This window comes from Bdellovibrio sp. ArHS (assembly GCF_000786105.1).
Classification (GTDB): Bacteria; Bdellovibrionota; Bdellovibrionia; order Bdellovibrionales; family Bdellovibrionaceae; genus Bdellovibrio.
Window position 1 is genome coordinate 1 of sequence record NZ_JTEV01000025.1, and the last position, 56566, is coordinate 56566.

The 56566-nt window shown below is 47.6% G+C and carries 55 protein-coding genes and 1 tRNA gene; 27 read left to right on the forward strand and 29 right to left on the reverse strand.

What is annotated here, in order from left to right; all coding sequences use genetic code 11:
* From rpsK to OM95_RS13305, 6 genes are all read left to right on the forward strand, one after another.
* Positions 1–92: 30S ribosomal protein S11 (rpsK, locus tag OM95_RS17355; RefSeq protein ID WP_363228130.1), on the forward strand; the 92-nt coding region annotated here is incomplete at its 5' end.
* Positions 93–104: 12 nt separating this feature from the next.
* Entirely contained in the window at positions 105–731 is a 627-nt protein-coding gene (rpsD, locus tag OM95_RS13285; RefSeq protein WP_041874790.1) for a 30S ribosomal protein S4, read from the forward strand.
* A 20-nt stretch (positions 732–751) separates the two neighbouring features.
* A complete protein-coding gene (locus OM95_RS13290) occupies positions 752–1783 on the forward strand; it encodes a DNA-directed RNA polymerase subunit alpha (RefSeq protein WP_041874792.1) in 1032 nt (343 codons plus the stop codon).
* A 180-nt stretch (positions 1784–1963) separates the two neighbouring features.
* Positions 1964–2491: a 50S ribosomal protein L17 gene (gene rplQ / locus OM95_RS13295; protein ID WP_041874793.1), complete on the forward strand. Its 528-nt coding sequence runs from the start codon at positions 1964–1966 to the stop codon at positions 2489–2491.
* A gap of 87 nt (positions 2492–2578) precedes the next feature.
* Entirely contained in the window at positions 2579–2935 is a 357-nt protein-coding gene (locus tag OM95_RS13300) for a hypothetical protein (protein ID WP_041874794.1), read from the forward strand.
* Between the two features lie 186 nt (positions 2936–3121).
* Positions 3122–3685, forward strand: a complete 564-nt coding sequence (locus OM95_RS13305; RefSeq protein ID WP_041874796.1) for a TlpA disulfide reductase family protein — start codon at positions 3122–3124, stop codon at positions 3683–3685.
* A gap of 211 nt (positions 3686–3896) precedes the next feature.
* On the opposite strand, the gene OM95_RS13310 is transcribed toward OM95_RS13305, so the two are convergent.
* The 3 genes from OM95_RS13310 to OM95_RS13320 form a co-directional block, all read right to left on the reverse strand.
* The gene (locus OM95_RS13310; protein ID WP_041874798.1) at positions 3897–4979 is read right to left on the reverse strand and encodes a vWA domain-containing protein; all 1083 of its coding nucleotides are present in this window, start codon (positions 4977–4979) and stop codon (positions 3897–3899) included.
* A gap of 180 nt (positions 4980–5159) precedes the next feature.
* Entirely contained in the window at positions 5160–7115 is a 1956-nt protein-coding gene (locus OM95_RS13315; protein WP_041874800.1) for a TIGR03545 family protein, read from the reverse strand.
* A 12-nt stretch (positions 7116–7127) separates the two neighbouring features.
* A complete protein-coding gene (locus OM95_RS13320; protein ID WP_041874802.1) occupies positions 7128–7652 on the reverse strand; it encodes a TIGR03546 family protein in 525 nt (174 codons plus the stop codon).
* Positions 7653–7781: 129 nt separating this feature from the next.
* Between OM95_RS13320 and OM95_RS13325 the strand changes: the two genes are divergently transcribed.
* Positions 7782–8756, forward strand: a complete 975-nt coding sequence (locus OM95_RS13325) for an HAD-IIIA family hydrolase (protein ID WP_291516379.1) — start codon at positions 7782–7784, stop codon at positions 8754–8756.
* Here OM95_RS13325 and OM95_RS13330 read toward each other — a convergent pair whose 3' ends face one another.
* The 3 genes from OM95_RS13330 to OM95_RS13340 are packed head-to-tail and all read right to left on the reverse strand — an operon-like array spanning position 8757 to position 11749.
* Complete coding sequence (locus OM95_RS13330; RefSeq protein ID WP_041874803.1) at positions 8757–9752, reverse strand: lysylphosphatidylglycerol synthase transmembrane domain-containing protein; 996 nt, start codon at positions 9750–9752, stop codon at positions 8757–8759.
* 36 nt (positions 9753–9788) lie between these two features.
* On the reverse strand, positions 9789–10640 hold the full coding sequence (gene kdsA, locus OM95_RS13335) for a 3-deoxy-8-phosphooctulonate synthase (RefSeq protein WP_041874804.1): 852 nt from the start codon (positions 10638–10640) through the stop codon (positions 9789–9791).
* Positions 10640–11749 carry a DegT/DnrJ/EryC1/StrS family aminotransferase gene (locus OM95_RS13340; RefSeq protein WP_041874806.1) on the reverse strand — a complete coding sequence of 370 codons (1110 nt, stop codon included), beginning with the start codon at positions 11747–11749 and terminating at the stop codon, positions 10640–10642. Before OM95_RS13340 ends, kdsA begins: the two co-directional genes overlap by 1 nt.
* Positions 11750–12094: 345 nt before the next feature.
* Between OM95_RS13340 and OM95_RS13345 the strand changes: the two genes are divergently transcribed.
* Positions 12095–13471 (forward strand): mannose-1-phosphate guanylyltransferase/mannose-6-phosphate isomerase, encoded by a 1377-nt coding sequence (locus tag OM95_RS13345; protein WP_041874808.1) that lies wholly within the window; start codon positions 12095–12097, stop codon positions 13469–13471.
* 51 nt (positions 13472–13522) lie between these two features.
* Here the strand turns inward: OM95_RS13345 and OM95_RS17360 are convergent, their stop codons facing one another.
* Positions 13523–14434 carry a murein L,D-transpeptidase catalytic domain family protein gene (locus OM95_RS17360; protein WP_291516382.1) on the reverse strand — a complete coding sequence of 304 codons (912 nt, stop codon included), beginning with the start codon at positions 14432–14434 and terminating at the stop codon, positions 13523–13525.
* 313 nt (positions 14435–14747) lie between these two features.
* On the opposite strand from OM95_RS17360, the gene OM95_RS13355 reads away from it, so the two are divergent.
* Positions 14748–15323 carry a hypothetical protein gene (locus tag OM95_RS13355; protein WP_041874810.1) on the forward strand — a complete coding sequence of 192 codons (576 nt, stop codon included), beginning with the start codon at positions 14748–14750 and terminating at the stop codon, positions 15321–15323.
* A complete protein-coding gene (locus OM95_RS13360; RefSeq protein WP_291516384.1) occupies positions 15301–16269 on the forward strand; it encodes an HTTM domain-containing protein in 969 nt (322 codons plus the stop codon). The genes OM95_RS13355 and OM95_RS13360 overlap by 23 nt, the downstream gene beginning before the upstream one ends.
* Here OM95_RS13360 and OM95_RS13365 read toward each other — a convergent pair.
* On the reverse strand, positions 16247–17797 hold the full coding sequence (locus tag OM95_RS13365; protein WP_041874812.1) for an acyl-CoA dehydrogenase family protein: 1551 nt from the start codon (positions 17795–17797) through the stop codon (positions 16247–16249). The two genes, OM95_RS13360 and OM95_RS13365, sit on opposite strands and share 23 nt — an antisense overlap.
* Before the next feature lie 127 nt (positions 17798–17924).
* On the opposite strand from OM95_RS13365, the gene OM95_RS13370 reads away from it, so the two are divergent.
* Entirely contained in the window at positions 17925–18821 is an 897-nt protein-coding gene (locus OM95_RS13370) for a trypsin-like serine protease (RefSeq protein WP_291516386.1), read from the forward strand.
* 92 nt (positions 18822–18913) lie between these two features.
* Positions 18914–19309 carry a response regulator gene (locus tag OM95_RS13375; RefSeq protein WP_041874814.1) on the forward strand — a complete coding sequence of 132 codons (396 nt, stop codon included), beginning with the start codon at positions 18914–18916 and terminating at the stop codon, positions 19307–19309.
* On the opposite strand, the gene OM95_RS13380 is transcribed toward OM95_RS13375, so the two are convergent.
* Positions 19306–19845, reverse strand: a complete 540-nt coding sequence (locus tag OM95_RS13380; RefSeq protein ID WP_041874816.1) for a DUF4383 domain-containing protein — start codon at positions 19843–19845, stop codon at positions 19306–19308. The genes OM95_RS13375 and OM95_RS13380 overlap by 4 nt on opposite strands.
* A gap of 250 nt (positions 19846–20095) precedes the next feature.
* Here OM95_RS13380 and OM95_RS13385 point away from each other — a divergent pair, with 250 nt between their 5' ends.
* Positions 20096–20617 (forward strand): hypothetical protein, encoded by a 522-nt coding sequence (locus tag OM95_RS13385; protein ID WP_041874818.1) that lies wholly within the window; start codon positions 20096–20098, stop codon positions 20615–20617.
* 58 nt (positions 20618–20675) lie between these two features.
* Here OM95_RS13385 and OM95_RS13390 read toward each other — a convergent pair whose 3' ends face one another.
* Positions 20676–21116, reverse strand: a complete 441-nt coding sequence (locus tag OM95_RS13390; protein ID WP_041874820.1) for a hypothetical protein — start codon at positions 21114–21116, stop codon at positions 20676–20678.
* A 130-nt stretch (positions 21117–21246) separates the two neighbouring features.
* Entirely contained in the window at positions 21247–22011 is a 765-nt protein-coding gene (locus OM95_RS13395) for a methyltransferase (protein WP_291516388.1), read from the reverse strand.
* Here OM95_RS13395 and OM95_RS13400 point away from each other — a divergent pair.
* A complete protein-coding gene (locus OM95_RS13400; protein ID WP_041874822.1) occupies positions 21994–23001 on the forward strand; it encodes an LLM class flavin-dependent oxidoreductase in 1008 nt (335 codons plus the stop codon). The genes OM95_RS13395 and OM95_RS13400 overlap by 18 nt on opposite strands.
* On the opposite strand, the gene OM95_RS13405 is transcribed toward OM95_RS13400, so the two are convergent.
* The 3 genes from OM95_RS13405 to OM95_RS13415 all read right to left on the reverse strand — a co-directional run bounded on the left by OM95_RS13405 (position 22988) and on the right by OM95_RS13415 (position 27821).
* A complete protein-coding gene (locus tag OM95_RS13405; RefSeq protein WP_041874823.1) occupies positions 22988–25276 on the reverse strand; it encodes a translocation/assembly module TamB domain-containing protein in 2289 nt (762 codons plus the stop codon). The two genes, OM95_RS13400 and OM95_RS13405, sit on opposite strands and share 14 nt — an antisense overlap.
* Positions 25276–26973, reverse strand: coding sequence for a BamA/TamA family outer membrane protein (locus tag OM95_RS13410; RefSeq protein WP_291516390.1), 1698 nt, complete (start codon positions 26971–26973; stop codon positions 25276–25278). Before OM95_RS13410 ends, OM95_RS13405 begins: the two co-directional genes overlap by 1 nt.
* 218 nt (positions 26974–27191) lie before the next feature.
* Complete coding sequence (locus OM95_RS13415) at positions 27192–27821, reverse strand: manganese efflux pump MntP family protein (RefSeq protein WP_291516420.1); 630 nt, start codon at positions 27819–27821, stop codon at positions 27192–27194.
* Positions 27822–28064: 243 nt separating this feature from the next.
* Between OM95_RS13415 and OM95_RS13420 the strand changes: the two genes are divergently transcribed.
* The 3 genes from OM95_RS13420 (at position 28065) to OM95_RS13430 (ending at position 30229) form a co-directional block, all read left to right on the forward strand.
* Positions 28065–28793 (forward strand): hypothetical protein, encoded by a 729-nt coding sequence (locus OM95_RS13420; RefSeq protein ID WP_291516392.1) that lies wholly within the window; start codon positions 28065–28067, stop codon positions 28791–28793.
* Positions 28794–28802: 9 nt separating this feature from the next.
* On the forward strand, positions 28803–29714 hold the full coding sequence (locus OM95_RS17365; RefSeq protein WP_291516394.1) for a LysR family transcriptional regulator: 912 nt from the start codon (positions 28803–28805) through the stop codon (positions 29712–29714).
* 98 nt (positions 29715–29812) lie between these two features.
* Positions 29813–30229 (forward strand): hypothetical protein, encoded by a 417-nt coding sequence (locus OM95_RS13430; RefSeq protein WP_041874830.1) that lies wholly within the window; start codon positions 29813–29815, stop codon positions 30227–30229.
* Between the two features lie 3 nt (positions 30230–30232).
* Here the strand turns inward: OM95_RS13430 and OM95_RS13435 are convergent, their stop codons facing one another.
* Both OM95_RS13435 and OM95_RS13440 read right to left on the reverse strand, forming a co-directional pair.
* Positions 30233–30931: a pirin family protein gene (locus OM95_RS13435; RefSeq protein ID WP_041874832.1), complete on the reverse strand. Its 699-nt coding sequence runs from the start codon at positions 30929–30931 to the stop codon at positions 30233–30235.
* A 34-nt stretch (positions 30932–30965) separates the two neighbouring features.
* On the reverse strand, positions 30966–31493 hold the full coding sequence (locus OM95_RS13440; RefSeq protein ID WP_041874833.1) for a YceI family protein: 528 nt from the start codon (positions 31491–31493) through the stop codon (positions 30966–30968).
* Between the two features lie 296 nt (positions 31494–31789).
* On the opposite strand from OM95_RS13440, the gene OM95_RS13445 reads away from it, so the two are divergent.
* Positions 31790–31866, forward strand: a tRNA-Arg gene (locus OM95_RS13445).
* A 125-nt stretch (positions 31867–31991) separates the two neighbouring features.
* On the forward strand, positions 31992–32834 hold the full coding sequence (locus OM95_RS13450; RefSeq protein WP_041874834.1) for a phospholipase D-like domain-containing protein: 843 nt from the start codon (positions 31992–31994) through the stop codon (positions 32832–32834).
* Here the strand turns inward: OM95_RS13450 and OM95_RS13455 are convergent.
* Genes OM95_RS13455 through OM95_RS13475 form a run of 5 tightly spaced genes read right to left on the reverse strand, consistent with a single transcriptional unit; the run spans position 32743 to position 37559 of the window.
* On the reverse strand, positions 32743–33558 hold the full coding sequence (locus OM95_RS13455; RefSeq protein ID WP_291516396.1) for a YihY/virulence factor BrkB family protein: 816 nt from the start codon (positions 33556–33558) through the stop codon (positions 32743–32745). The genes OM95_RS13450 and OM95_RS13455 overlap by 92 nt on opposite strands.
* Positions 33559–33603: 45 nt before the next feature.
* A complete protein-coding gene (locus OM95_RS13460) occupies positions 33604–34512 on the reverse strand; it encodes an MBL fold metallo-hydrolase (RefSeq protein ID WP_291516398.1) in 909 nt (302 codons plus the stop codon).
* Positions 34493–35260, reverse strand: coding sequence for a lysophospholipid acyltransferase family protein (locus OM95_RS13465; RefSeq protein WP_041874836.1), 768 nt, complete (start codon positions 35258–35260; stop codon positions 34493–34495). The genes OM95_RS13460 and OM95_RS13465 overlap by 20 nt, the downstream gene beginning before the upstream one ends.
* Positions 35257–36201 (reverse strand): phosphatidate cytidylyltransferase, encoded by a 945-nt coding sequence (locus OM95_RS13470; RefSeq protein WP_041874838.1) that lies wholly within the window; start codon positions 36199–36201, stop codon positions 35257–35259. Before OM95_RS13470 ends, OM95_RS13465 begins: the two co-directional genes overlap by 4 nt.
* Positions 36201–37559 carry a sigma-54 dependent transcriptional regulator gene (locus OM95_RS13475; RefSeq protein ID WP_041874839.1) on the reverse strand — a complete coding sequence of 453 codons (1359 nt, stop codon included), beginning with the start codon at positions 37557–37559 and terminating at the stop codon, positions 36201–36203. The genes OM95_RS13470 and OM95_RS13475 overlap by 1 nt, the downstream gene beginning before the upstream one ends.
* Positions 37560–37697: 138 nt before the next feature.
* Between OM95_RS13475 and serA the strand changes: the two genes are divergently transcribed.
* Entirely contained in the window at positions 37698–38903 is a 1206-nt protein-coding gene (serA, locus tag OM95_RS13480) for a phosphoglycerate dehydrogenase (RefSeq protein ID WP_041874840.1), read from the forward strand.
* Here the strand turns inward: serA and OM95_RS13485 are convergent.
* From OM95_RS13485 to OM95_RS13500, 4 genes are read right to left on the reverse strand one after another with little or no spacing between them, the layout of a single operon-like run.
* A complete protein-coding gene (locus OM95_RS13485; protein ID WP_041874842.1) occupies positions 38877–40280 on the reverse strand; it encodes an FAD-binding oxidoreductase in 1404 nt (467 codons plus the stop codon). The two genes, serA and OM95_RS13485, sit on opposite strands and share 27 nt — an antisense overlap.
* Before the next feature lie 8 nt (positions 40281–40288).
* Positions 40289–40498, reverse strand: a complete 210-nt coding sequence (locus OM95_RS13490; RefSeq protein WP_041874844.1) for a DUF2892 domain-containing protein — start codon at positions 40496–40498, stop codon at positions 40289–40291.
* A 1-nt stretch (position 40499) separates the two neighbouring features.
* Entirely contained in the window at positions 40500–40802 is a 303-nt protein-coding gene (gene grxD / locus OM95_RS13495; RefSeq protein ID WP_041874845.1) for a Grx4 family monothiol glutaredoxin, read from the reverse strand.
* 20 nt (positions 40803–40822) lie between these two features.
* Positions 40823–41035 (reverse strand): BolA family protein, encoded by a 213-nt coding sequence (locus OM95_RS13500; RefSeq protein WP_253696357.1) that lies wholly within the window; start codon positions 41033–41035, stop codon positions 40823–40825.
* A gap of 80 nt (positions 41036–41115) precedes the next feature.
* Here OM95_RS13500 and OM95_RS13505 point away from each other — a divergent pair, with 80 nt between their 5' ends.
* On the forward strand, positions 41116–43065 hold the full coding sequence (locus OM95_RS13505) for an alkaline phosphatase family protein (RefSeq protein WP_291516399.1): 1950 nt from the start codon (positions 41116–41118) through the stop codon (positions 43063–43065).
* A 3-nt stretch (positions 43066–43068) separates the two neighbouring features.
* Here OM95_RS13505 and OM95_RS13510 read toward each other — a convergent pair whose 3' ends face one another.
* Positions 43069–43758 carry a PilZ domain-containing protein gene (locus OM95_RS13510; RefSeq protein ID WP_041874848.1) on the reverse strand — a complete coding sequence of 230 codons (690 nt, stop codon included), beginning with the start codon at positions 43756–43758 and terminating at the stop codon, positions 43069–43071.
* 1 nt (position 43759) lies between these two features.
* Entirely contained in the window at positions 43760–44902 is a 1143-nt protein-coding gene (locus tag OM95_RS13515) for a cyclic nucleotide-binding domain-containing protein (RefSeq protein ID WP_041874850.1), read from the reverse strand.
* Positions 44903–45019: 117 nt separating this feature from the next.
* On the opposite strand from OM95_RS13515, the gene OM95_RS13520 reads away from it, so the two are divergent.
* The 4 genes from OM95_RS13520 (at position 45020) to OM95_RS13535 (ending at position 48042) form a co-directional block, all read left to right on the forward strand.
* The gene (locus OM95_RS13520; RefSeq protein ID WP_041874852.1) at positions 45020–45337 is read left to right on the forward strand and encodes an HNH endonuclease; all 318 of its coding nucleotides are present in this window, start codon (positions 45020–45022) and stop codon (positions 45335–45337) included.
* A gap of 96 nt (positions 45338–45433) precedes the next feature.
* Positions 45434–46462 (forward strand): hypothetical protein, encoded by a 1029-nt coding sequence (locus tag OM95_RS13525; protein ID WP_291516402.1) that lies wholly within the window; start codon positions 45434–45436, stop codon positions 46460–46462.
* A gap of 154 nt (positions 46463–46616) precedes the next feature.
* Entirely contained in the window at positions 46617–47255 is a 639-nt protein-coding gene (locus tag OM95_RS13530) for a hypothetical protein (RefSeq protein WP_041874856.1), read from the forward strand.
* A 112-nt stretch (positions 47256–47367) separates the two neighbouring features.
* On the forward strand, positions 47368–48042 hold the full coding sequence (locus tag OM95_RS13535) for a hypothetical protein (protein ID WP_041874857.1): 675 nt from the start codon (positions 47368–47370) through the stop codon (positions 48040–48042).
* 62 nt (positions 48043–48104) lie between these two features.
* On the opposite strand, the gene OM95_RS13540 is transcribed toward OM95_RS13535, so the two are convergent.
* Positions 48105–50612 (reverse strand): sialidase family protein, encoded by a 2508-nt coding sequence (locus tag OM95_RS13540; protein ID WP_041874858.1) that lies wholly within the window; start codon positions 50610–50612, stop codon positions 48105–48107.
* Between the two features lie 123 nt (positions 50613–50735).
* A complete protein-coding gene (locus OM95_RS13545) occupies positions 50736–53288 on the reverse strand; it encodes a hypothetical protein (RefSeq protein WP_363228128.1) in 2553 nt (850 codons plus the stop codon).
* Positions 53289–53502: 214 nt separating this feature from the next.
* Between OM95_RS13545 and OM95_RS13550 the strand changes: the two genes are divergently transcribed.
* Both OM95_RS13550 and OM95_RS13555 read left to right on the forward strand, forming a co-directional pair.
* On the forward strand, positions 53503–55260 hold the full coding sequence (locus tag OM95_RS13550) for a DNA topoisomerase VI subunit B (protein ID WP_041874860.1): 1758 nt from the start codon (positions 53503–53505) through the stop codon (positions 55258–55260).
* A gap of 8 nt (positions 55261–55268) precedes the next feature.
* Positions 55269–56432, forward strand: coding sequence for a DNA topoisomerase VI subunit A (locus OM95_RS13555; protein WP_041874862.1), 1164 nt, complete (start codon positions 55269–55271; stop codon positions 56430–56432).
* Positions 56433–56566 lie beyond the last annotated feature (134 nt).

The following is a 56566-nucleotide window of genomic DNA, read 5'->3' on the forward strand; positions in this document are numbered from 1 at the left end:
TAGCTGCTACAGGTATGAGAATCTTGACTCTAAAAGATATCACTCCTGTTCCACATAACGGTTGCCGTCCGCCTAAGCGTAGAAGAATTTAATAGGAGTATATCGTGAGCTGCATTAACGAAAGCGTTTGTAAGCTTTGCCGTCGCGAAAACGTGAAACTTTTCTTGAAGGGTGACCGTTGTTACACTGATAAGTGTTCTTTCGAAAGAAGACCTTATCCTCCAGGACAACATGGTCAATCTCGTTTGAAGTTCTCTGAATTTGCACTTCAATTGCGTGAAAAACAAAAAACTAAGAGATACTACGGTGTTTCTGAAAAACAATTTGTGAAATATGTTACAGAAGCCAGCCGTTCAAAAGAATTGACGGGCACTGCGCTTCTTAAGTTCCTCGAGACAAGACTTGATAACGTAGTCTATGCTTTGGGATATGCAAACTCTCGTCGTGAAGCAAGGCAGCTTGTTAAACACAACCATTTCTTGTTGAATGGTAAGAGAGCGAACATTCCAAGCATCATCGTAAATAAGGGTGACGTTATTACGGTTGCGGAATCAAGCCGCGAAATGGGCAAAATCTTGGGCGCTATTCAATCGGTTGCTCGTAGATCTGTTCCAGCATGGCTTGAAGCTGATCATGCTAAATTCACTGGTACTGTTAAAGATCTTCCAACTCGCGAAGACGTAACAGTTGCTACTGAAGAAAACATGATCGTTGAATACTACTCAAGATAATTTTACCTCTCGGGGGAAGCATGCAAGAGCACTATTATAAGTTCTGGAGAGAGATGATCAAACCAAAGGGATTTGAGGTTGATCGTGATACTCTTCGTGATGACTACGCTAAATTCATTATCCGTCCCCTCGAAAGAGGTTTTGGGGTTACTCTTGGTAACTCCCTAAGAAGAATTCTTTTGAGTTCTATGATGGGTTCTGCAATTACGGCTGTTAAATTTGAAGGCGTATTGCACGAGTTCACGACGATTCCTGATGTTCTTGAAGATGTTACTGACATTATCTTGAACCTTAAAGAAGTGCGTTTCAAACAATACACTTCTGACTCTGTGACTTTGAAGATCTCTAAAAAAGGTCCGGGTAAAGTTACAGCTGGCGATATCCAAGTTTCTGATAAGATCGAAGTTTTGAACCCAGATCTTCACATCGCTACTTTGGGTGCGAACGCAAACTTCAACGCGGAAATCGTTGTTAGTTTCGGTCGTGGTTATGTTCCTGTTGAAAACAGAGAAACAGACCTTCCAGTAGGATTCATCGGCGTAGACGCTCTTTACAGCCCGATTAGAAAAGTAAATTACAACGTATCAAACGCACGCGTTGGTCAAAGAACTGACTACGATGCTTTGACACTTGAAGTTTGGACAGATGGTTCTTTGAAACCAGAAGAAGCAGTCGCTCTTTCATCTAAAATCATGAAAGAACAACTTCAGATCTTCCTTACTTTCGACGAAACTATGGAGCCAGCTGAAGAAGCTCGCGAAATGGGTTCTCCTTCTTTGAATGAGAACTTGTTCCGCTCTGTAGACGATCTAGAGTTGTCTGTTCGTTCAGCTAACTGCTTGAAAAACGCCAACATCCGTTACATCGGTGAATTGGTTGTTCGTTCTGAAGCAGAGATGCTTAAAACTAAAAACTTCGGACGCAAGTCTCTTAACGAGATCAAAGAGATCTTGGGCGAGATGGGTCTTGGCCTCGGTATGAAAATCGAGGGCTGGCCGCCTCCGGGTTGGGATCCAAGTCAACCTCCTCAAAAGAGAGAGACTCCTCAGTAAGATTTAAAGGGAGTTCTGCTTCGGTAGAGCTCCCATCGTTTTTTTAAGAATTGCCAATGATGGTGTTCTGGACAAGTGGCCCTTGCGGGGGTTGCGGGGCACGGAGCCCTTAAAAGTGACCCTTCGGGGTTCTATCGTGCTGATACCTAATACGGTCAGCCCGTTCAAACGGAGAACAAAATGAGTTCACACAGAAGAAGAGTAAAACATTTCGATCGTAAATCTGGCCCAAGAAAAGCTTTGTTGAGAGGTCTAGTTACTTCTCTTATCGAGCATGGCCGTATCACTACAACTGTTGACCGTGCTAAAGAAGTACGTCGTCACGTTGAAAAAGCAATCACTCTTGGTAAAAAAGGTGACTTGGCTACAACTCGTTTGTTGTTGTCTCGTTTCCCAAATCAAGAAGCGGTTAACACTATCGTTAAAGATCTTTCTCCACGTTTCAAGACACGCCCAGGTGGTTACACTCGTATCATCAAAATTGGTCGTCGTCCTGGTGACACAGCAGAAATGGCTTTCCTTGAGTTCGTAGACTACGATTTCGAAGCTAAAGGCGCTGCTAAAGAAGAAGCGAAAGCGACTAAAGCAGAACCAAAAACTGCGAAAAAAGCAACTGCAGCTAAGAAAGCTACTACTAAGCAAGTAGCTGCGAAAAAGAAATCTGTTAAAAAGGCTCAAAAGAAAGACAGAGCGGCAGCTCGCGCTTAATTTTGAATCTCGAAAATAAGTTTTCAAAAAAGGCTCTGAGAAATCAGGGCCTTTTTCTTTTTTAAGAATCAGAAACCCGGAGTATGCATGAAGAATTTTTTGGCGATCTTCACCTGTGCAGAAAATAGTCAGGCGCATGAAGCGTGGAAGCGGCTAAGCCCCGAGGCGCAGAAAGAGCGCATGGCGCTGGGGCGAGCGGCTCTAGAAGAATGGGCTGCGAGATATAAGAATGCTGTTATCTATGAAGGTGGGGCCCTAGCAGACGTAAAGCTTGTGGACGCTCTAGGTATTCGAGATATTCCGGCTCAGCAGGGGGCCTTTATCGTTGTGAGGGCGGAATCTCACGAGGATGCCGCCAGGATGTTTTTAGATCACCCACATTTTGCGATTTTTCCCGGCGATGGTGTTCAGGTCGTGGAGATTCAAGCGACTTCTCAAGGCTAATAGTGACTCAGAATCCGGTTCAAATCAAAACTAGGTGAGGATCGTTAAACTGAAGAGTTGCGCCAGCCCCAGGGGCGGCCGTTAAAGCAAGCCTTGCCGCGAATGCGGTTTTGCGGAGCTCATTGATTGCTCTACTTATGGGATTGTCCTAAAGTCTACCTGTCTTCCCTAAGATAAGGAGTGCCCGTGAAACAACATCTAAAAGCTATTATCGTCGTTGTGATCTTTGCCGCTTTAGGAGTGTGGGGATTCAATCAGTGGATGGCCTCGCGGACTGCAGACACCAATGCAAACAACTATACGGCGTTGGAGCGCATGGAGAAAGAGGGCGTTCCTAGCTTTGAGGCAAAAGATTTAAGCGGACAGACTTTTGAGCTGAGCTCGATGGAAGGCAAAGTCGTTATTCTTAACTTCTGGGCTTCTTGGTGTGGTCCCTGTATTGAGGAAGTGCCCTCGCTAATCAAACTTGTTAAAGAATTCAAAGGAGAGGTTCAGCTGATCGCGATTTCAGGGGACAGTCTTCGCGAAGATATTGATGTCTTTATGAAATCCTTCCCCGAGATGAAGGGCGAGAATATCAAAATCGTGTGGGACCAAGATCGTTCTTTAATGAAACAGTTCCAGGTTGCGCGCCTGCCAGAGTCGATGGTTTTGGGTAAAGACCAAAAGCTTGTTAAGAAAATTGTGGGCACGATCGACTGGTATAATAAAGACTCGATTGCTTACATCAAATCTCTTCTAGAAAAATAAGATCGAACGAACTTAGAAAAGCGTTTGCGGTTTGAATCGTTACTGGGGGCTGATTCGACGCGATTTGCAAGAAGAGAGATCTAAAAAGCCTTCGCCGAGTCCTTAGCAAAGGCGGGAATGAGTTTGTGCGACAGAAAGGCCAACGACGGCGTCAGCTCCTTTAAGCGCTTTACGGCCGCCGTTTACTGGGGCTTCAATTCTCAGCTTCGCTTTAGTCTGCGCAGTCGTACATCAAGTCGATTTGCGTTCCTTCGACCAGTGGGTAACTGAACTTCAGAATTTTTCCATCTAGTTTAATTCCGGGCACCTGAAGTCCGCCGATTTGCACCTGCAAAGTTCCCTCAGTGGGTTCGCATTGTAAATTCAATGAGGATAGAGAGTTGACGATCTTATCGCGGAAGTTGTTTAAGTTTGCGCTATAGTCGGCATCACAAATACTGCCGACGCCTCCATCCGTAAGGCGCGACATTTCGGCATAAACGTAACCGGGGTGGCTGGGAGAGACGTTCTGATCTTGTTCCGCCTCACAAGCGGCGTCTCCGGGTTTCACAATGATAGAGCTAAAAGTGAAACGAAGATCCTGACCGAATGTGGTGTGGGCTACATTAAGCAGGGTTGTCGGCTGATCAGACGCTTCCAGTGGTTGGAAAACTCCGTCCGCATCATTCGGTTTGACCTGACTGGCGTTACCGCCGACAGAGCGTTCATCCTCGTCGGAGATGACGATGACCGACACGGCCGCCCCTGGTCGATAGCAACTGTGAGTGGAGTCCAAGAAATTATCATGAGCCGCTTTAATCGCGCGCTCGTCCCCGGAGTTCGAGCCACCGATGGTCAGCGAATTTACAGTAGAGGTGAAGATAGTGTTGAGATTGGCCGTACCTTTTTTCAATAGATAGGCCGGCCCTGATGAAGGGGCGTAGTTTGTCCAGTTCAAAGGCTTACCATAAACAAGAACACCGTTTTGGGCCGTTCCTCGGGTCGTCGTTAAGCACATCTGCCAATCAATATTGCTGGCATCCAAAGAGTTCACGAAGCTAGACATGCGTGCTGCCAACTTCTGTAGTTCAGGAAGCATTGAATTTGAGTCGTCCAAAACCAAAAGAAAATCGACTTGTTTGTTTCCGTATGCAACCACCTCGGTAGATGTCACGGTCTTGGATGGTGTGGGAGGGACAATAGAGGCTTTACCCTGCTCAGGGACAGGTGTGAAGTTCATCTTCGCGCAGGCTGTGCTCAGTGTGATAACGGCACAACCAAGAAGTAATTTTGAAGAAGGAATTAAAGCTTTCATATGTACCTCATCGTCAGGCTAACATGAAAACTTGTGCTAAAAAAAGGGGCACCCCCAAAAAAGTGAGGCGAAATTAGAAGTAAAAACAGTAAGTTAGATATTATGTCGAAGCTCTTTACAGGTCCTGTAGAGAGCTTCGACACTCTCGAAAAAATATCTTAAACAGAAAAGCGGACTTTTCTAAAAGCCGAATTTTTCTTTGAGTTGATCCAAAGCTTTTTGGCCTTCTTTTTCCAACTGCTTGCGTCCCTGATTTTCGGCGTCTTTCTTCGCCTGATCAATGCGCGACTCTGCTTGTTTGCGTTGGCTGTCGATCTGTGCCTGGGCTTTCTTCACTTCGCCATCGAATTGACCGCGAAGTTGGTTGAGCTGCGCTTCCACTTGGGCTCGTTGTTTGCCAATTTCTTGATCCACGACGGCTTGAATGCGAGCGCGGGCTTCATCGATTTTCGCTTGAATTTGTTTCGAAAAACCCTGTTGCAGTTCCGGCCCTAAATTAGAGTTGATGTTCAGAGGAATGTCCGGAAAATCCCCCTGGCCGTCGACGGTCAGGGTGACCACGGGAATCCCTGCGAACACTGCTTTAAGAATCTGATCGGCGACCTCATTTTGTGCCGAAATCGCGTAGTCTACTTTTGTAAATTTGTTGTTCATCGCAAGAACGATGTTTTTCAGACCAACAACTTTTCCCTCAACGCCCATAGAACCGGTCGCTTTGTTGAAAGCAATCGAGACATCGGGAGTCTTCACTAAATCTTTGCCTAGAATAGAATAAGCATCGACCTTGAACGCATAGCCGATTTCACTTAAAGCTTTTGTGTTATCCAAAGAAAGACGAAGTAAGAAGCCGAAGATTTCTTTGGATGGAAAGTCCCCAGCCAGTGTCGCCACGGTGGGTTTTCCGACCAGGCGTTGATTCGACGTGATGTCGAGGATTTCTCCTTTGATGTTGCCCGCGTCGGGGGTGACGCCGGCTTGGGAGCTGACGGCAGTTCGTTTCACCCAGAAGAGAGGATATGAGTTCGGCCGTCCAAACTCATAGCTGATTCCGTTTTCACGCGGATGAGGTTGGATGGCGATGTCTTCGCTCTTCTTATCTTTTTTCATTAAGTTCGGTGGCAGATATTTATCCGCCATTTCTTTATAGCGATAGAATTTTGACTTATACGGTGCCAGATATCTGTTGAAAACGGCGCGAGTCAAAGCCTTGGCATCCAGTTGAGGTATGCGGAAGTGCTGCTCTAAAGATTTAATATCCGTTTTAACTTGTTTTTCGATATCTTTGTACTGAGTCTCGACCGCCTTCAGGTCTTTGCCCAAATCATCACCCGTGGTCTGAATCTGTTTGTACATGGCATCGCCATCTTTCAGAACTTTGTCGAGTTCTTGGACGGAACTTTGCAGTTCTTGCGGCGTTTTAAAGTCTTTGTATTTGATTTTGTTAAGACGGTCGTTCAAGGCACGAATGTCTTTTTCTTGAGGAAGCGTTTTAAGACGAGCGTCCCAGGCTTGCTGCTTGCCTTTCAGATCCGCATCGAATTTTTCAAGCATGGCTTTGGAGGGCAGACTTTCTTGAAGCTTCTGCAATTGGGCATTGGCATCAGAGCCCCCCAGCATAGCGATCACATCACCAAGAACATTTTCGCCAGCTTGTCCTTGCGCTTCTTTAAGAGCTTGGGCTTTTAATTTGTCGGTCATGCTAGGTTGGCCATCATCGGGCTCTGGCGGTTTTACCTTGCCGGGCTTTTTTCTTAAGACGCCGAATTCAATTTGTTCGACGGCGGCCTCATTGACAACGACTTTCGCTCGAAGCAAAGCGTCCCATAGCATAGAGAAGCGAATATCGCCAATTTTTATAGAGTCATGGGTGGGGCGTTCCGCATCAGTGATTTCGATACCCTGGATACGCAAGCTGGCGTTGAAAAAACTTGTTTCCAGTTTCGCGATGTTGACTTCGGCGCCGACGGCATTATAGCCAGCCCATTCCAGAGCGCGGCGCAAATGAGCGTCAAAGAAGAAATGGAAGTAGAGACCAATCAGGGCGCAGATGATGGTGAAAGGAATAATCGCTTCCCAGCGAATGAGGCCCTTTTTCTTTAGCGGTTTTGTCGGAGTTTCTTGAGTTGTATTTGCCATGATTTATTCCGCCTATCCGTAAAGCTCGTCGTATTTAAGATACCAATTATAAAATTTTGTCGCGGCAAAGGCTTTCCAGAATTTTGTATTCTTGAAGCGGGCAACCACCGTCGCGCGGTATTTGTTGATCAGGATTTTGAAGGCAACAAATGCGAAAGGAAGAAGCAAGATTGACACGATCATCGAGCCCATCACGATGCTGTTATTAAAGCGGGTCATGGGAACAAACGGCATGTTGTACATGGATGTGAAGAGCGGTCGAAGACTTTCGGTTTCTAAGACAGCTTTGCCAAGAAGATGCGCCGGATAGTCGAACAGAAAGGCGACGAATTTAAAAAAGAAGGCGGAAATAAAGGCCGCGCCGATTTGCACTCGGAAGACAAAGATCAGAAAAAAGACGATCAGAGTTTGAATGGACAGCACAGGGGAAAATCCCAGTATCAATCCCAAAGAAAGTCCCACAGCCAATTGATTGGTTCCTGTGTCTGAATTCAGGAGCTTTAAAAAGTTGAAAATCTGCTTCAGTAAGAGAGTCATTTCATTCCTCCAAGTGAAATTCTAATAAGCTTAAATGCAAGGCGGCAAGTAGAAAGCCGAGGACACGGGAGGCAACTTGTCGTAAAATGAGCACATCGAAAAATGGCTTCTGACACGAGGGTGAATAAGATGATGCAGTGGGAGACTCTGATTCGGGAAACTGTTCAACTGGGCGGCCAGTTGGTTTTTCTGAGCGATAAAGCTCCTGCCGATCAAGATAAGTACTTCGAGGCACTCCGAACTCATTTTAATTATGGGATTTCTTTTGTGAAGCGTTCGGTGGCGGACTTTCAGTCTGCGATCTTTCGCACCAGAGCCGCGGACCTGGTTTTATTTTTCGACACACAGGTCGAGTTTATCGATTCGTTGAACTCAGTCCTTCAGGGCCAACGCTTGGTTCTGGCCAAGGGGTCTTTTGTTAAAACACCCTTTGTTGATTTCGTCTGGTCTGGGGTCAGTCTTAAAGAGTGGACGCAAGTTCTTGAAAGCTTAAAGCAGAATTGGCAGCAGACAGCGGGCTTACCTCAGTACTCGGAGGCGCTGCAGTCTCCGTGTTTATTTTTGGATCGAGACGATGTCGTCGTTAAAAATGTTCCCTACAACAAAGCGGCGGATAAAGTGCAACTGCTGCCCGGAATTGGGGAGCTGATTAACTCTGCTCATAGCAAAGGGTACTGGGTGGCTCTGGTCACGAATCAGTCTGGGTTGGGGCGTGGCTGGATTTCCTGGAAAGAATATCAAGCTGTCCATCAGCAGATGCTTTCTTTATTAGCGGCACAAGGTGCTTGGATTGATGAATGTGTGTGGTCCGGGTTTATTGAAGAAGGCGCCCCTGTGGGAAATCTGTATGCCAGTCTTCGCAAGCCGCGTGCGGGAATGCTGCAAATGGTGCATGAGAAACTTCACGTTAGAATGGAAAATTCTATCCTTGTGGGGGACAGTGCTTCGGACATCATCGCGGGATTTTCAGCTGGCGTGGGGCGTCTGTATTTGCTGTCATCCGATAAGCTCAACAAGGAAAAAGAAAGTCTGGAAGCCTTCAAGAGACAAGACCCACGTCTTCAGTACGAGTGGGCACAGAACTTTTCCGATGTGATTTTGTAGTTAGCTTTCCTGCTCGATTTCTTTTGCTTCTACACGATCTTTACGGCGTAGGTAAAAGAACGCGCCACCCAGACTTAGCACAAAGGTTCCCACCTGATAGGCGGTGATGACGGTCGGGCCCAGTTCAATCTGGCGGCCGACGTAAAGGTTGAACAAGAAATAGAAGGCGGCCTGACCGACGCCGACTCCGGCTGGAGAGATGGGGATGGCCGTCGCCATGAAGCCCAGAGGTGCCACAAGAAAATAAGTTCTGGCCGCCACATCATCGAAACCAGCCATTTGCCCGGCCAAATACAAAAAGATGATGGCACATGCTTGCGAGACGAGACTCATCATAATGACCGCCATAAAGCGTTTTCCGTCCTTCCCGTAAAGATGCATGCTTTCATAAAGTTTCAAAAACTTTTCAGATAAGGGAAGTCTGTGAATGCCTTTTTTAATGGCGCCCGAATCGTAAAGTTTGACGGAAAAAATAAGACTTAGGGCGATTAAAAAAGCCGCGAACAAGGCGCAGATAAAATAAAACAATGTGAGAAGGGCCGGAGTCTGAACGATGTGGTGCAGATCGTAGATCATGACCAACAAAGCCAGCAGGATCATCGCAAATAAACCCAACACGCGATCCATAAGGACACTGGTGACGGCCACGACTTTGCTGCCGGGATTTTCTCGGGTGAAATAATAGGCCTTGATGACGTCGCCACCAACCCCGCCGGGCATGGCGAAGTTAAAAAATGCACCAATCAAAGTCAGTTTAAATACCGGCCACGAGCGCGCCGGCAAGCCTTGCGAGCGAATCAGGATGCGCCAACGTTCACTGGCGAAAAAAATATTAAGCGTCACAAGCAACAAAGCTGTCGCCGCCGCCCAAGGGGTCAGAAGATTCTTGAGTGCAGCAAAGTTTAGTTTTCCGGATTGGATCAGCCAAAAAATAATCGCCGCAGAAAAGGCGATTTTTAAAGACTGAACCAGAAGCTTTTTTGTGTGCTTAACCATGGTTCAGTCTTACTTGAATTCAGGAAGGAACTCTACTTAGAAATGAGTCGTCCAGATTTTTTTAAGATTTGTTAAAACCGTTTCAAGGTTCTTAAGTGGTAATGATGTCGGACCATCACACAAAGCCTTTTCAGGATTTGGATGAGTCTCTAAGAAGATGCCATCAACTCCCACCGCCATTGCTGCGCGAGCCAGCGGCCATACCATGTCGCCACGACCCCCGCTGCTTTCACCTGTTGCGCCCGGCAACTGCGTGGAGTGAGTGCAGTCCATAATCACCGGGAAGCCCAAGCGGCGCATTTCCACAAGGCCTGTCATGTCGTTAATAAGGCGGTTGTAACCAAAGGTCGTTCCGCGCTCGCAAAGAAGGATTTTATCATTTCCGGCATTCACAGCTTTTTGGGCAATGGCTTTCATATCCCACGGAGCCAGGAACTGCCCCTTCTTGATATGAATCACTTTGCCCGTTTTCGCTGTTTCCACAAGCAAATCGGTTTGCCGAGAAAGGAAGGCAGGAATTTGCAGGACATCTGCCACTTCCGCAGTTTCTTTCACCTGAATTGTTTCATGGACGTCTGTCAAAAGTGCGCATCCCAATTCGCCTTTGATTTTCTCAAGGCTTTTCAGCGCCGAATTCACACCGGGGCCGCGGAAGCTGGAAGCGCTTTGACGGTTGGCTTTGTCAAAAGAGCATTTTAAAATCCACGGGATGCCCAAAGCTTTTGTGATTCTTTGGATTTCTTTTCCCGTTTCCAGAACCATGCCTTCATCTTCGATGATATCCGGACCGGCAAACAAAACAAAATTTTTGCCGTCACCCCAAGTGATTGTCTCGCTGCCGTTTTTTAGTACGACAGGTTTATTCAAAGGACCAAAACCTGTATTCATTAGAACGCCCCTTTTACTGCTGCGATAATTTTATCTTGAGTGGCATTGTCCATATCGGGATACATTGGCAAGCTGATCACATGTTCTGCCGCCCAACGCGCCATTGGCAATTCCTGTTTTGGATCGGCCGTGTGCTCTTTGTACCAAGGTTGGTCCGGCATGATGCGTGGATAGTGAACCGAAGTTGGAACGCCAGCATCGGTCATTTTCTTTTGGAAAGCCGCACGATCCTTCACCGTCAAAGTGTACTGAGCCCATGCTGATTTGTTATGAGATTCTACAAAAGGAGTTGAGAAGCCATCTGCCTTGATGGAAGAGAAAGCGTCATTGTAGCGATCAGCAACACGCTGACGTTGTTCCAGTTCCCAATCATATCTTTCCATTTTTGCAAGAAGAATAGCACATTGGATTGTATCCAAGCGGCCATTGATGCCCAGGCGAGTGTGGTAGTAGCGTGATTCAGAACCGTGTTCGCGGATTTCTTTGATGATCTTGGCAAGATTATCATCATTGGTGAAGATCGCTCCACCATCGCCGTAGCAACCCAAAGGTTTTGCCGGGAAGAAGCTGGTTCCTGTCGCTGTCGTGAAGCTGCCGCTGCGCTTGTCTTTGTAGCGTGCACCGAAGCTTTGAGCCGCATCTTCGATCACAGCCAAGTTGTGCTTCTTCGCGATCTCGTTGATTTTTTCCATCTCAGGGATTTGACCGTACAATGAAACCGGCATGATCGCTTTGGTGCGCGGAGTGATTGCGGCTTCGATTTTGTTGACATCGATATTGAAAGTTTTCGGATCGATATCTACGTAGATAGGTTTTGCACCGGCAAGAACGATGGTTTCCGCCGTCGCGATGAAAGAAAAGGCTGTGGTAATGACTTCGTCACCTTGACCGATGCCCAAGGCCATCAACGGAACCCATAAAGCGTCTGTCCCATTGGCAATAGTCAGACAGTGTTTCACGCCCACATATTTTGCGAGTGTTTGTTCAAGCTCAACAACCTCAGGGCCGTTGACGTAAGCGCCATGATCCAGAACTTTTTGAATGCGAGCATCGATATTGGTTTTTAAAGCCTTGTACTGAGACTTAAGATCGATAAAAGGAATAGACATTAAAGAGCCTCCAAAATTGCTAGAACCCATTTCACGCAAACCAATTCTTGTCCCGCTTTTATCGTTATACGACATCACGGGTTTCGTCCGCGCGGTCTTGAATTTGACCTGTTGGAATGGGTCTTCTTTTGTGAAAAAGTATCCTCCTCTTCGAATGAAAAGTCCATGGAGACAAGGATTTACGGCTTTGGGTCGAGAGCATTTTAGTCCACTGTGGTGAAGAAGCTACGGGGGCTGTTTACAAAAGGACTCAGTTTTATGACCAAATGCCCCAAATCTGTGACTATAATTACGCACTTACGGGGTTTAGTGATATAGATTGTGAACTTGGTTCGGAGGTAAGTTTTGATCCCGGTTATACTCTCTGGGGGCAGCGGAACACGCTTGTGGCCCGTTTCTCGCCAGCATATGCCTAAACAATTTTCAGAGATTTTTGATCAGCCATTGCAGACTATGACCCTGCAAAGATGCTTGAAGCTGGGGACGCCATGGATTGTAACCTCCAAGGCGTTGGAAACTTTGACTGAACTGAATCTAAAACAGAATGGCGCGACGTCAGTTCAAGTCGTTTATGAGCCCGTGGGCAAGAACACGGCGCCGGCGATAGCGGCACTTTGTCATTTGTTAGCCAAGAAAGGCTTTCAAGAAGAAATCGTCGCCATTTTTCCTTCAGATCATTTGATTGCGGAAGAAGCTCTTTTCCTAGAGGTTGTATCCTTCGCACAAAAAGTGGCTGAAGAAAATCGGGTCGTGACATTAGGGATTACGCCATCTTATCCGGAAACAGGGTACGGCTATATCCAGACTCGGGCGGTGAGCCTGAAGGAACAAGGATCATTGAAGGCCTATTCCGTCGTTAAGTTTCATGAAAAGCCGGACTTACAGAAAGCCAAAGAGTTTATTGCTCAGGGCAGTTTCAGTTGGAATGCGGGGATCTTTGTATTTAAAGTTTCTCATCTGATCAGCCTGTTTGAAAAACATCAGCCTGAAATGTGGCAACACATTGCCAAGCTCCAAGAGGATGCGGGAAATTTGGCTGAGATCTATTCCAAGGTTCAAAGTATTTCGATCGACTATGCGATCATGGAAAAGTTAGGCGGCGACGAATTGGCCTGCATTCCCGCTGAGTTCGGTTGGAGTGATGTCGGTTCCTGGGACGCCGTTTCGTCTTTGCGAAGAAGTCACGAAATGATCAATATCAAAGGCCACAACAATTTTGTTTTTGGACCGGCGGAAAAAAATTATTCGTTGGTAGGGTTGGATGACGTTATCGTCGTCGATACAAAAGACGCTTTAATGCTCGTTAAAAAAGGTCTGTCCCAGGATGTGCGTCACGTTGTTGAGGCGCTGACTCAACATAAATCGTCTTTGGTGAAAGATCACGTTTTTGAGTATCGCCCCTGGGGTTATTTTGAAATTCTAAAGGATACGCCGCATTTCAAATCCAAGGTGATTCGCGTGAATCCTCACTCGCAGATATCGTATCAGTCGCATGCGAAAAGAGAAGAGCATTGGACGATTACAGTGGGTTCTGGCGAAGTGGTCTTGAATGACGAGACTATCCCCGTGAAGGCGGGCTCTCATATTCACATTCCGTTGGGCGCAAAACATCGTATTCGCAATAACACGAATGAGATGTTGGAATTTGTCGAAGTGCAATTAGGCAGTTATTTTGGCGAAGACGATATCATTCGCTATCAAGACGACTATAAAAGATCTTAAATAAAAAAGGGATGCCTGGAGCATCCCTTTTTTATTTCTTTAATCTTTGGATTACTTCTGTTCCGCCTGAGCCGGACTGGCAATCTGTTCACGGGGAGCCGCAGTTGGCACTGGTACGTTTGCCACTTCGCCCACGGATTCGGGTTTTACCGCAGATGTCGTCAGCGGAGCTCCGCCATTGCGAATAGACTCTTCTTCGCCAGGTAAATCAATATCTTCGTCGTCATCGTGATGATCTACTTCTTGCAAAGTCGGATTTTTACTGGAGGCTTTGATCAAGTCTGCGTGATAAGCGTAAATGACTCCGCCTTCTTTAAAGTTATTTAGCATTTTCGGAAGAATTCCGGGAGCCACTGCCGGGCAACCCCAACTGCGTCCCAAGCGACCTTGTGATTTTACGAAGTCTTCAGAGACGTAGTCCGCCGCATGCATAACGATGTCGCGCTCAGCGGCCTTGTTGTTACTGGATTCTAAACCGTAAAGGTTCAGTGATTCACCGTGAGAACCATAGTAAGTCGTTCCGCCAAGGTAGAAGCCCAGCGATGACATTTTGGATCCATCAATATTGGAGAATTTGGAGGCGACTTTAACTCCAGAACCTTTGCCGTGGGCGACAAAGTGCTTGGACACCGCGCCCGTTTTAAGATTCAAAACGAACAAGCGACGTTCGCTAGAGGGCAACGAAAAGTCGATGATCGCCGCCATATTACTATTTTTAATGGTGACTTCTTTATCCGCCATGTAGGCGCGGCTTCTTTCGCGGACTTTGCCACGAACCCGAACGGTTTTTCCGCCATTCACCTCCAGAAACTCGAAGGTTCTTTGCAAAGCGGCTTCTGGCACTCCTTGCTTTTTAAAGACGTCGTACAGGGGGACATCCTTGATTTTAACGTCATAGAGACTGCCTGCCCAGCTTTGGAGGCTCAGGAACGTGAACGATATGAGGCTTAGGGTTTTCAACATGAAGGCATTCCTTATTCAGTAAAATTCCGTCGTCGCGACTAGCAATACAAGGGATGTGCCAGGGAATATCGGGAGCCAGAAGAAAATGGTAGGGCTTTCGCCGCTAGCGAAGGGCTTCGCAGTGACCCTCTACGGCGCTGATGCCAATAAGTTTTACACCCGCTTAGGGATAGGCCCCGGGCGGGTTTCTTAAGAGCCAGAAATCTAAAAGGTCTGTTATTTAATCTACTTTGCCCGAATGAAAATGGACCAAATACAAATCTCTCAAGTAGATTCCCGGCTGTTGGATTACAAAAAACAGGGTGGGTGACTGATGGCTATTTTTAAGAAGACGCTGATATCGGCGTTTATTGCGGTCCATTTGACGATGCTTGTGACGGCGGGTTTGCCGGATCGAAGTGCGGTGGGAGATCGGATCTTAAAATCCTTGGCGCGCTATCAAATATTTTTTGCGCTTGATCAACCTTGGAGCATGTTTGCGCCGAATCCTTCGGCGGTGAATTCTTATCTGACGGCGGAAATCCATTTTAAAGATGGGTCTTCTGAGAAGTGGACCTTTCCGCGTGCCTCGCAGATGGACAGTTTTGACCGCTTCACCTCCGGGGAAAGATTCAGAAAGTTTCAGCAGGACAACTTGGTGCCCTTAGAGAAGACGCCGCTTTGGGCAGATCTGGCTAAGTACGTGGCGCGGGAAGTGAATAAGATAGAAAGAAACGGACGGGGGCGTGAAATCGAAAATCTTGAATTCATTCGCCATCACAACATTGTTGCCGCGCCGACCAAAGTTTTTGTTCCGCACGGCACCCTCAGCAAGGATTTTTCTTCCGAAAACGTTTTCAAATTTAAACCCAATGAGCAGGTTCGTCATGAAGCTAACAACAATCGCTAAGTCTTTGAACGAATTTTTCTTCAAACCTCAACCCGTGCACAGTGTGGCTCTTTTGCGAATCGCTTTTGGAGTCATTTTACTTATCAACTGGTTCATGATGTGGAGCCATCTCGATATTTTCTGGGGCGTGGATGGCATTTTAAGTATGGAGACCGCGCTGAAATTCAGTCACGGATACCGCTTCAATCTTTTTGAGTTGTTCCCGAATCAACAAGGTGTCGCCGTTTTCCTGGCTCTTTTAAACTTGCTCGGTGTTTTAGGAATGCTTTTCGGGTGTTTCACCAGGACATCCATGGCTTTGGCCTTTTTTACGTTGTTGTCGTTTCACAACCGCAATATTTTTGTTCTGAATAGTTCAGATGTGGTCGTGCGAAATTTTCTTTTCCTTCTTTTTTTCACGCCGGCGGGTGCCTTGTACTCTGTCGACCGCTGGTGGCAGATAAAGCGCAAGAAGATCGCCAAAGAAGATATTCCCGAGCATGCCCCGTGGGCTTTGCGACTGATGCAGATCCAGTTCAGTCTTATCTATATCGCTACGGTCATGTTTAAAATGAAAGGCTCGTTGTGGGCTGACGGGACAGCGGTTTACATTGCGACCCGTCTGGATGAATTTATGCGGGTTCCGTTGCCAATTTTAAATAACCTTGTGGTGATCAAGTTTTTAACTTGGTCGACTTTGGCCATAGAGCTTGCCTTGGGAACTTTGGTTTGGATTCGGGAATTTCGCTATTGGGTGCTGTTGGCGGGAATCGCGTTGCATCTGGGTATTGAGATTTCCATGAGCATCCCACTTTTTGAGTGGGTGATGATCGCAGGAATGATCTGTATGGTGGACTCTCGAGATATTCAAGCGGTGCTGGAATCCTTCAAGAAGGGGACTTTGCTGGCAAAGTTCCACCTTCCGCGTGGTTTCATAAAAACGGCTAAAGCGAATATTCGTGGATAAGACTTTCACAGAAAAGGTCGCCAACCATAAAGGCGAGGCGACGCGCCTGGGTTTCCCAATCTTCCGGGGAGCCCTTCGCCAAATGCGCGAACTGCTTCTGCAGTTCCGTCCATTTTTCGCTAAAACCGGCAGCAGAGGATTTCATAGCCGGGCAGTTTTTGAAATACTCCATCAAGATAGGCAAGGCCTGTTCTTTTTCAAACGCGCGAAGCATATCCAATGAAAGAACATTGGTGGTGCCTTCCCAGATAGAAAAAACCTGGGCATCGCGAAGAAGGCGTGGCAGTCCCGTGTCCTCGACATAACCGGCTCCGCCGAACATTTCGACGACCTCGCTTGCAATCTGCAGAACTTTTTTGCCAGTGTAAAGTTTAAGGATGGGAGTCAAGGCTCGCAAAAGAACTCGTTCAGATGCGGTGATTTCACCGACCTCTTCTTGCCCCAAAAGTTGTGCGACGAAAAAACAAAATGCAAAACAACCGCGGAAGTCCTGTTCCAGGGATCGCAAAGTTTCACGATGTAAGGGATGGTCGATAAGAAGTTTGCCAAATGCCTTACGTTTGCGTGAATAATCCTGAATCAGATCTAAAGATCGTCGCATATGCCCCAAAGCGCAAATCGAATTATAAATACGAGTTATATTTAAAACGCTCGCGATCTTTTTTATGCCGTCTCCTTCACCGCCAACCATGCGGGCCGGAGTTCCTTGCAGACTGAGTTCTGCGGTAGGCAGGGCCTTGGTTCCTAACTTGTCTTTAAGACGGTGAATTTCAATGTTATTCAGCTGACCTTTTTCATTGCGAAGTTCGAGATAGAAAAAACTTAAACCTTTCGAGCCGACAGGGGCGTCATCCGGGCGGGCCAGAGTTAAGGCCATCTGCGATGTGGTGGCGGAGGTAAACCATTTCATTCCATGCAAAGAATGAGTGGCAGAGAAAGCACTTTCGCCCTTGAAGGGATGGGCCTCTGTGGCGGTGCCGCTGACGTCAGAGCCACCTGATTTTTCAGTCATCCATTGACCGGCAGTCCAGAAATTTTTTGGATCTCGAGAGAGCAGGTGCGGAAGGGCGCGTTCCTTCAAATCGTTGCCGGCATAAAGTTCTAAAGCTCGGGCGGCTCCGTCCGTCATAGCCAGAGGACATGAAAAAATCGCGGAACTAGGTGAATACAAATACAACAAAGCCATTTGGTAGACGCGAGAAAAGGCGCCGAATTTTCTATCGTAAGCGGTGGCCACGATGCCTTCTTGAGCCGCGACCTTTTCCAACTCTTTCCAGCCGTTCGAGGTTTTGATTTCATCTATACGGCGCCCCCACGGATCAAAGGGAATGTGTTGGGGAAGTTGGGCTTCGGCTTCCGCAGCCCAAGCCAACATGTCGGTCACCGCTCGTTGGCCAAGATGATCGAGGTGGGGCAAGGTCACCTTCTGCACATCCGCCGGCAAGACTTTTTTTAAGTATTTTTGAAGAGTTTCATCAGAACGATAAGTATTCGTAAGGACTGGGCCTTCTTGATAAAAATTTTTCATACCTGATAGTTTAGGCTTTCAGAGGAAAAGGGCAACTAGATGTCATTCGACCGGCCTTTTTTTAAAAAAGATGTTGCTGACTTGTAAGGTTGTTTCTATAAGAGCCCTCTTTCTTTAAGGGGTGGAAATGTCTCGATATCTTATTATTTTTGGTCTGATTGCTTTGGTGTCCTGCACACCTAAATCTCAACCGCAAGTGGACGTTGAAAAAAACGCGGCAATCATGGGTGGAACTTTGGTCCCGGAGGGCGCCTCTATCGTTTCAGGAGTCGTGGGAATTTATGACACTCAAGATAATTCGATCTGTACGGGTTCGTTGATTGCGGAAAATCTGGTTTTAACGGCGGCTCATTGCGCGACTTCGAAGGCCTCAAAACTGCGAATTGTTTTCGGCGTCGATATTGATCAAACAATGGCGATTCGTGAGCCGGATGTTTTGCAAGAATACACTCGCACAGTGACGAAGATTGAAACCCATCCGTCGTACAAACCCGAAGAGCAAGAAGACAAAGAAATTGATTTCGGAGATATCGCCATTCTTAAATTTCCCGGCAAATTGCCAGCAGGCTATAAGCCCGTCAGTCTGCTTCAGGACGGAAGCATCTTGCAGAAAGGCTTCGTCGTGACTTTAGCCGGTTATGGCGTTGCCAATGTCGATCTTGAACCCGTGGATGCTCGTAAGATGCGCAATATCGAAGAAGCCATCGAGTATGGTGAAGTGGTTTGTGACGATGACCGAAAAAACTGCCTGAAGGTGGACATGTCGGGTGACGGCGAACTTCGTCAAACGACGGCTCCTGTATCTTTCTTAACAGAGACAGAAGTGTTTCTAGATGAATCCAAGGGGCGTGGGACTTGCAGCGGTGATTCCGGAGGGCCGGCCTATGTGCAAAAAAATGGTCAATATTTCTTGTTCGGTGTGACCAGTCGCGGAAGCCAACTTTGTGATGATGTCGGCGTTTACACGAACACGGTTTACTATAACAACTGGATCCGCGAAACAGCGCAGAAGATGTTGAAGTAGGCCTTTGCCTCGTAACCCCTCCGCTTTGTTTTTTTGCATGGTCCGTGGTGGACGTGCAAAACGTGTTATGCTTTAGGCTGGAGGGGGTTATTATGGCTCTTTCAGACCTTAAAGTTCTCATCGTGGACGACGTGAAGGATAATCAGTTCTTGGTTGAACGATACCTTCAGAAGGTGGGAATCAACCGTCTCAACTTTGCGGAGAATGGGGCTGAAGCTGTTCAGAAGGCTGAGCAAGAAAGTTACGATTGCATTTTGATGGATCTGCAAATGCCCGTGATGGACGGGATGGAAGCCACTCGCAGACTGCGCCAGAATGGGTACAAGAAGGCCATTTGGGCATTAACGGCTCACGCTCTCAGGCAAGATCGCGAACGTTGTCTGGCGCAGGGTTTCGACAAACATTTCAGCAAGCCGTTGGATCGCAGGGCTTTGATCGCAGGCCTTGAAGAACTTCGCCGCCGCAAGGAAAGCGAAGAACATGTTTAACGGTCGGTTTCTTTAGGCCGTTTCAACTTTAGAATAGCTCCGAGAATAAACGCCGAGGCGATCAGCGTGTGCAGAATGTGATCCGCGGTTCCAAACTCCAATGTTCGCGGAATTAATTTCCACAGGAAGCGGTCCTCTGCGATATGACCTACAGTCGCCATTGCGGGACGGCCCAAAGCAAATCCTAAAATTGCCAGTGCTCCATAGATAATACCGAAAGTCAGAGAAAATATTCTGGCGCTTCTTTCACTATCAAATCCAAACCAAAGCGCTAAAGCCCCGCTGGCAATGTGTATGGCATTGTGGGAGTTGCTTAAGTGTGCCGTGAACAAATCTGTGACCACGAAACCCACAAGTCCCACAGTAAGAAAAAGAATGCCCTGAACGACGCATACTTCGCGCGCATAGGTTCGCTCCATGGGAACGACGACTTGTTGAAGAGGCGCTGAGTAAGTGCGTTGAATATTCGTTTGAGTTGTCGATTTAGGTGTGCTTCGTGGTGGTGTGGGCTTTCGCGGTTCTCTTTCCAATTCCATAAGAACTCCTTTGCTCAGTATAAATTATGAGATCCTTTTGTATGTTTCGTGAGGTCCAATGGTGGAAAACACGAAATACAGCCGGTGTTTTTCAGCAGGGGCTGAGAAGCGTTTACCAGAAGAGAACGGAAATTTCAGAGCGACGGAACACTTGGAGTATGTGTTTCATCCATGGGCTTGCTTCCGTTCCGGTCTTTTTCCTAAATAAGGAAAAGAGCGAAATATGAGAACCTAACAAAAGGAGAACACGATGAAAAAACTCGTTATGATTTTAGCGCTTAGCTGTGCGGGAATGTTTGCCAATGCTGAAACCACAGCACTTCAACCTGCGGGTGGTGAGTCGCATATCGCCGGAGGCGCTTGGGTGTGCGGACTTGCTTTTAAAGGCACGTCCAAAGGTATTAAAGTTATCGTCGGTCACTTTAAAACGGTGGCGTATGGCACTTTGTCTTGTAAGGGTGTGGGACAAAAATATCATCAAGATGTGAAAATTGAAATCGGACATCATTGGATTGGCGCCACGGCCGGAATTGGGTATTTCAAGCTGGCAGGTGTCTCTTCAGAAATCAGTCTTTTCAATAGCTCTCCCGAAGTGCTTTTGGGCAAGTATGCAGTGGCGCAAGGAGAAGCCGCAATTATTGGCGGAGTCGGGGCTTTCACGGCTGTGAAGGTCGGATTGCCACAACTGGCATTCAATGTCTCTGTGCAGCTTTTGAAAGGGCTTGGTGTGCAAGTCGGTATCGACAAACTGACTATCAGCGCGATCGATTAGTATCTTTGCAATAGTCTGTTTTAAAAGACCCCTGCTTACGTGCTAGGGGTCCTTGTTTTTATTGCTTCTTCACGTACGCGTTGATGCGCATACCGCGCGCCATGGAACTGGTTACGCTCACGGTAGTTCCTTGAACAAGATCTTCGGTTCGTTTGTTTTCAAAATCGATATTAAAATCTATTGTGCGCGAACGATTGCTGGGGCAGGTGAAAACACCTTTAAAAACTTTTCCAGTTGAGAAGGTCTGAAAGTCCCACAAGAGTGTCGGATTTAAAACATAAGTCCCGTTGCAGGTTTCGTCCACATTGCCGTTGGCGTAAGTCCGCTGTAGCTCAAACTCCGAAGTATTTGTGACCCGGAAATTCAGATACACTTTCTGAAATCCTGCGCGGGCTTCCACTTTGTATTTGCCGACAAGGTTTCCAGGGGTGAGTTCCGCAGCTATGGCCTGGGAACCGATAAATAGAAATAGTGCTGATGTTAATAAATGTTTCATCATCCCTCCGTTGGTGATGAGGTTTTTTATACGAAGGGAAAAAGTTTCGGACAAAATAAAACCACCGGCCTTGAGGTTTTACATGTCTGTATTGCAAATCTGTTTTGAGGACATATATTTTGAGTCCAAAGTCTTAGGTCGCACGAGAAATTTGCACCAAGCCCGTGCCGCGAATGTCGGGCAAACGTTTTAATAGCATCTGTGGAGACAGGATTTTACGAGCTTCTGCAAATGAGTTCCAACCATGTTCTTGTAAGTCTCTTAAAAGAACAAAAGCGTGTCCCTGAGGCCCTAGGCAGTGCTCTATGGCATTGAGCAAAGTTTTAAAGTCTGAATCTAAGTAGAAACGACAACGGTTTTTAAATTCTGAAGGGGACAGTTTACCTCTTCCTGAAAAGAAGTAAGGGGGGTTGCACAGAATCAGATCGTAACGTGCCAAGTAGTCGTTTGTTAAAAGCTCGGCATAATTCATATTCAAAAACCGCAACTGGGAATTCGTGATACCCGAGCGATGGACATTTTCCAGAAAATATTTTTCATAAACGGATTGCACTTCAAGAAAGTCAAATTGCTGTGGGACTTCTCCCAGATTGTTTTGACAGTGGAACAGAAAGTCCAAACCGATAATGCCGCAACCCGAGCATAGATCTAAGCCATTCAGATCTTTCACACTTTGCGCAGCGTAGGCTTCATAAACCTGTCGTGCCAGAAAAACAGAATCATGAGAGAATCTGTATTCCTCGGGTTGCACGTACTGGAAAGTATAGTGTGAATTTATAGACGACATTTCGGCCACCATAGCACTGAACTTTGCGTAAGACCAAAGTATTTTCAGAAGGCGGTTCTTGCCAATGTTTGGTTCGCCCGCATAATAAGAGATATGAAAAAACTTTCTCAAACTCCTTTGTCAGTCCTGGATTTGGCGCCCATCGCCGAGGGAAAAACCATCAGCGATGCGTTTAAAAATACTCTGGATCTGGCCCAGCATGTGGAAAAATGGGGTTACCACCGCTTTTGGCTGGCCGAGCATCACAACCTGGAAGGCATCGCCAGTGCGGCGACATCAGTTCTTATTGGTTACGTCGCTGCGGGCACTGCGAAGATCCGAGTGGGTTCGGGGGGAATCATGCTTCCCAATCATGCGCCTTTAGTTATTGCAGAACAATTTGGTACTTTGGAAACTCTTTATCCTGGACGAATTGATCTAGGGTTAGGGCGCGCTCCGGGCACGGATGGTTTTACGATGCGCGCTTTACGCAAAGATCTGACGAACAAGGACGTCGAGTTTGCAGATCAGGTTCAGGAACTGCAGTACTATTTTTCCGCTCCCACACCGGGACAAAAAGTGAAGGCTATTCCTGGTGCCGGCATGGATGTTCCACTTTGGCTTTTAGGTTCAAGTCTTTATAGCGCGCAATTGGCTGCAGTGTTGGGATTGCCTTATGCTTTTGCTGGCCATTTTGCGCCGGAAATGATGATGCAGGCGATAGATCTGTATCGTGTAGGATTTCAGGCCTCGCGGCATTTAAAAGAGCCGCGTGTTATGGTAGGGGTTCAGGTCGTCGCGGCAGATTCGGATGCCAAGGCAAAATTTTTAGCGACGACAAATTATCAACGCTTTTTGGGGATCATTCGCAATCAGCGTATTTCACTGCGTCCTCCGGTGCAGGATATGGATGCTCTATGGACGCCGATGGAAAAGGAACATGTGTTGCAAAAGCTAGGGACAGCCGTTATCGGTGGTCCGGAAAAGGTGCGAGAGGGATTACAAAAGTTGATTGATCAGACGCAGGCGGATGAGCTGATGATCGTGTCGGACGCCTATGAACATACCGATCGTCTGCACTCTTTTGAGATTATCAAGGAAGTGTCCTCTAAAAACGTTTAAACCATTCGATCAAAGTGGTGATAACGTCTTCGGTGTTGTCTGATTGTTTGAGTTCCGTAGAAAGGCTCCACGGGCCCCCCAGTCTTCGACGCACGGTGAACTGTTGAGAAGTTTCAAAGTTAGACCCCAGTGACACGGAAGTCTGATCATCCAGGCGAACGCGCGCCGTGTAGCTTTGTGTGCGAGGATCGAAATAGACGCTTTCAATGGGCGTCGAGGACAACAGGAACAAAGACGCCAAGCCAAATGCTTCTGAGAGAAGTGCTTGGTCAAGTTGACCGGCGGTATTTTTATCTTCGTCAGCAAGCTGTTGCAACGATTTGTTGAAAAGTAAAATTGAAATGATTTGTTGGCGGCTCAAAGGGGGATCACTGAGCAGTTCGATGCGCGGTTTTTCGGTGGTACCGACAATCAGAATCTCTATTTTGACTTCAGAAGTTCGATGGATCAAGAGTCCATCCAAATCCTGAACAGTAGAGTCTGGATATTTTTTCAGAATGAAGCGATCCACGGCAGCCTTCTTTTTAAAAATCTCGACATTCATTTTGCCGACGGACACTGTTCCGGAAAGGGATTTTGAGTCCCGCAATTTATAATTGATGTGAAGGGGAATCGGCTCCTCTAAAAGTCGGGTGCGTAAGCGGACAGGTGTGGCATCGGTGTGGATATGAAGATTCTGAATAGCGAAAGAAGAAGGTGCTTTCGGAGAGCGAGGCGCAAGTGTTGGTTGTTTGACGAAGCGAGCGTCGGGTTTGAACTGAGGGGGTGTTTCAAAACCTAAATAGGGCAGCTCGAAGGTGACTTCGGTCAGACCAATATCGCCTTGAAGAGTGAAAAGGGGTTTTCGGAAATCAGCTGTCAGTTGCAGCTGGGACGTTGTTTTCAGTGCTTGGCGAGGACTTGTCAGATTTGTGGTTAAAGAGGCATTGACGTCAAATAATTTGCTCAAGACCTCCGTCGGAGGACCTTCGATTTGCAGCTGTAGGTCACCTTTAAGAACATGCAACGGAGCAGGCAGTGAATAGGCACTTTTCACAAGCAAGCGTTGCCAATTTTCCAGAGCGGGGACTTTAAGAAGAGCTTGCAGCGTTTCAACTTTTAATTGCTGAAGACTTTTCCTGGTCAAATTCAAAGTCGCGGACGCAGAGCTATCAACAGACAGATCAATTAAAGTCGGCTCTTGCATCCGCCACTGAATTTGAGGGCGTAAGTGCAGAATATCTTTTTCAAGACGTATCGGGCTGCGAATGAGCGAGCTCAGCGCCAGGGACTCGGGGAGTCCTTTAAGGCGGGTCTTGCGAATCTTATGTGCCTCTAAAAGACAGGGCCAATTTAGATCTATCGGGAGTCCTTTGGCGATTTGAATTTTCACATCGCACTTTTTCACAGAGAGCCGTTGAAAGGGCCAGCGCGGCTCTTGCAGATCGGCTTTAAGGGCCAGGGTCCACAATTCTTGTTTCAGTTCTGCCTGAAGCTCTGAAGACAGGGTCATTTTCTGATGTTTCATCAGGGTCCGCAGGGTTACTTGCAAACGATCTAACCAGGACAGGCGCAGGGCGGTTTTAAGGCCTAAAGAAGGCACCTCAAACTGGCCCTCTATCTGCAATTCTGTCGGTGTGCTGAGTCGCAAAGAAGATTGCATTGCACCTTGAACTAAAAGATTTCTGTTCACCTGCATCGCCAACTCGGTTTTTAAGGTGACTGCGGAACCTTGCGAGTGTGCCGTCGTGGAAACGGTGAAATCTGTGCTTGGCAGGAGCGAGATTTTTGCATCTTGGATCTCGAGCGCTAAAGATTCCACCGCTTCTTTGGGCAGCAGGGCCAGATACCGGGACAGGAAAGAATCCAGAGAGGCGAATTGCAGGGCGGGCCATTGAAAAGGCTCTGCGGGTTTGGTTTCGGTGGATTCGGGAATGATCACGACAATGTGATCCGAGAATGCTTTAAGATTGAGATTTCTGATTTGCACAAAGGGCCTTTGGGTTGTAAGGCCCGCATAAAAACTCAAATGAATTTTCTGCGCACAGATATCCACAACGGGCTGGGGATATTTAAAACAAAGATCTGTCGCCTCTAGGCTCAAGGACTTTGCCGTAAGTCCCTTATTTTGAATCTGCAGTTCAAAATTTTTCCACGTCATTTGGATCTGGGTTTTGTCCACGACCCTGCGCAGATTTTTTTCGTTGAGAATCCAGTCCAGATTCATCCACAGCCCGGCAAAGGCTGCAAGAATCAGCAGGACGAAGCCCATAAGAAAAAGCAGAAACTTTTTCATTAGAACTCCCTTCCTAAGCTTAGATAGAATTGCCAGTGAGGTTCAACATCTACGTTATCGGCAAACAGAATCTGCCCTTGGGAAAGACTTGCGCGGATGGGCCCCAAGAATGAGGGCCAGCGAAGGCCCAATCCCGGTGAATAATATAGAGTTCGAGACAGTGTAAAAATCTGACTGCTTTCCCATCCCATGTCTAAGAACACAAAGGGTTGAAGTTTGAAAGGGAAAACATCGCCAGCGCGAAGTTCGAAGCCTTGATAAATAAATGTTGCCGAGCCCAATTGGGATAAGGGGATTTGTTTTCTGGAAAATCCGCGCAAGGTGCCATCGCCGCCCAGATAAAAACGCAAGTTCTCGGGGACAACGGAAAAGAATTGCGAATCGTCAGACATAAAGAATGTACCGGCTTTGAAGCGCCAGCCAAAGACCATCAAAGGCGGGTCCCAGAGATTGAAGTTCCATAGATTTTGTTGTTGGTAAAGCCATTGATGGAAGGTCTGATCCGCGCCCAGGTTTTCATAGGCGGAACGAAGATTGGATGAAAGCTGCCAGCCAGAGCGGGGTTCGCCCATGTAGTATTCATAGTCATGACTTTGTAAATACAGTTCGACATTCGAAGTCGCACTTAAGAGCACTGTGTTTGAACTGTCTCGAACAACGTTATTGTACGTGTAGAAGGGGCCCAGTTGAAAACGGGACGTGAAGTCGTCAAACTCTTTGGTCAGCCCCCACTCAAGTCCCAGTTCAGCCGTGAAGGACTGGTATTGGTCTTCAAGTTCATTTTTTAAATTAAGCTGTGGCGACCAGAAAGTGCGATCTTTATAGGGAGGTCCGCCATAAAGTTGAAAGGCATTGTCCCAGGTCTGCTCGATAAATGAAAGAAACAGTTTACTTTCAAACGTGCTTCCCGACGAGTCCAACTGAGACTGTTTGTAGCGGATCTGCGCGATGGCTCCTACTTCCGTGTTAAAACCCACACCTGCAGAGATAAGCTGGGGATCCCCTGTGACCAGGCGGGGAACGATCTTGAGTTCTGCACCGGAAGTGCATTGCGTTTCAAAATAAGCGCTGAGGTGATACTCGTCCAAAAGCATCCGGTTGGAAGTAAGCTGCAGCAGGCGAGCATCAAATTTCTGGCCCGGTAAAAATGCGCTGTAACGACCAATGGAAAGTTGTTGTTGAGTGCCGCGGACTTCGACATCCGTCGTGGGGAAGTTGTAAAGCTCTCCCGGTATTAAGGTGACAGTGACGGATTCTTCTAAGGGCATGGCTTGAATGTGCACCTCGGGACACGGGTATCCAAGGTTTTGTAGATGAGCCTTGCTCCAGGCCTCTACTTCATCAAGAAGCTCTGGCGTTAAGGGGCGCCCCTTGAGTTTTCTTCTTTTTTCGGCGTGAAATCCTAAAGGGGCATTCTCAAACGTCCATTTTTTTAGATATGTCTGGGGACCGGTTTTGACGAAAAGAGTGTTATCGCGGATTTCAAATTGCGGTTGGTGAAAAGCGCGCTGTTGCAAAAACGATTTTAAAAAAAGTTGGGCTTGCCACGCGGGGACTTGTTTCCAGGCATGGCTTTCGTTGTCACCACAGATCCATTTATGTTCGGTTTTTGAAAGATCTATTTTTTCAGTAGATTCGATTTGAATTTGGGGACAGGGCTGCTGAACTTGCACGTCTTTCGCATTTGCCTGCGACACCCTCCCGATGAGAGCTGCGATCAGCAGAAATGTCTTAAACGTGACGAACATCCCTAAACCTAACGTGCGAATTAACAGTAAAAAATATCTTCAGCTTTCGGGAAAGGATAGTCGTCCTTCCCGAAAAAATGAAGTCATTTACGCAGGATTCTGTTGCTGGTATTGTGAGTTGACACCGACAACCGACTTCGTACTAGGCGCTCATGATATTGCTGTCTTTAGATCGAGAGCATCTGTATCGACATCGCGCCAAGAATGACCGAGCCCACGAGGGTAAAAACGGGGCCCATTTTATCTGAAAGACGACGGGCCAAGTAAAGGCCAATCAAAGTGGTTACGAAAGCAAAGACACCGATAGAGACGACATAGTAGCCGATGGATTTATTTGCAATACCTAAACTGATACCGACGCCCAAGGCATCCAGGCTGGTGGCGAAGGACACAATCAGAACTTTTGTAAAGCTGTGAAATTCAGTGGCCTCTTCAGACGCTTCCGGCGAGCGTAAGGCCGAGATCCCTTCGTGCGCCATGTGAATGGCGACAGCTGCAAGAAGGCCGAAGGCAATCCAGTGATCAAAGTCCGCAATATAGGCAATGATTTGAGAACCCGCAATAAACCCCAGAAGCGTTACCAGGGCTTCGGCACCACCCGACGAAAAAGCAAAACGCAGGGCCTCTTTGCGACTAAAAGGTCGGCTTCCCATGGCGAGGGCCGCAGAGAATGAATCCGCACTTAAAATTAAACCTAAAACGATAACTTCGATCATGAATGCCCCACCTTTACATAAAGCCGTGGGTCTTTGGACATGAGACAACACGGCGTAAATAAACACCAGTGTCAGTCTCATCAACAAGAATTGAGTCTTGCGGAAAGGCCGGAGTTCATCACTCAGTATGTCGACCTCACCTTTAGCTTAGAGCTAAACGATTACTCCCTAACGAGGCTTTAAAATAAAGCCAACGCTTAAATTATGTCAATGGGGGGTGAAGAGAAAGCTGAAACATTTTACAGATTGGCTCGGGGCTTCAATTTAAATGGGCCCTGACAGGTCGCTGTGGCCGTGTTGTCATAGATCAACAGGGAGATCTTCATGCGTTTGCTGAGCCTTTTCGGCTCTTTATTTCTTTTAAATGGTTGCTCACATTCATTGCGTTTTCGGGCTTCTCATTTTGCCGTCCCGGTTACCGGGGAACAGCCGTGGAACGGGCACATTGCGGTTGCTGGGACGCCGACGACGAAGGTCACGGTCGTGGACAACATCAGTTCAAATCCCCCGGATCGATCTGAAGTGAAAATCAATGACGCTTTGGACGTCACGGAAGTTTTGTTGGTGGGATATGTCGGCGTCGACGCTAGTCTGAGTGTTTTGCGAAGTGTGGATGTTTTTGTTGATAGCAATTTGTTCGGCTTGCGCTGGCAGTTTTTAAATCATGACGCTAAAGCTGACGCTTGGGTTTCAGCAGTGCATGCGTCTTATGGAGAAATGAAATCCACCACCTCCAACAATGCGGACGAAGCCGTGTCGAAAATTAAGACGAGCCAAGGCGGCTTGAGTGTGGGTTATAAATTTGCGGCCTTTGTTCCTTACGTGTCTTACATTTATGAAACTCACGATGTTTCTACTGAAGTGACAAATTCCCTAGGGGCTTTCGGGCCCTATGATGACAAAGGGACGCACCAATATGTTTCCGTGGGATTGTCGTCCTATCGCCGCGGTTTGATGGGGGCTATTGAGTACAGTCTTATCGATATCAATTGGGATCGCGCCAAAAATGAAAAACAAAATTCTGTGGCTGCAAAACTAGGCTTCGCCTGGTAGAGACTGAACATGACGTTTGAGCAGTTGATTACCTTAGAGATGATTGTTGAAAAGGGCAGCTTTAAAGCTGCAGCGGAAGCACTTCATAAAACCCAGCCCAGTTTGAGTGTTGCCATCAAAAAACTGGAAGAAGAATTCGCTGTGCTGCTTTTCAATCGCGATGAATACCGACCGACACTGACCGAGCAAGGTAAAACCTTTTACCGCTGGGCTCAGACGTGCTTGCGAACTTTTCGCGAACTTGAAGTCAAAGGGAAAGAGCTGGGTAAGCTCGCCATTGAGCCGCGCTTAACGATCGTATTAGATCCTTTGGTCCAGTTCGAGTCTGTGCAGTCGGTCTTCGAAGCGCGTTCGCACTTACCCAATGTGACCGAATTTAATTTTCAAACTGAAACCCTTGATGCGGGAATGCAAATTCTCTTAAACGGTGAAGCGGATTTCGCTATTGCCCCGAAGATGGGACAAGATGACCGAATCGAAAGTGTGCGTTTCGCCAAAATTAAGATGATTCCGGCGGTTTCCAAAAAGCTGCTTAAAAATGACACTGTCGATTTTTCCTGGCTTCGTAACACTCGCCAAATTGTGGTTTCCAAAAGCGGAGGCAAGGATTTTAATGTGGCCAAGTCTTCTCGGGGATTGTTCAGCGAAGGACCAAAATGTTTTGTGTCGGATCACGCTTTAAAGCGCCATCTCATTTTGAACGGATTTGGATGGGGGCGACTTGCCACTTACGAAGTGCAAAGCGAGCTTCAGAAGGGCACTGTGATCGAGATCAAACATGACTCGATTGTACCGATTGCTTTGGATCTGCATATCATGCGTTCGAAGGTGAAGCCGATGGGGCCTGTGGCAAAAATGATTTGGGAGCAGCTTTTGCAACAGTGTGACTCGGTCAAGGCCGGAAAAAAGAGAAAGTCTTAAAGGCGGCCGTTCTCTGCCAATTCGCAGTTGAATTTTTAGTAATTTGCCCCGAGCAAAGCGACACTCTTAACTTCAAGCTAAAAATGAAGGAAGAGTGTATGAATGCGATCAAGTGTTTGGGCTTCGTGAGCATTTTCATCCTAGCATCTTCGGCGTTAGCTGAATCACATCTGGTGGGTCACTGGGTCCCGGCGTCCGGTGATAGTACCTGGGCGCGAATAGAAATAAGTCGTGATTTTCTGGTTACAGCTTTTCGGTCTTGCGCCAAGGGGCAGAGGTGTGAACGCCGTACCGAGTTTCAGTTGACCACTTATGGTCGAAGATCAGTTCCTGAACCCACGGCGACCATGGGCTCAGGAACTTTTATCGATATGGTTCATAAGTTTTCCGCCACCGAGGTTGTGGAGCTACGCGCGGGGCGTTTGTTTTTACGCGAGTATCTTTATCCCATTCCTTTACGTGAATCCCCGGGCAATATGCTTAAAACAACCTTTGTGCGCGCGCCCCAGCGTTAAGACTTAGGCCAGATCAAAGAGCATGAATTCGGAGTCCTCTTGAGCTGACACCTGCAGACTCTGTTCCTGACTGACTTTCACAGCATCGCCTGTTTCTAAAACGTGACCGTTAATATTCAGGTGACCTTGAATCACTTGCAGCCAGACATGTCGTGACGGACGAATTGGAAAAGCGAACTCTTTTCCTTTCTTCATTCGTGAAATGTACAAATCCGCATCCTGATTAATGCTGATGGAACCTTCTCGCCCTTCTTTAGACACCACCAACACCAGATCTTTTGTATTTAAGTCATCCGCAAAAGATTTTTGGCCATATCCGAAAGAGGTTCCGGGTCGGTCTGGCAGAATCCAAATCTGAAAGAAGTGTGTGTCAGACTCGGGCATTTTATTGTATTCAGAGTGCATGACACCAGTGCCAGCACTCATTCTTTGTACGTCGCCTGGTTTGATAACCGCCACGTTGCCTTTAGAGTCTTTGTGTTCCAAAGCCCCTTGTACAACATAAGAGATAATTTCCATGTCGCGATGTCCGTGCATTCCGAAGCCGGTGCCGCCCTCGATACGATCCTCGTTGATGACACGCAAAGCGCGAAAGCCCATGTGATCGGGGTCGTAGTAGTCGGCAAAAGAAAATGTGTGGCGTGATTTCAGCCAGCCATGATCAGCGAAGCCGCGTTCGTTTGATTTGCGTAGGGCAAACATAAAATCTCCAGTCCTCGGATCTTAATGACCGAGACTAAATTAGTTTCGTGAATTGGATGTCTAAGGAAATACTCACGTCGTCACCGACGAGGATTCCGCCAGTTTCCAAAGCGGCATTCCAAGTAAGACCAAAATCTTTCCGATTGATTTTCGTTGTCGCCGAAACACCGATCTTTAGATTTCCCCAAGGATCTTTCATTTCGTCAGTGGGGCCTTCGACGTCCAAAGATACTTCTTTGGTGATTCCGTGGATTGTAAGGTCTCCTAAAACCTTGAGTTCGCCGGGGCTTACCACTTTCACGTTTGTGGATTTGAAGGTGATAACTGGAAACTTTTCGACATCGAAGAAATCGGCGCTTTTTAAGTGAGCATCCCGTTGGGCTTCGCGGGTATTGATACTGGCCGTTTCGATGCTGGCTTCGATCTTCGCTGCCGCGGGATTTGTGGAATCATATTCCAAAGTTCCTGACATTTTTTCGAAGCCACCATGGACCTTGGCGATCATCATGTGTTTGATACTGAAGTTGGCCGTTGAGTGAGAGGGGTCAATTTGATATTTCATGCAGTTCTCCTTTTTCTGAGAGCGTTGCCGTCTCTGTCTCTAATATCGCCCGGATCAGGGAATAAAAAAATTATTAAGAATTCATGATCTATATAGATTTAATTTATATAGTTTTGAGGCTCAGTTGGCGAGCGAACTGAGGTGTCGGTTTAAAGCATTTAAAGGCTATAAGAAGCCAAGGGGAGCCGCAAGGAATCTGGCCTCTTGTTTTAAATCCCTGGGGTTTAGCAAAGAAGTCCTTGATATCGTTGGGTTAAACCCCTATAAAGAAGGCTCACAGCAATGTGATACAGCGTGGTTCCGTAGCTCAGCTGGATAGAGCATCTCCCTTCTAAGGAGAGGGTCGTACGTTCGAGTCGTACCGGAATCACCATTTTCTTTAAACTCCCTAAATTACGCACTGCATTCAATTGGCATACTTCATGTCGTATAACGGTCTTGCGGCGTCTTGGTTGCTTCTGAAATTCGAGCTTTAGACAATATTTTGTCGGGGGCTCAATGACGCAGAAAAAAATCTCTGGCGATACGGCTTTGGTGACCGACGATGATTACCTTGGCGTCCTTCTAGATCTTTTGGATACAGCAAAATTTCAGATCAATATTTTGGCCTATTCTTTTGCTATCGGCAGCGCTGCGGGAAAATTAAATATGAGCACGGCTCCTTATGCGATTGCGGAAAAGCTGAAAGACCTTAAACATCAGAATCCGAGCTTGCGCATTCGCCTGTACATAGAAGGAGTGCGCGATACTTCAGATCGCAATCTCGTCACCGCACAATTTTTGAAACGGGCGGGAGTCGAGGTCATGTCCGGGAAGACTCATGCAAAAGGTTTTAGCGTGGATGGTCGGTATGTGCTGGTTGAGATGATTCGATCCGCAAAAAAGTCTTTAGAGTTCTCCATTTACTTTTTTGACCATAAAGAAATTCGTGACGCTTTTATCGAGGCGCACCGTCGTGGCGTCAAGGTCAAGGGTTTTGCTCATCATCACACGGCATTTGCCCTAAGTTACGTGCGCAGAACAAGACGAACAATAGAGCGACTTCAAGAGGAAGGAATTGACAGCCTGTATTTCGCGCCAGGAAGCTTCTTCACCCACTCGAAGTATTTAATCAAAGACAGACAAGAAGTCGCCCTAGGGACGGGAAATTGGCTGGTCGAGGATGTTGAGATTCATCCGCAGCTTTATATTCACTTAAAGAACAGGGACCTGGCGCAACAGCTTGCAAAGCATTTAGCCAAACAAATTGCTAAGCAACGTGACGCTTTTGCAGGGACGCGCACAAAGCCACGCCACCCAGAATCACATACCAGATTGTCAGAATCCAAAACAGCAAGATAGGTAGAGCCGCGAAAGATCCATAGATTTTATTGTAGGCAAAGAACTTCAAAGCGATGGCGGCATAACTCTTATGCACTCCATACATCGCTACGGAGGCGGTCACGGCGGAAATCAAAGCCGCGCGTTTGCGAACATACACCGTGGGAACAAGCTTGTAGATGAGGAATAACGAACCCACCAAGACCAAAGAGTTAGAAACAAATGCCGGCACCACACGATGAACGAACTGAAATTGTTCTAGCGATTGAAAGCCCACATAAACGGCCAATAGGACGGGAATCAGAAGAATCAAGCCCCACTGATAGATCACACGCTTATAAAAGGGACGAGTGTTTTTTTGATTCCACACCCGGTGAATGCCGACTTCCATATCTAAAAGCATCCGAATGGACGTGATAAAAAGAAGAATCGCCCCCGTGGAGCCCAATTTTCCGGCGCTGATATTCTTTAAGAAGATGCGAATGAACTTGGTGACATCCGAACCTGCGGCTTCGCGGATATTTCGCAAAAGTAAAGACTCGACTTGCGGATAAAAAGCTTCCAACCCCCCGATGGATTGAAAAGTCGCAAGCACAACGGCAATAAAGGGGACTAAGGCCACGGCCGTGGAAAATGCCAAGGAGGCCGCAACCAGACGGATTTCACCATCTCGCATCTGCTGAAGAGTGTCTTTAAAGACTTCTCTGAAAACTGTGAATCTAAGATTTTGCAGCAACGGACTCATGAAGCCAACAATAGCATGCTTCTTTTGAGTCCGCCTAATTCTTTCCTAGAGCTGAAATCTTTTTTGTACGGCGAAGTCATGGCCGTTGCGCTCGATCACGGCAGCGTCACAGTAGGGATCGTGTTCAAAGAACAAATACCATTTTTGATCCGCGGCCTGGCTAAGATACTTTTGTTTTTCTTCCATCAATGTCAGGGGATGCAAGTCGTATCCCATAAGCCAGGGAATTTTCACGTGAGAACTGGTGGGCACGACATCGCCACAGTAAAGAAGCGTGGCTGTTCCGTCAGTGACCTTCACCATTTGTTGAGCCTGAGTGTGACCGTTGGAAAGCAGAACGGAAACCCCGGGAAGAATTTCTTTTTCTCCGTCCAGAATATTCAAGACGCCGGCTTCTTGCAGGGGTTGGAAGTTGGCCGAATAATAACTAGCACGCTCACGCAAATTTGGTTTGCTGGCCGTTTCCAAATTTCCTTTTTGAATCCAATACTGTGCTTTGGGGAAAGTCGGAACCAGTTTCCCGTCTTTTTCCGTGGTCGCGCCGCCGGCATGGTCAAAATGCAAATGAGTCAAAATCACATGATCAATATCTTCGGGGCGCACACCGAATGAGGCCAGGGATTTCAAAAGTGAGGGACCGCTGTCGTCAATGTTGTACATCTCGGCGAATTTCGTACCCAGCTTTTCGCCGTACTTGGCGATGAAATCTTTGCCTTGACCGTTGCCTGTGTCGATTAAAATATTCAGGCCCTGGGATTTTAAAAGAAGAGCGCGCGCTTCCATGGGAATGCGATTTTTATCATCAGGCGGATTGGATCTTTCCCAAAGAACTTTGGGAACGGTGCCAAACATCGCCCCGCCATCCAGGCCGAATTCTCCGGTGGGGATGGGACAGATTTGATAGGGACCAATCTGCAAAGAGGTTTTCTGAATATCAGACTTGTTCGGAGTCATCTTTTGTTTCTCCTTCCAGAGGCTTGTCTGGGAATGCGTTCGGATTGATCGTCAGCACCCACTGCCTGTAAGCATCATACACCTGCTTAATCGGGCCAGGGGGATGAACCGGACCAACGTGTAAAATCAGCTTTCCTGGCAGGGGAATAGGCTGACCTTTGGGCCATAGTTCCATATTGCCTTCAAGATATGTGAATAAAAGAGGTGTTTGAGTGCGTTCTGAAAAAATCGAAACGCCGCGTTTAAATTCCTGAATTTTTCCGTCTTTAGAACGCGTGCCTTCAGGAAATATAATCAACCACATTCGCGGCAATTCAGTTAAAAGTTTTAAGATCAAATTGATCGCTTCACCCCGGCGGTCTTTGCGGTCAATCGGAATGGCGCCCAGACAGTGCTTTGAAAAGAAGGTGAAGAGCGCATTGGTAAAGAAGTAATCCTTCGCTGCCGCGATATAAAGATTCAACCAGTAACGGCGCGGAATGGATGCGGCAATTGAAACGGCGTCCAGATGGCTGGCGTGATTGCTGATGATGATCAGCTTGGGCTGAGTTCGATAGATTTCTTTAAAGGGTGTGCCCTTCACCTGCAGCCGAATATAAAACTTAAAAGCGATATTCTTTAGGAAGATCGACCACAAAAAACGCATGAACACGCTGAACATGTCGATATGGCGAGTGAACAGCGGCAAGTGTTTTAGATAAGTCGGCAGTTTCGTCCACTGCTCGTTTTCGTAGTTCCAATCCTTCATAGAATGACCGTCATAACGTAATAGTAAATGGGCGCGACAAAAATCAATCTGTCGACTCGGTGTAAGAAGTCACCACGTCCAATAATGAAAGGTCCTACGGTTTTCATTCCCGCATCACGCCGAACCACGGTCATGACCAGGTCACCAACGAATCCGCCCAGCGAGGCCACCAGGCCAGAAGCCAGCCAGTACTTGTCAGAACCATCCGGCAAAAGGAAGCGCATAGAGCCCGCCAAGAACAGCGTCAGTAGAATCGAAGTCGCCGTACTGCCGACCGTTCGACGGGGATTGATGCCGGGGAACATTCTCCAGCCGCCGATATAGCGGCCCACCGCCAAGTTGGTGTTGTCACAGAATTCAGTCAGAATGATCAGATACATCACCTGGTAAACACCATTGGGGAATTTTAAGATCAATCCCAAGTGCATGAAGGACCAGCCCAAAAAGATGAAGGCGAGCAGGGTCAAGGACATGTATTGAATCATGCGCTTGTAAGAGTTACGGATCAGAGGAACCAGGCAGCTCACACCTAAGACAATCATCGGCATTGAATTGTAAATATCGATGCGATCATACCAGGCGCAAATCCCCAGGCCGATAATGCCTGCGTAACACAACAAGACGAAATAGCTGCGATGAAACATCCCCATGATCTGGAAGAAAATCTTGGCACCCGCGATGGCCAGAAGGGTGAGGAACACCAACGGCCAGGGTTCAGGTAAACCCATCACTAGGAACATCAAGGGGGCGGCGACCAGCCAGCTTTTGATGCTGGCCCAGGACTGCACAAAGTAATAGTTCTTATTGCGGAAAAAGAAAGTGACTGCGCCCGAAGCAAAGATGATCGAAAGAACAATGAAAACTGTCTGACGATAAATATGACTTTCCCACGCGGTGGGCATTGAGATACGAATGGGAAAACTAAAATCAAAAAAATCCATTATGATGGTTCCTCGTCAATTTTGTAGTCTTTGATCTTCTTATAAAGATTGGATCGTGAGACTTGCAGGACTTTCGCGGCTTCTTCAACGTCGCGAGTTTGTTTTAAACAAGTGCGGATGGCATGGGCCTCAAACTCTTCGACAAGAGTGTTCAGTCCTTTGTTGAAATCTATAGTGGTATAAGAGGGGGCGCCAAGGGCCGTCGCAGCAGGCTTTAACCAAGCCGCAACGTCTTCATCCCGAATGAACGGCAGGGGCGAGGTCAGGCTGAGCTGTTCGCAGACGCGTTTCAGCTCGCGCACATTTCCCGGCCAGTTGTATTTTTTCAAGGCGGCCAGCCCGTCTTCAGCAATGGTTTTATTGCGGCGAGGACGTTCGGCTTCCAGAAAGTGCCGAGCCAGTTCGTCAATATCCTCTAAGCGTTCGCGCAAAGCAGGCAGCTCGATTCTTTGCGACGAAAGACGGTAAAGCAGATCTTCACGAAACTCGCCTGCGGCCACCATTTTTTCCAAAGAGCGGTTGGTGGCGGCAATCACCCGAGTTTTTACCGTGGTGCTTTCTTTAGCGCCGACGCGACGAACTTCGCCCGTTTCCAAAAAGCGCAGAAGTTTGGCCTGTTGGGACAGGGGCAGCGCCTCGATCTCATCTAAAAAAAGATCGCCGCCATGGGCAGCTTCAGTCAGTCCGACTTTATTTTGCTCCGCTCCCGTGAAGGCGCCTTTCACGTGACCAAACATTTCTGATTCAAAAAGATTCTCTGGAATGCTTGCCAGATTCACGGCAATGAAAGGGCGTTCGGCTTCTTGCTCATGCAGCAGGCGTGCGACGACTTCTTTACCGCAACCGGTTTCACCTTCGATCAGAACCGTGCTGGTTTCGCCGCGAAGTTCGGCAATACGTTTTTTGACCTTCGCTGAAGCGCTGGAGCTTCCGACCCATCGAGTGGTATGGCGAAGAGCACTGGGATCAAGGCTGCGCAAATCCCAAAGCGCCTCAATTTTTTCCAGAATTAATAAAATCTCTTCCGGCATCAAAGGTTTTGCCAAAAATCTTTGGGCTCCGGCTTTCAGGCAACTTTCCATCAGCGCGCGGCTGAGGTCGCCGGACATTGCCACGACTTCCAATTGATTGTTATGCTTGATTAACTTTTCTATGATCTGGGGGCCTGCGGCTTTCGTCGCGCCCGGTTCAAGATGCATGTCCACGAAGGCCGCGTGATAGAAGCGCTCGTATTGAATGGCTTCAAGTTTCACAGCCGAAAAAACTTTCCAATGATTTGGCAAACACATCTTTAAAGACTGTTGTACCAGGGGATCGTCATCGACGATGAGTAGAGAAAAAACTCGAGTTGTGGCCATAGGTATTTAGTCTCTCTTGGGAATATGACTTTGACTATAGTTTGCGCACGTGGTCAGCAAGACTGAGTGTGGGCGTGGAGTCATTTTTGAAATGACTTATAAAGGCGGCGGATTAAACTAAAAAGAGCGGAGGTGCTAGTGAGCGCTCTTAGAATTCTTCTTGTTGAAAACATCCATCCAGTAGCGCAGCAAACTTTGATTTCTGAAGGATATAAAGTGGATTTGATTTCCCACGCACCTTCCGAGGAAGAGCTGTTAAAAAGTCTTCCAAATTATGACGTTTTAGGAATTCGCTCAAAAACGGAAATCACGGCTAAAGTTTTAAAAAACAATCCTCATCTGGTGACGATCGGTTGTTTTTGCATCGGTACAAATCAGGTCGACTTAATGACTGCGCGCGAGGTGGGGGTGCCGGTCTTCAATGCGCCTCACTCTAACACCCGCTCGGTCGCGGAGCTTGTCATTGCCGAGATGATCGCTTTGTCCCGTCAACTGGGAGATCGAAATACGAAGGCCCATGTCGGGGACTGGGTGAAGTCGGCAGAGGGTTCTCGCGAAGTGCGCGGAAAAACTTTGGGGATTGTAGGCTACGGCCATATCGGCAGTCAGGTCAGTGTTCTTGCCGAAGCGATGGGACTTAAAGTCGTTTTCTACGATGTTATTAAAAAACTTCCGTTGGGAAATGCGACGGCGCAGTCGTCCTTGGAAGACTTACTAAAAATTTCCGATTTCGTTACTTTGCACGTGCCCGAAACGCCAGAGACCAAGGACATGATTGGCGCAAAAGAATTGGCGCTGATGAAAAAAGGCAGCCATCTGATTAACGCCAGCCGTGGAACGGTCGTGGTGATCGATGCTTTGGTTGATGTGCTGAAGTCCAAACACATCGCGGGGTGCGCGATAGATGTTTTTCCTGAAGAGCCGGCGTCGAATAAAGAAAAATTCAAATCCCCACTGCAAGGTTTAAACAATGTGATTCTGACCCCGCACATCGGTGGCAGCACTGAAGAGGCGCAGTTCGCCATCGGGATGGAAGTCGCAGAAAGTTTTCGCCGTTATTTGAAAATTGGCTCGTCTTCGGGTGCCGTGAATTTTCCGAATGTGGATCTGCCCGTTAAGCAGGGCACTTCGCGTATTTTGAATGTGCACAAAAACGAACCGGGCGTCCTAGGAGAGATCAACGGTTTGATCTCTAAAGCCGGAGCCAACATCGAAGGACAGTATCTGTCCACCGACGATAAAATTGGTTATCTGGTGATGGATGTGCACTCGGCTCAGGCCCAGGCGTTAGCCGCCGATATTGGCAAGCTGACCCGTTCAATTCGGACCCGAGTGGTGTACTAAGACTTTTCCCGGATTCATGATGCCATCGGGATCAAATAGGTTTTTGATCCCGCGCATGAGGGCGATTTCCGCTTCAGAGCGGGTGTAGGAAAGAAACGAACGTTTACTTAAACCCACACCATGTTCGGCTGAAATCGATCCTTTATATTTTTTCACCGTATCAAAAACCATGACGTCGACTTTGCGGCACTCTTGCACAAAGTCTTCCTTGGTCATGCCCGCAGGTCGCAGAATATTGATATGCAGGTTGCCGTCGCCGATGTGACCAAACCACACGACCTCCCAGGTCGGGTAAGCTTGGGTCAGAACTTTTTCAAGATCTTTCATAAAGGGCGGAACTTGAGAGATCGTAACGGCGATGTCGTTTTTGTAGGGCGAGTACTTGGCTAACGACTCGGAGATGTCTTCGCGATACCGCCAGAAAGTGGCGGCTTGTACGTCAGACTGGCTGATCACACCATCAAGAGCCCAACCCTCTTCCACGCATTTTTCAAAAACGCCGAGAGCATGTTCTTCATCTTGTTCGTTGCGAGCTTCCACTTCGGCAAGCACGTAAAAGGGGCTTTGTGTTTCCAAAGGCGCTGGCAGCCCGGTGTTTTCTAAAACTTTTTTCAAGGCATTGTCTGCGAACATTTCAAAAGCCACCAGCGATGTTTTGGTTTTGAATTCAGCAAAGACCTTCATAACCGCTTCCAGACCACTGACCGCCATAACTAAAACTTTCATCGGCGGAGGTGCCGGTGCCAGGCGTATTGTCGCTTCGATGATGAAGCCCAGGGTGCCTTCCGAGCCGATAAATAAATGGCGAAGGTCATACCCCGTGGCGTTTTTGACCAGACCATTATTAAGTTCCAAAACTTCGCCGGCACCGGTGACGACTTTAAGGCCGATAATCCAATCGCGTGTCAGTCCATAACGAACGACTTTGATGCCTCCCGCATTGGTGGCGATATTGCCGCCCATTTGGGACGAGCCCGCTGCTGCAAAATCCACAGGATAAAAAAGATTTTTCGAGTGCGCGAACTCTTGCAAGGTTTCAGTGACAACGCCGGCCTCAATAACGACAGACTGATCGACAGCACTGAAATCTTTGATTTTATTCATCTGATCGAATGAGACAACGACCTCGCCCTGAAATGCGACGGCCGAACCGGAAAGGCCCGTGCGTCCGCCGGAAGGGACCAGACCGATTTTATTTTTGCGTGCCCATTTCACCAAAGAGACGACTTCGTCAGTGCTGCGGGGGAAAACGATGGCTGTGGCTTTGATGTCGTAATAGGTTGTCCAATCTTTGCCCCAAAATTTCAGGCTTTCCTCGTCGGTTTTGATTTGGTCTTTTTGCAAAAAACTTTCAAGTTCGATGAGGGCCGGGGACATACAACATCCTATTCTTCGTCTGGAATCGCGCGATGATAATCTTTCAGAGTTCTTATTCTAAAGAAGGCGTAGACAGGACACAAGCCCCAAGCTGCGGTGATGAGGCCATACAGACCGATGTAAGCCCAAAAGGGGCCGCCGGCAATGGCGTAAGCCGTCAGCAATACGCCAAAAATAAACCTTAAAATGCGGTCCCAAACGGCAACATTACATCTCATGTTATTTTAGAAGCTCTTGAAGCTCGCCAGACTGGTACATTTCCATCATGATGTCGCTTCCGCCCACCAATTGTTTGTTGATGTAAAGTTGCGGAATTGTCGGCCAGTTGCCGTATTCTTTGATGCCGCTGCGGATTTCTTCGTCCTCAAGAACATTCACGTCATGGAATTGAACGCCGATATCCTGAAGGATTGCACAAGCGCGGGCAGAAAAACCGCACATGGGAAACTGTTGCGTGCCTTTCATGAAAAGCACGATTTTGTTTTGATTTAGAATGGAATCAATTTTTTCATGAGTCGTCATGGAAACCTCTTTTAAAAAACTTATTTGATTTTAGTCTTGATTGAGAGAGCGTGAACCTCGCCGGTCTTCAATTCTGGACCAAAGCAAGCCATCACGTGCTGATGTTGTTGAATGCGAGTCATTCCCGCGAAAACCGGGCTTTCCACGAACACTTCGTAGTGGTCTTGAGTGCCGGTAAGATCGTAAACTTCGATCTTAGCGCCCTGGTAATGAGATTCTAATCTTTCTTTCATTTGTTCTGGTGTCATAGAGGGGGAAAGTAGCAGAGGGGCCGAGTTAAGTCCACTTGAATGACACAGGCGGTCGATGTACTATGGGCGATATGTTTGGACCGACGTCACGCCTGCTCAAAGTCTTCGCTTTAGCTCTCTTAGCTTTGCTCTTTTATTTCTTCGCCCGCGTAGAGTTTCTGCTATGGAACTGGAGCCTTTTTAAAGCAAAAGAGTTTTCAGATATCTTATGGTCCTTCATCGTGGGGTTGCGCTTTGATATCTCGGCCGTGTTAAGCCTTTCGGCACCTTTGATTCTTTTAGCCATGGTGCCCTGGCCCGGGCGATGGCAAAGGGGCTGGCAGTGGTTTTTGGCCGTGGGCTTTACCGTCCTGCAGATCCCCTTGTTTATTTTGAATTTGGGCGACACCGAGTTTATTAACTTCGTGGGGCGACGGTTCACCTATGACAGTCTTTTTATCATGAATGAATTGCAGGGGAAGATCTGGAATTTTGTCTCTAGCTACTGGCTGCTTTTTATCATCAATACAGTCTTGGTTGTGTTGTTCATTGTGGCAATTTTTCGCCTCAGTTTTAAAAATGCCCCCGGTCTTTATTGGCCCGGCCAAAGAAAACAGCCGCTGGGCTACTGGCTGTCGCATCTGTTCTTAAGCTTTGTGGCGATTGTTATTTCGGTGATTGGCATTCGTGGTGGTTTGCAAAGCAAACCGGTGAATTTTGTCAGCGCCAATGTTTTTCCGGCGCCGCTTTTAAATAATCTGGTTTTAAATTCCTCGTTCACCTTCATCAAGAGTTATGGTGCCGAGGGGCTGAAACAGGAAAAATTCTTTGCCAGCAAAGACGATCTTTTACGACACCTGAATGGCTCGTATGCAGGTTCTAAGCTGGAAGGCTTGCGACTGCCGAAACCTCAGAATGTGGTTTTGATTATTCTGGAAAGCTTCGGCGAAGAGTACCTGGGTCCTGTGAACGGCAAAAGCTATACTCCGTTTATGGACTCGTTGATGGAAAAATCCTTGGTCTTTAAAAACGCCTACGCCAACGGCCGCCGTTCGATCGAAGGAATTGGCGCGGTTATGGCGGGAATCCCGGCCTTGATGAACGAGCCGTTTATTTCATCGCACTTCACCTCGAATTATTTCTTGGGCCTGGGCACTTTGTTATCACAAAAAGGGTATTCAACAAGCTTCTTTCATGGCGGGCATAACGGCACCATGTACTTTGATTCGTTCATGCAAAGTGCCGGGGTCGAAAAGTATTTTGGTTCGAAAGAGTACAACAATGCGGCTGACGATGATGGTGTCTGGGGGATTTGGGACGAGCCTTTCTTGCAGTGGATGTTGGTGCAGTTGGATTCGACTCCGCAGCCCTTTATGACATCTGTTTTTACGCTGTCCTCGCACCAGCCGTTCAAGGTGCCGGCGCAGTACCAGAGTCAATTTCCCGAAGGGCCTATCGAGATTTTAAAAACCATTGCCTATACGGACTTTGCGTTAAAAAAGTTTTTCGAAGAGGCGGCGAAAAAGCCTTGGTATAAAGACACACTTTTTATTGTGACTGCGGATCACACGTCCATGCACTATCGTAAAGAATACGAGAATGATCTGGGCAGCTACCGCATTCCTCTGTTTCTTTATCATCCCAGCTTTGCCTTTCCGAAAGTGGATACGGAAAAGATTGTGCAGCAGATCGATATCCCGGCGACGGTCCTGGATTTTTTAGGTATTTCAGAAACGGACAAAAACTATCTGGGCAGTTCGATGTTTGTGGACGGGGATAAGACGGCCGTTAACTTTATCGATGGACGCTATCTTCTTTTTGCCAATGACTTTTATCTGCGCTGGACACCGGGACACACAGAGCCGCAAATGTATTCAGCGTTGGATCGCGATGGTTTGCAAGAACTGACGGGCGCGATGATCACGCCGGAACAGCGCGAGCGAAAGCAGCTTTTGGAACAAAAATTAAAAGCCACTATTCAATATTTCAATGAAGGCATGTGGGATAATAAACTGTATTATCCGACGCGGTGAAGACTAGGCCGCTTGGCGCCGAAAGAAGAGCTCTCTTTGCAGATCCGTCAGTGACGTGACGATATTCTCTTCGCTCGAATTGGCCATGTGGTTGAACTCCACACCTAAAACCAGCAGGGTTTCATCTTTAATGCGGATGTTTTTGATAACCCCTTGAACTAAAATCGGCTCGCGGTCTCCTAAAAAGATTTCCGCCTCTACCAGATCTTCAAGGTGAAGATCGGCATGGCCTTGAGAAATTTCCACGGCACAGCCTTCGGTGCTTAAATCTAAAAGCCGGCAGGTTTGTGAACAAATCGTTTGATTAAGATAATTGATCACAAACTCGGCCGAATAGTTTTCCGGCAGAACATAGCGATAGTTCCGACGTCTTTGTAAATGAAACAGATTCAACACCGTCAGCGTCACGTAATGTTCCGAAATCACCGGGTGCGTGTCGAAAAGATATTTTTCACCATCGACCGAAACACTGGCGGTGAAGGTGTCTTTTTCGTTGGTGTTCATCGTCGTGTCTTCGGGATGATGACATTTGATTTGATTGTTCGAGTTGATACTGACCGGTTTTAAAGCGATGGTGCGGTCGAATTTATCACGAAGGTAAATAACCTCTTTTTTAGCCAATACCTTTTGTAAAAGCATTTGCTTTTCAGAGTCGCTGTTCACCGCTTTAAAAACAATCAGGGCTTCACTCATTTTAGGCCGCCGCTACAATTTTGTGACCGCATTCATGACAGAACTTGGCAGCAGCCTGAAGTTCGGCCTGACAAGCCGGGCAGGAAGGTCCGCCTGCGGATCTCTTTTTCGGTTTTTCTTCTTTTTCGTCCATATCGACGAAACCTTTTTCATTCCATTTTTCGATTTCTCGAAGCATCTTCCAGCTTTGAAAGATCGAACGGAATTCTTTGAGTTCAAACTGCAGGATGACTCCCGTTGAGCTGGTCTTGCGCTTCATAAAGACACCTTTACCTTCAAGTCGGGCAAAGTGGTCGTTGTTCAGATTGATGCCGATTTCGTTTTTACAGTGCTCGCTGAATTTTGCGAACTCCACGCCGACGACACCGAAACGGTCGGGTTGTTCGTTTTCGCAAAGCTTTAAAAGAGCGTCCAGCATCTGTTGGCACAGCTCATCGACTTTAAGAAGATCCGAACGATTTTTAAAATAATAGTATTGATAGAATTCAAAGAAGCTTTCCAAAAGCCCTAAATCCAAGAAATGAACTTTCTGAATTTCGTCGGGGCCGTCTGGATTGTCCGGGGCTTTACCCATCTCATACAAAGCGAGCTTAAGTTTGACCAGAACGTTAATCACCTGTTCAACGCGCTTGGGGCCTTCGCCCATCACACGCTGTGAATACTGCTTCATCATGCTCCAGTCGACTACCACGCGTCCCGGTGTTGAACGGTCGCCTTTGTGATTGGCCGTGTGGAAAACAGCGCCAAAGGCTTTGGCGACTTGATCTTCAGGACAAGGAGAAGAATCTTTTTCAAGCTTGCTGGAACGAACGTCATTCACCGCCAGGCGCAGGCGGTCGGCCAGTGACTTGATAATCACTTTGAGCATTTGTGGGGCGCCTTCGTACTGCTGCTTCAAGGTTTCGACGGGAATTTCCAAAACCTTAGTTTCGGTGGTGGCGATAGCCGAAGTGGGGTGAGTATTCTGCCCCAGAATCACTTGATCGCCCAGGATATGAGAAGAGCCCAACTGGAATAGATCTATCGTCTTTTTTCCGCGAATCAGGCACTGATTGGCGGCCCCAGTTTGAATAAGATAGACAGAGGTGATTTTATCGCCATCTTTATAAATCACTTCGCCTTTTTTAAAGGTTTTAACTGACATACGCTCGTTCTCCTTCACGTTGATATCGGTAAAAACACCCTAAAAATAAAGGCATTCGGGGCTCTGCCAAGGTCTAGAAACTTGCGGTTGGCCTGAACTTCGTCTATAACACCGAGCATGGATTATTTCTTCTCTGCCGCTCCTCCCGAGCACCAAAAGCGTGAAAAAGCCAAGGCCCGCGAGCTGCGCCAAAGCCAGTGGTGGAAGCAGGAACTGGGAAAAGGTCTTTGTTACCACTGCGGAGAAAGATTCAAGCCCGCTGATCTCACAATGGATCACTTGATTCCCATCGCGCGTGGGGGCAAATCCAATAAAAATAACTGCGTTCCCTCGTGCAAGGACTGCAACACGAAAAAGGGTTATAAAACCCGCGCCGAAATGGCCTTGGACGAGTTGTCACAGAATGCGAAGCCTGAGAACTCTGAAGAGGAGTAAACAAACTGGTTTTAGGTCCAAACAAACAAAATTTACTTAACTTTAATATGGCAGCGCTGTCATTGTAAATAAAACATTATTTTGCGGCGAGGGCGAGTGAAGAAAGCATTTCTTTTTCTATGTTCATTTTTATTGACGTTATCAGTGGCAGCTCAAGAGGAGTCGATGAACGCTCCCGAAGAAAGTGTCTCGGTACCGTCGACAACTTTTCCCTCTGAAAATACGAAAGAACAAGTACCGATAATTTCCGCACCTGCCGATTCAATGAAGGTCACCTATAAAATTAAACAGATTATAAATAGTCACAATATTGTTCTTGTAGAATCTAGTCATCCAGTTCTGGCCCCTGTGGGCAAACTTTTTTTGGCAACGCTAAAAGATGGAAGTCAATGTTCTTTGATTTTATCTGAGGCGGAAAATAATATGCTGACGATGGAATCACATGACTGTTCTGGCCTTACTATCGGAACACCTGTTGAAGCTTCTTTGGTCAAATTGTCGAATAAGGAAATTCGTTCCTTTCGGGAAGATGAACCTTCAGCAGAAAAAAGTGGGTATCGCCTGGGCTTGTCAGTGTATTATTCAACGGCGGACAAGGTAGAGTTTAAAGACGCTTACATATTTTCATTTTCAGGATCTGGTTACGTTAATTCCACGTACACGGTGGATACCTCTGCCGGTTTGGGCCTTAGCTACTCAAAGTTAGAGCCTCAGTCTTGGGGAACTGTCTGGTCCCTTTTTTGGGAACCTAAACGTCAGATCAAGTCGTTAAAAATTACTGGACCAGGCGGGACTCTCTCCGGAAATGTCACTAACAATGCGGAAATAACACTATTTATTTTAGAGGGAGCGATGGCTTATCGGTGGGAAAACATTTATCTCCCGTTTGGTCTGAACTATACCGTCCCCTTTTTGACGTACAGCTATTCAACGGGATCTTGGAACTTAACGGGCTCTCTTGGGGCATATGTGGGGCTTGGCGTTTTGTTAACACCGTCTTCCGCATTAGAGTTATTTATCCGCTCGGTAGGGTTTGAAATGCAGGTCACAGACGGCACTGACCGCATTGATTTTCAGCGGGGAACGCTTACGGGCTTCGGTTTTGGCTGGAAGTATTCGTTCTGATGAAAGGGGGCCATCCTAAAATGTTCTCGCTAGGCAGGAAGTAACATTTCTTCGTCGCTGTCAAAAAATGTGACACCCAAACCGGCTTTTATGGGGACCTAATTTAATCTGAGCGAGCCTTCGTTTTGCACTGATGGGCGGATGGAGGTCTTCTATGAAACTCAAATCTTTGCTTTTTTTAGCCGTGGTCGCCCTGGCTCCGCAAGCCTGGAGTGTTGAAAGTGTTGAAGCCTTCCAAATCAATGATGTGGTCTATGACCAAGCCACGCAAAGCGCCTACGTCGTTTATAAAATTAACGAGGAACACGGTTATCTTTTCCTAAAAAAGAATGCCGACGATTTAGAAGTGGTGCCGCGCAAGCCGTCTGAAATATCCAAGATCACTTCGCTCGAAAATCAGGAAATGGAAATTGCGAAACTCAATTCTTTAAAGCCGGGTGATGTTGTCAGTTTTTTCAATCGGTCGTTAAAACGTTTTGATCATGGTAAAGTGCGCAGTGCTTCTGCCGATGGTTCGTTGACCTTTCAAGTGCGGGTTTTTCACGACGGTGGAAGTTATATCACCTTCGACGATTACCGAGCCCACATCAGTCAAGTCGGTGTGGCCGTGAACGAGAAGCAGGGATTTAAGCCGGGACAGAAGGTCTGCTTCCAGGGTGAAAAGGGTGATCTGGATACGGTCTTCAGCAATGGCACCGGCAAAATGGTTGTCGGTGATTTCTTCGGTGCTCGTTTTCTTATCTTTGAAAGAGCCAGGATCGTCGAGCTTTCTCGTCTGGAGTCCTGCGAATAACACACGACTGTAGGCGGGATGAGGTAGAGGTCGAGCCCTCGGGCAGGGCCTGGACTTGAGCAGAAAGTGGCGGAGGGCATAACCTTAAGGCCACGAAGCAAAGGATCTGCTCATGTCAAAAAAAATTATGGGTCTTGCCACTGTTCTTCTCTGCTTTATTTCAACAAGTAACAGCTACGCCAAAGAGATTCCCGTGCAAGGCCGTCTTTTTGCGGGCACTCATAGTATCGATCCTAAAAATGTCAATGAGACCACGGAAGCCCAGGGACTAAAAAAGTTTGAAAACATCAACCGCTTGGGAATTGAAATCACCTATCCTCTGTATCGCTATCTCGATGTGGGAATGCGCTACACCAAGAGGCTTGCGGATGTAGAAGAAAATCCGGCCAACTCGGCAACGGATTATAGTGCCAAGATCGATCAAGATTCGATTCTTCTGCTCGCGCGGGTGCCTCTTTATAAAACAGATATCCTGCATTTCGATTGCTATGCGGGTGTCGGGGGCAGTAACACCAGCTTGAAAATCAAGACGGCAAGTCAGGATGGCGAATTCGCCCGACGAGCTTCCGGTGATTGGGTGGCGACACCCTACGCAGCGGCTGGCGCTTCTCTTTCGATCGGGTATAAAAAGTTCTATCTTGTTTTTGAAGGCGGCTATGAAAGCAATAAGGTCGACGGATTCACTCGTACCGGAACCGCCAGCACGAACATCGATACCTTGGATCTTTCAGGCAGCTATTTTTCGATCGGCCTGATGTTTGATGGCGTGCCGGGCACAATCAAATAGATTTACTGAACAGGATCTGATTTATTGGGAATGAAGGGAAAGGGCCTTGTCGGCCCTTTTTCCTATTGAGAACTGTCGAGGACTCTGAGGATGGTTCGGGCTCCCAGGTACGCATCGTTGTAAGTGTAATTCAGTAAGAGTTCTGTGGAGCTGAGACTGTAAAAACGTTTTTCGGTGAGTTCGGTGCCGTATTCACCGATGCTTTCGCCGACGGTATATCGGTCGTCGATTTTTTCGATGATAGTCCACGTGCCGGGTGTAAATCCTTCGGTCACAACCACGTCTCCGTCAGTGGGATCCTTGACAAGGAAGTAGGGGATCGTGCCGCTCCAACCGATATCGAGTACGTTTGCAGGGGTACTAAAGGGACTCCATGTGGCGCCATTGTCGGTCGACTTGAACATGTTAGAGCCATTGTAGGCATAGACGTCGCCTGTCGGGCTTATCTTCAAAGCAAACGAGACTTCCCAATAGTTGGGGAGTGAAGAACCGCGCAGGGCTTCGCTCCACGTAGTGCCGCCATCTGATGAGCGATACACTACGATCGTTGCATCGAAATTGATTTGTTCCATGATGATCAGATAGACATTGCCGGCGGTGTCCACCTCTAAAGATTTGGGTTTGATCGAATGAACCCCGCCGGGCAAAGCAAAAGTTTTTACATGAGACCAGGTTGTTCCATCTGTCGTTTTGCCGACGACTATATTTGCGCCATCTTGTCCCGCGAAATAAGTCGCCGTGGTTTTGTTTGTAGCCAAGAAGTAATCCCATCCCGGGAAGGCGTACGAGTGCACATCATTCCAAACCGTGCCATCCGTCGATCTGCGTATGGCGGCACCGCCGTTTTTAGTGCCTATAGCGTAAAGAGCGCCATCATGTCCTTGAATAATATCACTCACGTAGGCGTCGTTCGAGGCGGGGACGAAGCGATCTGAATCCTGCCAGGTAAGACCATTATCCAAACTTTTTGTGACGACCCACGGAGAATTTCCATCCATATCGTCGGTGTCAAAGATAGCGTACAAAGTTGTTGGCGAAGTGCGAATGATTTCCGTGACGGTACTATAGAAAGCCCATGCAAAGCGGATTTCACTTCCCAGACTCCAGGTGGCCCCATCGTCGCCGGAATAGGCCACCGCTGCTTGATAATCTGTTTTGTTCGAGCCAATAGCTAAAATCTTGTTCAGGGTCGGATGCGATACGATCGTCAATCCATAGGGCCCTTTAGGTGGAGACAGCAAAGCATCAAGATCTAAAGGAGTCCACACCGTACCATTTGTAGAAGAGACGATTTTCCAGTCATAGGGATTCGTAGCTCTGTTACCGCCAGTGGCGATCAACTGGCCTGAAGCGGTCACCGTCATGCCTTGTAAAAAACTTTGGCCTGAATACACCTCAGCCCAGTTAGCGCCGCCGTCTGTCGTGCGATAAATCTTTCCCAACGCGCCCACGCGGCATGAGAAATAGGCCGTGTTGTCGTCAATGACCTGCAAGTTGCCACGCAACTCGTAATCGCCGTAGGTTTGCACAGCGGGAACGGAGGTTGCGGGCGTCCAAGTCCAGCTTCCCGAACTGAATGTGCCTTTAAGGAAATACATCGTCGCGGAAGGACCGGAGGCGCCGATCACAAAAAGATCGCCTGAAGGAGACACTTTGACTTGATAAGCGATGTCGCTACTGCCTCCTGCGAGGGGGGCCGCCTGATAGATTGTGTTCCAAGTCACACCATCGTCTTTACTTTCGCGAATTACCCAGAACTGGTCTGTCGTGGATTCAGCGTAACCGACCGCATAGATAAATCCTGTCGTGGGGGACACTGCGATGTCATAGCAGACATGATTAGATCCAGCGACTTCCCACCAGTGATCGGAAGTGGTCCAGGTGTTGCCTTCATCGGTAGACCGTCTAACAAACCAGCCCGAGCCGGGATCTGATGGTGTCGTGTCATACGCGTAGGCGTAACCGCAGACAAAAACAATACTGCCTTTTGCCGTCATCGCTAAAGGGTGGGATTCACCGTGATAGTGGTAACCCATAAATTGATCGACGCGATTCCAAGTGCCGCCGTCGTCGCTGCTGCGATAAGTGGCCCAGCGTTCGCCTTCGTAGTCACTTCCCACCGCCGTCGTTAAGACCTTACCTGAATCCAGCCATACAGCATCTGTAATGTAGTTCTGATCTTGCGCCGATTGAGGCATATCGATTCGTCTGAATTCGCGGAAGCCTTTACGATGAATGGTTACGGCGAAAGTTTTTCCGGTGCTATCAATGACCTCAAGAATTTCATCCACGACTTGCGCATTGGCAGGAATCGAGTACTGTCCTGTTGCGGTGTCAAGATAACCTGATGTCGAAGGTTTATAAGTGAAAGGCGGTGTTCCTCCGGCAGGCTCAATGGTCATAGAGGAACCAACATCCAAAGTAAGAACTACGGGGACGGCGTCGCTGTCCGAGATAATTTTGGAAGTTAAATCTGTTTGAAGAGAAGCATCTATCGAACATGCTGTCAAAAGAAGTATGAAACAAATGACAATCAATTTCCGAGACGTACCGAGTATGATGTGATTCATAACTCATTTATCGGTAAATTCTGAAAGATAATTTAATATGCTAAGAATTTTTTATGAGAAGACTGTCTCAGTTTGAGATGAAACCATGAAGAAATGGTAAATAAGAAAATCCAGGTCCCCTGGCTACAGCCCCACGGCCAGCCAATCAATACGGTATTTATTCGTGTTGTGGGGAAGAGTTGTGGTATTGCAATTCGTGGCATCGAAACTTCCCATCAGATTAATGTAAATTCGAAAGCTTGTCGCTGTGGGGGTATAAACCGAGGTTGCCCCGGTTGTAACCCAATGTCCGCCATCGCCTTGAATTGAAGGAAAGTATCTAAATACGGTCGAAAAGCCACAAGCTGAAGTGTCGATATTCATGTAGGCCCCACAGGAGCCCGTGACCGCAGAATGCAGACTGTAATAAGTCCAGCCTGAATTGGCACTGGTTCCGCTGCACATTCTGAGGGCCGTTCCCGACGTATCCTTGACCGCTCCCACTAAGTTGCCCGTGATCTTGGCATTCCCGGCGACCTCCAATTTAGCCGAGGGAGTTGTTGTCCCAATACCGACATTGCCATTGTGATCGATGCGCATTCTTTCGCCGCCATTGACCTCCGTGTTGGTGGTTGTAGTAAATCTTAACGCCGACCCATGCCCCACTGTGCTCCAGTTTTCGGTGGCGATGGCACTGACTCCGGTGGGTTGTGCTTGGGTTGAGAATCCGACGCCATCGTGTCCCAGAAAGGCCATCCAGCCGAAGGTGTCGTTGGTTTGTGTCGCTGTCGGCGCACTGGCGGTTCCGCGCGCGCCGCGGGTTTGCATCAATCCTCCAGGATTGGAATTTGCGATGGTGGTTGAAGTGATGCCGCGACTGGTGGCGCCGCTTGTTTCTAAAACCTCCAAGCTTGTTGCGGGAGCTGCCGTACCAAGCCCTGTCTTGCCATCAGGAAGAATAGTCATCGCCACGGAGTTATTGGTTTTAAAACTTAAAGACTGATTGTCATTCGTTCCCAACACGGCCGAGACGCCAAAAGAGTTCCCATTGTTCAAGAACACTGAACTGGTTGTGAACGAGGAACAAGTCATCATTCCAGTGGCATCGAAAGTCAGTATTTGTCCGTGACCGCAGTTGAATGCGGTTAATGCTGAACCCGTCCCGTTGGTAGCCACTAAACGATTGGCAAGGATGGACGTCGCCCCGGTGCCCCCTTTAGATACCGGCACGGCAGACGGGAAGGTGGTCGGGTCGGCAGAAACCACTCCTGCGTTGACCGCAAGACCATTTCCGACTTGCATCGCTCCTTTGCTTGTCGCACTGGCATCATCGATCGTAATCACGGGTGTTGTGCCACCCGATGAAACGACAATCGGAGCCGTGCCAGTGACGTTGGTGACGGTTCCATTTGTTGGCGTCACCCATTGCAGTCCAGAAGCTTGGGTGGTGTTGACGGAAAGGACCTGTCCATTCGTGCCCGAAGGCAGGCGAATATCATTGGTACCATCGTTCACTAACACGTCCCCCTTGGTGGTGAGTGGTGAAAGTGCATTAAAGGCGGCTAGTGCTGTTGCCTGTCCCGTTCCGCCATTAGCAACCGGCAAGACACCTGTTACTTCGGTGGAAAGACTGACAGCTGCACCAGAACTGGCCGAGGTCAGTCGTCCTTGGGCATCGACAGTGATTGTGGCCCGCGTGTAAGAGCCCGCCGTCACGGTGGTATTTGCTAGTGAAATTGTTCCGGTTGTGGAAATCGGACCGCCGCTCAGCCCGGTTCCTGTCACGATGTTGGTGACTGTGCCGCCGGCGTTGTTATCCGCAGCGGGAGCCCATTTGGTTCCATCATATTTCAAAACTTGTCCCGCAGTGGGGGCTAGGGCGCTGACCGCGGTATTCTGAATTTTTGCGACGACGGGGTTGGGATAGGTGCCTGATAAATCTCCTGCCGCCGCTCCGGTGGGTGTTCTGGCGTCACTGAAACGAGCGTCGTCTCCGGCAGCAACGGTTCCAGCGACGGCACCGATGTTTAAAGTCAGCGCTGGCGTGGAGGTAGTATTGGCGATAGACAGGTAAGCATTGGTTGAGGTGACCTGGGTGACAGTACCACCAGCAGCCCCAGAAACCGGCGCACACGTAAGGGCCGCCCCTGTCCAGGTCAGAAATTCATTGGCAGAACAGGTGGGTAAACCTGCTTTTAAAAGGAACTCGTCGGCGGATCGTGTCCCAAGTTTTTCGGCAGAAAGAGCATAAGCGGAGTAGGGGACCGAGCGGATCTCGTTGGCGGGTGAGATCACTTTCCAACCGGTCCCGTCGTGGAATTGCACTTTCAAAAGACGAATATCCATAGAAGCGGCAGTGTAAGTGGCTCCGCCATAGCAGTTGTGAATTTTGGAATTGTTAAACGCATCCAACAAAGTAAAAAGGGGATCTGACGGAAAGAGCTTTGTGCCTGAACCGATGGGGACATCAAAAACGCCGTTGGAATTCAAAAGATTCACACCATCGCGCTGTTCGCGGTAAATGACGCAGCTGCCATTAGGATTTGTAATCTCGAAGATGAAACTGGTGCTTCCATATTCCAACGGGTGCCCATCGCTTTTGACGATGCGCCCTTGATAGGTCAAAGCATTGGGCGCCGCCGTCGCGAGCGTCCCAAAAAGAGATATGAGAATAAAAAGATACGTGCCTGTTCTCATCTAAAAGACTTATCGGATGCCATAGAACTTTCATTAAGTTAATGGGGAGGTAAGAGGAACTGGGCTCGTATTTACGACCTCCATCTGCAAATGGATTTAATTTGCCGCTTAGCATCAGCGAGCCTAAAGTCTTGCTTTGACTCCCTGCGTTCGGCTTAACCTATGAAAGTCATTCATTAAAATTCGTTAACATCTCGTGAAGGATCAAGCGACCGTGAGTAAGATTACCAAAAGTAGCACCGCTGAATATTTTGCGAAGAACCTCCAACAGGTGGGATTTTCGTCTCCTTTGAAAGCCGTTTTGACGACTTTAAAAGAAGCCGTGGACAACTCTTTGGATGCGTGTGAGCAAGCGGGCATTCTTCCTGATCTTCTAGTTGAAGTCACCAAAGTAGGAACGGGTTCTACTAAAAATACTGATTTAATTCGCATCGTTGTCGAAGATAACGGACCTGGAATCGAAGCTGAAGATCTTGCCAAAGTTTATGGTGAGTACTTGGCTTCGTCAAAATTTGGTCGTGGACAGTGTTCACGCGGTCAGCAAGGTATTGGTATCTCTGCGGCGACGACGTGGGCGCAAATGACCAATGCCCGTGGTGTAAACGTTATTTCCAAGACCAAAAAGATGCGTAAAGCGATCTCTGCGCAAGTGGATGTCGACATCAAATCCAATACAGGTGTTCTAAAAAATAAGGAAACTTTGGACTGGGATCGTGAACACGGAACTCGTGTTGAATTCGTTCTTGATGGACGTATTCAGTTAAACGGTGACGGCGGTATCGTGACTTATATTGAGGGCACAATCCTGGTAAATCCGCATATGACCATCACTTACAAGTTGATGGAAAACGACTATGTGACTGTGAACCGTGTCAGCACGGATGTGCCGCAAGTTCCCGAGGCGTCCTTGCCTCATCCTCACACGTTTAAACTGGGCGAGTTCATCACGCACTCCACTTTGTTCGGAAAAACCACGCTTTCTAAGTTCTTAAAGACCGGTTTTTCGCGTATTTCGGACCAGTCTATCTCTGAATTTACAAAAAAAGGTCTGCCTAAAAATCTTTTGGAAAAACCTCTGACTTCATTGACGGAAGAGGATTTTAAAAAGGTGTTCCAAGCCGTGCAAAACACGGACTTGATGGCGCCTTCCACGAAGTCAGTTTTGACGGTAGGGGAAGAAGCTCTTTCTAAATCCATCACTCGTCTTGGTGAAATCGACTTCTTTGCGGTGGTGACACGTAAACCGACAATCTGTGACTTTAAACCGGTTGTGGTGGAAGTCGCATTGGCGCGTTTCAAAGACCGCTATCAAGAGGCCGACAGCCCAGTGACTTTGCTTCGTTTCGCGAACCGTGTGCCATTGCAATTTGATAAATCAGGTTGCGCAATCACCTGGGCGATTGAGTCTGTGAACTGGAAGTCCTATGGTTTGGGACAACCCAAAGACAGCTTGCCGCTAGGTCCTTACATCTTTGCAGTGTCTGTGGTTTCGCCATTCATCAAGTTTAAAAATGCTTCGAAAGAAACGATTGATGCTTCCGAAGAGTTGGTGGCAGAAATTCGTTTGGCTTTGATTCAAGCTGGTCAAAGACTGTCTCGTCACATCAAAAAAGAAGTGAAAGAGGCGGATCTTGAAAGAAAACTGGCGCACATCGAGCAGTTCGGTCCAATCTTGGTTGAAGGTTTGGCGCGTATCATTAATGCTCCCGAGTCTCGTAAGAAAAAGGCTGAAGAAGGTTTGAAAAAACTTTTAGGTCGCGATTCTGAAGAGGCGATCGCTGATTTGGAAGCGGCGGAATCTAAACTTCTTGAGCAGAAAAAGCGCGAGAAGAAAAAGGGCATCGATCACGAGATCGAAGAAGACGTGATCAGCAGTGAAGATCTTGTCGAAGAAGCCTCTGAGTCGGCGGGCACGAAGAAGACGACGACAAAAAAAGAAACGACTAAAAAAACAACTGGTAAAAAGAAGTAGGTTGAACGATGGGAAAACTACTCAGCATTCGTGAATTAAAAATTGATATTCCCAAAGAAGCCCGCATTTTGGCCGACAAGATGCTTAGGGATCTTGAGTCTTCAAAGCGTCCGGTTTTAGAGGCGGTAAAAACATCTCTGGATAATTCTTTGTACAACTCTAAAGTGGGTTACCTCACGCCGGGGGACAAAGTTGTCCGTACTGAACTGAACGTTTCTTCTGTTCAGAAGCTAGCGCGTGTGGTTTTCGTTTTGGAAATCCTTTTGAACAACCTGGACAAAGGCGCGGTAAATACAAAGCGTGAGCTTTATTACATGTGTAAAGGTCTGATTAAAGGGAATCCTCGTTTGAAGCCGTTGGATTTCGACGACCAACCGGAATCAGACGCGATCATCGATTTCATCGGTGATATGCTTGAAGTGTACCGTGAAGAATTGAACTGTTTCGCCAATGACCGTGGGGGTCAGACGTACTCTCAACAACTGGTTGTGACCGAAACCTTGCCGGATGGCGATAAGGCCGTTGTCGATCTTTCGACTTTGGGTACTTCCCCATTCCAACCGAAGAACAAACCTCAGTCTTTGAAGTTGAAAGCGAAAAAGAAAATCGATTTCTGCTTGATCGTTGAGTCTGAAGGTACGGCGAATACTTTGGTCACGATGGGTTTCACTCGTCGTAACAACTGTATCGTGATGGGTGCGCAAGGGGTTCCATCGAACGGCGTGCGTGGTTGGTCGAAATTGATCCAGGAAGAGTTGGACGTGCCAATGTACTTCTTCGGGGATCTCGATGCGTACACATTGCAAAACATCTTCCGTACTTTGAAAGCGGGATCGGCGGCATCTTTGATTCGTAATGCTGACTTCTCGGCTCCGAACGTCAAATTCTTGGGCGTTTTGCCTGAAGACGTGAAGAAATACGATCTTCCTCACTACAAAGTGAAAGAATCCGATCCAGCTGAAGCGCGCGCTCTGAAAAAAGCCAAAGACGCTTTGGAAAACGATCCGTTCTTCTTGGACAAAAAGAACAAAAACTTGGCGGACATCCTACGCTGGTTGATCAAAGAAAAGATTCGTTGTGAGCAACAGTCTTTCTTCTCTGTCGACCCGAACGATCCGATCAAGACCGAAAAATTGATCTTGGAAAAGATCAAAAGAGGTTCTTACGTATAGGATTTCAAAAACCCGCTGTAAAAAGCGGGTTTTTTGTTTTGTGGGCAAAGGAACTCTTCCTTTCTAGCCAAAGAAAGTGAGGGGATCGCCTTTGACACTGTTGCTTGTCGCCACGGTGGCGGTCGAAGTCTATG

Bases quoted from the DNA above. Each gene is read 5' to 3' on its own strand.
- OM95_RS13450 (WP_041874834.1), top strand. From the start codon at position 31,992: ATGACGCAGAAAAAAATCTCTGGCGATACGGCTTTGGTGACCGACGAT.
- OM95_RS13355 (WP_041874810.1), top strand. From the start codon at position 14,748: ATGGCTATTTTTAAGAAGACGCTGATATCGGCGTTTATTGCGGTCCAT.
- OM95_RS13500 (WP_253696357.1), bottom strand. From the start codon at position 41,035: ATGAAAGAAAGATTAGAATCTCATTACCAGGGCGCTAAGATCGAAGTT.
- OM95_RS13545 (WP_363228128.1), bottom strand. From the start codon at position 53,288: ATGAGAACAGGCACGTATCTTTTTATTCTCATATCTCTTTTTGGGACG.
- OM95_RS13310 (WP_041874798.1), bottom strand. From the start codon at position 4,979: ATGAAAGCTTTAATTCCTTCTTCAAAATTACTTCTTGGTTGTGCCGTT.
- OM95_RS13505 (WP_291516399.1), top strand. From the start codon at position 41,116: ATGGGCGATATGTTTGGACCGACGTCACGCCTGCTCAAAGTCTTCGCT.
- OM95_RS13435 (WP_041874832.1), bottom strand. From the start codon at position 30,931: ATGTTTGCCCTACGCAAATCAAACGAACGCGGCTTCGCTGATCATGGC.
- OM95_RS13530 (WP_041874856.1), top strand. From the start codon at position 46,617: ATGAAACTCAAATCTTTGCTTTTTTTAGCCGTGGTCGCCCTGGCTCCG.
- OM95_RS13385 (WP_041874818.1), top strand. From the start codon at position 20,096: ATGAAAAAACTCGTTATGATTTTAGCGCTTAGCTGTGCGGGAATGTTT.
- OM95_RS13440 (WP_041874833.1), bottom strand. From the start codon at position 31,493: ATGAAATATCAAATTGACCCCTCTCACTCAACGGCCAACTTCAGTATC.
- OM95_RS13405 (WP_041874823.1), bottom strand. From the start codon at position 25,276: ATGAAAAAGTTTCTGCTTTTTCTTATGGGCTTCGTCCTGCTGATTCTT.
- OM95_RS13520 (WP_041874852.1), top strand. From the start codon at position 45,020: ATGGATTATTTCTTCTCTGCCGCTCCTCCCGAGCACCAAAAGCGTGAA.
- OM95_RS13420 (WP_291516392.1), top strand. From the start codon at position 28,065: ATGCGTTTGCTGAGCCTTTTCGGCTCTTTATTTCTTTTAAATGGTTGC.
- OM95_RS13475 (WP_041874839.1), bottom strand. From the start codon at position 37,559: ATGGCCACAACTCGAGTTTTTTCTCTACTCATCGTCGATGACGATCCC.
- OM95_RS13340 (WP_041874806.1), bottom strand. From the start codon at position 11,749: ATGTCTATTCCTTTTATCGATCTTAAGTCTCAGTACAAGGCTTTAAAA.
- OM95_RS13390 (WP_041874820.1), bottom strand. From the start codon at position 21,116: ATGATGAAACATTTATTAACATCAGCACTATTTCTATTTATCGGTTCC.
- kdsA (WP_041874804.1), bottom strand. From the start codon at position 10,640: ATGAATACAGGTTTTGGTCCTTTGAATAAACCTGTCGTACTAAAAAAC.
- OM95_RS13485 (WP_041874842.1), bottom strand. From the start codon at position 40,280: ATGTCCCCGGCCCTCATCGAACTTGAAAGTTTTTTGCAAAAAGACCAA.
- OM95_RS13535 (WP_041874857.1), top strand. From the start codon at position 47,368: ATGTCAAAAAAAATTATGGGTCTTGCCACTGTTCTTCTCTGCTTTATT.
- OM95_RS13320 (WP_041874802.1), bottom strand. From the start codon at position 7,652: ATGACTCTCTTACTGAAGCAGATTTTCAACTTTTTAAAGCTCCTGAAT.
- OM95_RS13290 (WP_041874792.1), top strand. From the start codon at position 752: ATGCAAGAGCACTATTATAAGTTCTGGAGAGAGATGATCAAACCAAAG.
- OM95_RS13460 (WP_291516398.1), bottom strand. From the start codon at position 34,512: ATGACTCCGAACAAGTCTGATATTCAGAAAACCTCTTTGCAGATTGGT.
- rplQ (WP_041874793.1), top strand. From the start codon at position 1,964: ATGAGTTCACACAGAAGAAGAGTAAAACATTTCGATCGTAAATCTGGC.
- OM95_RS13490 (WP_041874844.1), bottom strand. From the start codon at position 40,498: ATGAGATGTAATGTTGCCGTTTGGGACCGCATTTTAAGGTTTATTTTT.
- OM95_RS13315 (WP_041874800.1), bottom strand. From the start codon at position 7,115: ATGGCAAATACAACTCAAGAAACTCCGACAAAACCGCTAAAGAAAAAG.
- OM95_RS13515 (WP_041874850.1), bottom strand. From the start codon at position 44,902: ATGTCAGTTAAAACCTTTAAAAAAGGCGAAGTGATTTATAAAGATGGC.
- OM95_RS13360 (WP_291516384.1), top strand. From the start codon at position 15,301: ATGAAGCTAACAACAATCGCTAAGTCTTTGAACGAATTTTTCTTCAAA.
- OM95_RS13510 (WP_041874848.1), bottom strand. From the start codon at position 43,758: ATGAGTGAAGCCCTGATTGTTTTTAAAGCGGTGAACAGCGACTCTGAA.
- OM95_RS13300 (WP_041874794.1), top strand. From the start codon at position 2,579: ATGAAGAATTTTTTGGCGATCTTCACCTGTGCAGAAAATAGTCAGGCG.
- OM95_RS13375 (WP_041874814.1), top strand. From the start codon at position 18,914: ATGGCTCTTTCAGACCTTAAAGTTCTCATCGTGGACGACGTGAAGGAT.
- OM95_RS13330 (WP_041874803.1), bottom strand. From the start codon at position 9,752: ATGGTTAAGCACACAAAAAAGCTTCTGGTTCAGTCTTTAAAAATCGCC.
- OM95_RS13430 (WP_041874830.1), top strand. From the start codon at position 29,813: ATGAATGCGATCAAGTGTTTGGGCTTCGTGAGCATTTTCATCCTAGCA.
- OM95_RS13380 (WP_041874816.1), bottom strand. From the start codon at position 19,845: ATGGAATTGGAAAGAGAACCGCGAAAGCCCACACCACCACGAAGCACA.
- OM95_RS13365 (WP_041874812.1), bottom strand. From the start codon at position 17,797: ATGAAAAATTTTTATCAAGAAGGCCCAGTCCTTACGAATACTTATCGT.
- OM95_RS13370 (WP_291516386.1), top strand. From the start codon at position 17,925: ATGTCTCGATATCTTATTATTTTTGGTCTGATTGCTTTGGTGTCCTGC.
- grxD (WP_041874845.1), bottom strand. From the start codon at position 40,802: ATGACGACTCATGAAAAAATTGATTCCATTCTAAATCAAAACAAAATC.
- OM95_RS17365 (WP_291516394.1), top strand. From the start codon at position 28,803: ATGACGTTTGAGCAGTTGATTACCTTAGAGATGATTGTTGAAAAGGGC.
- OM95_RS13415 (WP_291516420.1), bottom strand. From the start codon at position 27,821: ATGAGACTGACACTGGTGTTTATTTACGCCGTGTTGTCTCATGTCCAA.
- OM95_RS13400 (WP_041874822.1), top strand. From the start codon at position 21,994: ATGAAAAAACTTTCTCAAACTCCTTTGTCAGTCCTGGATTTGGCGCCC.
- OM95_RS13325 (WP_291516379.1), top strand. From the start codon at position 7,782: ATGATGCAGTGGGAGACTCTGATTCGGGAAACTGTTCAACTGGGCGGC.
- OM95_RS13470 (WP_041874838.1), bottom strand. From the start codon at position 36,201: ATGGATTTTTTTGATTTTAGTTTTCCCATTCGTATCTCAATGCCCACC.
- OM95_RS13455 (WP_291516396.1), bottom strand. From the start codon at position 33,558: ATGAGTCCGTTGCTGCAAAATCTTAGATTCACAGTTTTCAGAGAAGTC.
- OM95_RS13465 (WP_041874836.1), bottom strand. From the start codon at position 35,260: ATGAAGGATTGGAACTACGAAAACGAGCAGTGGACGAAACTGCCGACT.
- OM95_RS13540 (WP_041874858.1), bottom strand. From the start codon at position 50,612: ATGAATCACATCATACTCGGTACGTCTCGGAAATTGATTGTCATTTGT.
- OM95_RS13555 (WP_041874862.1), top strand. From the start codon at position 55,269: ATGGGAAAACTACTCAGCATTCGTGAATTAAAAATTGATATTCCCAAA.
- OM95_RS17360 (WP_291516382.1), bottom strand. From the start codon at position 14,434: ATGTTGAAAACCCTAAGCCTCATATCGTTCACGTTCCTGAGCCTCCAA.